Genomic DNA, 57,671 nt, shown 5'->3' on the forward strand with positions numbered 1-57,671 from the left:
CACGGAGGCCCGAAAATCCCGTATTAGACGCCTCCATTCGGTGCTACAACAGCTAACGCAGACATAGAAAATTCATTCGCCAAGGGCAGCGCAGCTGCCCCTGTTGAATCCGGAAGGCAGACCTTCGGCCTGCTTGGCGAATGAATTCGCCCCTACAGGGAGGGCAGGAAAGCGCGCGTCAGGCCACCAGCTCGACGAAACCGCGCAGCACGGTCAGGCCCACGAACACGGCCATGGCGATGGCGCTGCCACGGGGCACGTTGTCGGCGAAGCTGCGGTAGTTGATGGGGGTGAGGAAGAGCTTCGGCCAGCAGGCGAAGGCGGCGCAGAGGGTGATCAGGGACAGCAGCGCAAGGCCGCTGGAGAAGTCGAAGGATTCGTCGGAGAAGATGCAACTGATGGGGATGATGATGCCGAGGGCGATCCAGCCGCCGGTGACCAGTTTCTCACCCGTGGTACGTGGGGAGGCTTGGGGGCTGTCGCTGGCCATCGGTAGTTTCCTTGTCAGACTGCAGGCGGAGACTGAGGCGCATTTTCCACCTGCGTCCTGTAAGGCGCAAGACAGAGAGGCCCGCCATTGCGACGGGCCCCACAGTCGTCAGAAATGGACCTTGGCCAGCAGGCTGAAGGTGTTCTGGTCGGTGCCGCCGAGGATCTCGTCGCCGAGGAAGCCGTTGTCGTCGATGGCGTACTTGTTCTTCCAGTAGTCGTACTCGATGCCGACGTAGAAGTGCTTCACCGCGCTCCAGCCCATGGCCTTGCCCAGGTCGTACTTGATCTGCGGGTTGAAGTGCAGGTTGGCGTGCAGGTCGTTGGGACGGTCGGAGGTGGCGTCCTTGTTGTTCCACACCCAGTCCATGAACCCGTCGATGAGGATGTCCGAGTTGCCCACCGGGATGGTGTAGGACCACACCGGGGTGACTTGCCACTGGCCGGAGGGGTTGTTGGTGATGCCGTCGGGCTTGCGATAGTAGAAGTTCAGCTGGAAGTAGTCGAAACCCGGGAGCTGCAGGTCGAACCCCGGGCCGAGCAGGTAGTTCTGGTTGCGGTTCTCGCCACGCTCGTAGGTAGCGGCCAGCAGCACGTCGCTGATGGGGCCGAACGCCAGCTTCTGCTCGAAAAGCTTGCCGAAGGACAGGCGCGGGGAGATTTCACCGTAATAGGTGTTCTTGCCGAGGTTGGGGTCTTGCTCGCCGTTGTAGTTGATCTGGTCGACGAAGATGAACAGGTCACCGAAGGTCCAGCCGCTGGCATGCTCGAAGGTGAAGGTCTGCTGGATTTCCGGGTTGATCTCGAAATCCTTGCCATAGAGGTAGGTCAGGCTGTTGTCCTGCCAGAGCAGGGGGCCGTCGGCCAGGGCAGTGCCGGCCGCCAGCAGGCCGCCGGCGAGGATCAGGGAAGGAAGGCTGGGGTTCATCGGGTCGGTTCCAGTGGTCGTTGAATTTTCTGTCTGCGCAGAAATTCGTCTGCTTGGTCGGGGCCGTGTGCATGGCAGGAACGGCAGGGCGCGGGATTATCGGGTGAACGCGGGGTTTTTCAAGCGGTCATGCGAATTTGTCGGCGAGATGTCGACCGCCGGGGCAGGGCTTTTCGCAGCTTGCGGATGAGCAGAACCCAATGCTGCCGCATGGCCTCATGCAGGGCTTCGTTCCTCGGCGCCAGCCTGCGACAGGACTGCGTCCTGCATCGCGAATGAATTCGCTCCCACAAGGCGGCGCCGTGTCAGCCGTGGATAGCGCTTTCCCGCTGGCCGGCGGGGCCAGGTCGTCGAAAGTTCGGGCAGTGCATGGTGTCGCCCCTTCCAGTCGATGAACTTCGCCGTTCGTCAGGCTCCGATGGGTGGCGGCGCGTCGTTGGGATGGGGCTGGCGCAACTCCCATGCCACCTGGTGCCGCGCGCTCTGCTCCGCGGGTGTGGAGAAAAACGTGCGAAGTCCGGTCGCGCGACCCTGTACCAGGGGTTGGGGACTGGTGCCCCAGAAGTGGGGAAAAAGTGGGTGGGGAGTTGGGGAATCGCCGGCCCCGTCGATCCGGCGGTCGTCGAGCGGCCGGCCTGCGAATGAAGCGGCCTGCGCTATAACTACCCCGGAACCGGCGCAGGAGCCGCCGGCCGGCTGGCGGCCCTGTTCAGACGCTCTCCTGGGAGCGAACCGCCGGCACTCGAGGGGAGGTTGAGATGAAGACGGCGCTGCTGGCAAAACCCTTCAATCTGTTCCGCTGGTTTTCCCTGGTGAGCCTGGTGATCATCCTCGCAGTGGCCATTCTGCTCGGCCTGGCGGCGACCCGTTTCCTGATGAGCGAGAGCATCGACCGCGACGCCATGCTCAGTGCCCAGTTCATCAAGTCCATTGCCGACGTCGAGGTCATCCACGGCAATTTCTCCCCCGGCCTGACCCTGGGCGAGTTCCTTGACAAGCGGGTGGACGGTGCCCGCCTCGGCGTCTCCCACGAGCAACTGGCGAAGTCCCACGAGGAATTCTTCGACCACATCGTGCGGCTGCCCGATGTGCTGCTGGCCAATGTCTATTCCCCCGATGGCGTGGTGATCTGGTCCACCAACGCCAGGCTGGTGGGTGGCCGCTCGCTGGAGAAGGCCAAGCTGGCCGAAGCGGTGCGGACCCGCGACACCGTGACCATGTCCCATCACGGCCCCGACAGCTGCCCGGCGGAAGGCTATTTCATGCGGGTACCCCGGAGCCTGTATCTGGAAAGCTTCATCCCCCTGCTGGACAGCCGGGGCGAGGTGTTGTCGGTGATCGAGATCTACAAGGAACCGGTGGACCTGATCGCCCGCATGAAGCGCGGTTTCATCCTGCTCTGGACCGCCACGGCCCTGGGTGGCGCCGTCATCTACCTCAGCCTGTTCTGGTTCGTCCGCCACGCATCCGGCCTGGTGGACGACCAGCAGCGGCAACTGGTGGAGAACGAAACCCTGGCCCTGCTCGGCGAAATGTCCACCGCGGTCGCCCACAGCCTGCGCAATCCGCTGGCTTCCATCCGCTCCAGCGCCGAGTTGGCCCTGGAGGTCGATGCGGGCCCGCTGCACAAGAACCTGGGCGACATCATCATCCAGGTCGACCGCATGTCGAAGTGGGTGCGCGAGCTGCTGCTGTCGGCCCGCCCGCTCAGCGGCGACCAGGAACCGGTCGACCTCACGGCTGCCGTCGAAGAGACCCTGGCCGCCTACGAGCCGCAGATCCGCCATGCCGGCATCAGCGTGGCCTGGGACCAGGAGCAGGCCCCCAAGGTGGTCAGCCATCCGGTCCTCCTGCAGCAATTGCTCAGCAGCGTGTTCGCCAATGCCATCGAAGCCATGCCGCGCGGCGGCGTCCTGGCCATCCGCCTGGAGCCGGAGTCGCGCCGGCAGATGCTCACCCTCACCGTCAGCGACACCGGCAGCGGCATGTCGCCGGCCATGCTGGAGATGGCCTTCAAGCCTTTCCACACCACCAAGCGTGGCGGCCTGGGCGTCGGCCTGGTGCTGGTGCGCAAGATCGTCGAGCGCTTCGGTGGCGCAGTCAGCATCGATAGCCGGGAAAACGCCGGCACCAACGTGCACCTGACCTTCAGGGCCACGGCAGGGGGATAACCACAATGGGCAACAGCATTCTGATCGTCGAAGACGACGAGATCCTGGCCGACAACTTCTGCACCTACCTGCAGCGGCGCCAGTTCGACGTCATGGCCTGCAGCTCGGCCGAGGAGGCCCTGCCGATCATCGAGGCGCAGCACCCGGACCTGGTCCTCACCGACTATTGCCTGCCGGGCATGAGCGGCTGCGACCTGATCAGCCGCGCCCGCGCACTGGACGAGCAGCTCAAGGTGATCATGATCACCGGCCACGGCAACGTGCAGGGCGCGGTGGAGGCCATGAAGGCCGGCGCCAGCGACTACCTGACCAAGCCGGTGGCCCTGGCCGAGCTCAAGCTGGTGGTGGACAAGGTGCTGGAAGCCCGTCGCCAGGAGCAACGGCTGTCGTTCTACCAGCAGCGCGAGGCCCAGGACTCCGGGCTCGCCGCGCTGATCGGCGATTCCGAGCCCATGGGGACCATGAAGAACATGGTGCGCCAGGTGCTGGCGGCCGAGGAGCGCATGGCCGGGGAAGACCTGCCGGTGGTGCTGATCGAGGGCGAAACCGGGACCGGCAAGGAGCTGGTGGCCCGTGCCCTGCACTTCGACGGCGCGCGGGGCAAGGGCCCCTTCGTCGAGTTCAACTGCGCGTCGATTCCCTCGCACCTTCTCGAAGCCGAGCTGTTCGGCCACGAGAAGGGCGCCTTCACCGATGCCAAGGACCGCCGTGTGGGCCTGGTGGAGGCGGCCGACGGGGGCACCCTGTTCCTCGACGAGGTGGGCGAGATCGACCTGCTGCTCCAGGCCAAGCTGCTCAAGCTGCTGGAAGACCGCACCATCCGCCGCCTGGGCTCGGTGCGCGAGCGCAAGGTCAACCTGCGCATCATCAGCGCCACCAACTGCAACCTCGAACAGATGGTGCAGGAAGGCAAGTTCCGCCGTGACCTGTTCTTCCGCCTGCGCATCATCACCATCAAGGTGCCGCCGCTGCGCGCCCGCGGCGACGATATCCTCACCCTGGCCGAACACTTCGTCGCCCAGCACGGCAAGCGCTACGGCAAGCCGGGGCTGCGCTTCAGCCCCGAGGCGCGCTCCGTGCTCAAGGGCTACAGCTGGCCGGGCAACGTGCGCGAGCTGCGCAACATGCTGGAGCAGACCGTGCTGCTGGCGCCGGGCAACAGCATCGGCCCGGAACAGCTGGCCATCTGCCGCGGGCTGCTGGCCGGCGCCGGCGTCACCGAGGCGGCTGTGCCGGCCATGGCCGCGAGCGGCCTGGGCCTGGAGGACGAGAACATGAGTCTGTCCGACGCCGAGCGCGACCTGGTGGTGAAGGTGCTGGGCAAGACCGACTGGAACATCTCCAAGTCCGCCCGCATGCTCGGCCTCACCCGCGACATGCTGCGCTACCGCATAGACAAGCTGGGCCTGGAACGCCCGGATCGCCACCAGCACTGATCCGGCCCCGCTTTCGGGCCCCGGGCCCAACCAGGTTCGGGGATTGATCAGCTGGTGAAACTTCGACTGCGTTCTAGACTCAAGGGCCATCGGTCCGGGCGGACCGATGCAGCCTTGGCGCGGAACGTGCAAGGATGCAAGCAGCGGCCAGGTGGGTCGCCGTCCGGTCTCCTGACAGGGGAGCAGCCACAGTGTCGAAAAAAGTACTGATCGTCGACGACGAAGAAATCCTCGCCGGGAATTTCCAGACCTACCTGGAGATGCTCGGCTGTGAAGTGCGGACCGCCGCCAACGGCGCCATTGCCCTGCAGACGGTGCTGGGCTTCAAGCCGGACATGCTGGTGCTGGACTATCGCCTGCCGGACATGACCGGCTTCGATGTCTTCGACGCCATGCGCCCCCTGCACGTCTGCGAGACGGTGCTGATGACCGCCCACCCCAGCATCGAGGTGTGCAACCGCGCCATCGAGCGCCATATCGACATCATCCTGCTCAAACCCTTCCCCTTGCATGAGCTGGGCAACGTGGTGCTGCACGGCCTGCCCACGGCCACCCCGGGCGAACAGCCGGCGATGCCAGAGCCGTCGGACCTGGAGCGTCGCCGTGGCGGCGAGGTGAGCTTCCCGCTGAAACTCTTCGACGGTGCCTGGGTGCTTTCCGACCGCCGCCGTCCCGCGGCCGGTGCCGAAGAGCCACCGAAGCAGGCCAAGAAAGGCACTTGATGCCGCCATGACCGGCCTCGCCCGGCTCGCCCATGGCCACGCCTGAAACGGCAAGCCCCCGAAGGACGCGCACCTTCGGGGGCCTCGTTCTGGTGGAGACGAGGAGGATCGAACTCCCGACCTCGGCGTTGCGAACGCCGCGCTCTCCCAGCTGAGCTACGTCCCCGGTAGGCACAAGACTAGACCTTGCCCGTGCCGAATGCCGGGTTGATCGCGAGTAAACATCCACGTTCGTAGAACGTGGACTTGCGCTGGCCCGCTGGAAGGGGGCGAATCCTCCCCGTGCACAAGACCGCCCCCTTTCGCCTGGCCTGGACCCTAGGGTGCGCTGCGCGCACCGATTCCGGGATCGGCTTCGGCACCACGTCAAACCGCCGGTGCGCACGGCGCACCCTACCTGGCCCACTCAGCCCCCGGGATGGGGCGGGCGGCTCCTCGCGAATGAATTCGCTCCTACTGGATGCTCGACGCCAACTCGAAGATCGGGATGTACATCAGGATCACGATCACCCCGATGATCAGCCCGATGAAGGTCATCAGCAGGGGTTCGAACAGGCGCACGAACCATTCGATCCAGCGGCTGGTTTCCTCGTCATGGAAATCGGCGGTGCGCTCCATCATCTCCCCCAGGTTGCCGGACTGCTCGCCGGCCCGCAGCATGCGCAGCGAGACCGGTGTGGCCAGGCCATGTTCCTCCAGCGAACGGGACAGCGCCTGGCCTTCGCGGATGCGTGCGGCGGCCTGGTCCAGGCGTGGGCGCGAGGCGGCGCCGAGCAGGCCGCGGACCATGCCGATGGCGGTGAGGATGGGGATGCCGCCCTGCAGCAGGATGCCCAGGGAGCGGTAGAAGCGTGCCAGTTCGTAGACCTGGAGGCGCTCGCGGATCGCCGGCAGGCGCTCCACCTGGCGCGCCAGGGCGCGGCGCACGCCTTCCCGGCGCAGCAGCACTACCAGCGCCAGCAGTGCCAGGGCGGCGCCGCCGAATACTTCCCCCTGGTGCGAATGCAGGAACAACCCGCTGTGCAGCAGCACCCGGGACAACCAGGGCAGGTTCTCGCCCAGCCCCTCGAACACCAGGCTGAAGCGCGGCACCACGTAGCCCATCAGGAACAGCAGCACCCCGCAGCCCACCAGCAACAGCAGCACCGGATAGACCGAGGCGCTGATGATCTTCTGCCGCACCTCGTCCATCCGCGTGCGGTAGGCCACGTAGCGGCCCAGGGCATCGCCCACCGCGCCGGTCTTCTCGCTGGACTGCACCAGGGCCACATAGAGCGCGGGAAACACCGCAGGGAACTGCGCCAGCGCCTGGGACAGGGACTTGCCCTCATAGAGCAGGCGCACCAGGCCGCCCAGCAGCTTGCGTGCCTGCGGGTCGGCCTCCTTCTCGGCCAGGGACTCCAGGGCATCGATCAAGGCCAGCCCGGCGTTCAGCAGGGTCGTCAGCTCCTGGCTGAACAGCAGCAGCGCAAAGCCCTCGCGCCGGCGCCAGCCCCGCAGCGCCCAGCGCCGTTCCGGTTGCAGGGCGAGTACGCGCAGGCCCTGGGCTTCCGTCTGTCGGCGGGCATCCTCGCGGTCTGCCGCCTCCACCACCAGCGCGACCACCCCGGGCTGCGCCCGTACCGCCTTTACCAGGAAGCGCATGGGGATCACTGCCAGCTGGTGACTTCGGCGTTCTCGCCGTCGCCGCCTGGCTGGCCGTCCTTGCCGAGGGTGAGCAGGTCGAAGTCACCGTTCTCGCCGGGGGAGCGGTAGACGTAGGCGCGTCCCCAGGGATCCTGGGGCACCTCCTTCTGCAGGTACGGGCCGGCCCAGCGCGGCTCGTCGGAAGGCGCGCTCACCAGCGCGGTCAGGCCCTGCTCGGTGCTGGGATAGCGGCCCACCTCCAGCCGATAGATATCCAGGGCCTTCACCAGCCCCTCGATCTGCGCACGGGCCACCTTGGTTTCGGAACGGCCCAGCTGATTGAAATACTTGGGCGCCACAATGCCGGCCAAGAGGCCGAGCACCACCAGCACCACCAGGAGTTCGAGGAGGGTGAATCCTTGCAGGGTTCGACGACGCATCTTCATGGGAGCCTCCGCTGCGGGTCAGTGGAGGCGACCATGCAAGAGCTGTGCACGACGAGCGGGCGAGAGAAGCGACACATCGCCGGTCGGATCATCCGGCACGTGCTTTGCTGACGGTACAGCACCCAACAACCCGAAGGGCATCGGCCCGCACAGGGGAGAACAACGATGAAAGTGCCTGCCCTGGTGCTGTTCAGCATCCTTGCGACCACCGCTCATGACACCCGTGCCGATATCTACCAGGTGGTGTCCGCCAACGGTACCGTCACCCTCACCAACATCCATCGAACGGACCGCAAGCAGGTTCGCGTGGCCCGCGAGAAACCCAGGATGGCCAAGGCTCCCAGCCTGGCCGCACCTTCGCGCAAGCGCCCGCGGAAGGCTTCACGCTACGCCCTGATCGTGGCCCAGGCTGCCTTCGACTACGACCTGCCGGCGGAGCTCTTGCACGCGGTGATCCAGACCGAATCCAACTACGACCCTTCCGCGCTCTCGCCCAAGGGCGCGGCCGGGCTGATGCAGCTGATGCCAGACACCGCGAAGGACCTCGGCGTGCACGATGTCTTCGACCCGACCGCCAACGTGCGCGGCGGCGCGCGCTACCTCAAACGCATGATGACCCTGTTCGGCAACGACCTGTCCCTGGCGCTGGCCGCCTACAACGCGGGCCCCGGGGCCGTGCTCGCCTACAATCGCGCCATTCCCCCCTACCCGGAAACCCAGCGTTACGTACCCAGTGTGCTGGGGCATTACCAGCGCCTGCAGGCCGACGCGAAACGCCCCCGCTAGTGGGGAAATTCCCCAGATGCGGGGCGCCTTCAGCCCTCCATCCACCCTGTTCGGCTGACACGGCGCAATAGCTAGCCGGGTAGGGTGGACAGCGCTTTTCTGTCCACCATCGGAGTTCCGCCTGACTTCGCTGGTGGATAAAAGAGCGTTATCCCCCTACGGGGCCACGGCGCGCCCCGATGTCAAAGCTGAGAAGACCCGCATCACCACCCTCGCCCCACCCCCCAGAAAACCGGGGAAATGGGTGGGAATCGGGTGGGGGAAATACTGGCCAATACCCGATTTCCGATCCTATCCCATTGAATTGAAAGCACTTGGCGTGATGGCACAGGCATTGCTCGGACAGTCCTGCCCTCTATTGGCATCCGTGCACCTGATACCGAGGTCAGCCAAGATGAAACGGACTAACCCTTCGAACAGTGCAAACCCCATTTCCAATCGTGCCCCGAGGGCATCTCTTTATCTTGGGGGCGCCCTCCTGTTGCTGGGCGCGCTCTTTTCCACCGAGGACGCCCTGGCGGCGATCCGCTGCGAGCGGAACCTGGTGGCCAACGTGGTGGCGCTCGACCAGCCGCTGATGTTCAACCGCCTGGGGGCGCAGAACATCAACGGAATGATGTTCGCCCTGCGCCGCGATGTGCTGGACAAGAATGATGTGCCGCTCAGCCAGGGCGGCGCCGCAGTGCCCGGCGAAGTGGCGCTGCGCCCGGACAAGCGCCCGCGTCCGCTGGTGCTGCGGGTGGCCGCCGGCGACTGCCTGACCATCAACCTGCAGAATCTGCTGGCCTACCAGGCCAACCCGAACAATCCGGACGACCCGCTGTTCAAGAAGGACGAGCAGGTCGCCGACCGCCATGTGGGCTTCCAGGTCAACGGCCTGCAGGCGGTCAACGACATCGGCGACATCGCCACCAATGCCGGGCGCAACCAGAACAGCCTGATCCCGCCCGGAGGCAGCCGCAGCTATACCCTCTACGCCGAGCGCGAGGGGGCGTTCGCCGCCACCAGCTATGGCGCCACCTTCGGCGGCGAGGGCACCGGCGGCAATACCGCCAACGGCCTGTTCGCCCAGGTGGTGGTGCTGCCCAAGGGCGCGCGCACCTACCGCAACGTGATCACCGAAGAAGAAATGCGCCTGGCCACCACCGGCCGTACCCCCGCTGGCCAGCCGATCATCGACTACGAGGTGCGCTACCCGCAGCAGTCCCCCTGGATCGAGGAAGGCAAGGCGGGGCTGCCGGTCATCGCCATGATGGACAACGGCGAAATCGTCTCCAGCGACACCGATGCGGTGGTCATGGGGCCGAAGGACGACGGCAGCTTCCCGGCCAATACCTACCCGCTGGAAAGCTACGGCAAGCGCAACCCGGCACTGCCCAACCGCCTGGAGCCCTTCCGCGATTTCTCCTCCGTGTTCCATGACGAAAACGCCGTGGCCCAGGCCTTCCCCGGCTACTGGGCAGACCCGGTGTTCGGCCATGTGCTGGAGCCGACCCGCGACGCCTTCATGATCAACTACGGTGCCGGCGGCATCGGCGCCGAGGTGGTGGCCAACCGCCTCGGCGTCGGCCCCATGCACGACTGCCTGTCCTGCGCCTACGAGGAGTTCTTCCTCAGCGCCCACACCGTGGGCGACATCGCCATGCAGGTGGACGTGCCGGCCAACGTCGGCCTGGAGAACATCCGCCCGGGCGAGGTGCCGCCGCAAGGCACCACCGGGGTCAAGGCCAGCATGGCGCTGTTCCCGGCCGAGCCGTCCAACGTCGCCCACAGCTACATCGGCGACGCGGTACGCTTTCGCAACAGCCACAACGGCTACGAGCAGCACATCTTCCACCTGCACGGCCACCAGTGGCTGTTCAACCCCAACGACGACAACTCCGACTACATGGACGCCCAGGGCATAGGCCCGGGCTCCGGCTACACCTACGAGATCGCCAACGGCGGTTCCGGCAACCGTAACCGCACCGCCGGCGACGCCATCTACCACTGCCACTTCTACCCGCACTTCGCCCAGGGCATGTGGTCCATGTGGCGCATCCACGACGTGTTCGAGGAAGGCACCCGCCTGGCGGTGTCCGAGGAAGGCGAGGGCGGCTTCCACAAGAAACCCTTCGAACTGCGCAGCGGCCTGCCGGCAGCCGGTGCCCGCGCCCTGCCGGATGGCGAGATAGTCGCCGGCACGCCGATTCCCGCCATAGTCCCGCTGCCGGGCAAGGCCATGCCGCCCATGCCGGGCAAGGTGGCCGTGGTGCCCAAGTACGCCGACGAACTGCTGGCCGATCTGGGCGATGACGACGAAGCGGAGGAAGGTGGCGACGATTCCAGCCAGGCGTCCGAACGCGCCGCGGTCGGCTCCGTGGCCCTGGTGGACCGCAGCAACGCCAACCGCAACGCCGACGGCACCCTGAAGAACCCCGGCTTCCCCTTCTGGATCGGTGGCATCGAGAACACCGTCGGCCAACGCCCCAGCACCCCGCCGCTGGACATGCTCGACGCCGCCAAGGCCCAGGCCTTGCGCGACTCCGGCAACGCCCTGTGGGCCAACCTCGACCCGGCCCAGGCCGGTGGCTGGGACGGCGGCCTGCCGCGCCACACCCTGGACGGCGTGTCCGCCGGCGGCGAGGCTGAAGTGGTGACCAGCGCCCTGGACTTCTCCAAGGTGGTCCATCGCGCCAAGGCCGTGTTCCTGCCGGAAGAGGGCACCGATGTCGAACAATCGGCCATGGCCTTCCACGCCAAGCCCAGTCACCCGAGCTTCGCCGTGCTGCCCGGCGGCGCCGTGCAGGCCAGGGACTTCCGCACCAACGGCGCCTTGCCGGTGGCCGGCGCTCCCTACTACGAGCCTTGCATGGACGACACCGGCAAGCGCCTGACCCAGGCCTCCGCCGTTGGCCGCTATAACAGCGGCGAGACCGGCGGCGCCATGTCATTCACCGGCAGTTCGGTCTATACCGCCGATCGCCCACGGACCTACAAGGCAGCCGCCATACAGTTCGACGCGGTGTTCAACAAGGTCGGCTATCACTTCCCGCAAACCCGTATAACCGCCCTGTGGGAAGACGCCTGGCTGGTGATCAACAAGCAGCAGCCGCCGGAACCGCTGGTGATGCGGATAAATACCTTCGACTGCACCATGTTCCAGCACACCAACCTGATCCCGTCGGTGTACGAGCTGGACGATTACCAGGTGCGCACCCCCACCGACATCGTCGGCCAGCATATCCACCTGCCGAAGTGGGACCTGACCGCCGCCGACGGCGCGGCCAACGGCTGGAACTACGAGGACGGCACCCTCTCGCCGGCCAGCGTGGTGGAACGCATCCAGGCCATCCGCGAGTACAACCAGTGCAGCGAAGGCGACGCCCGCGACGGCACCGCCGACTGCCCGGTGGCCAGGCAACACCCGTACTTCGGCCAGTTCGGTCGCGCCGACTGGCTGGGTGCCCGCACCACCCTGCAACGCTGGTTCGCCGACCCGCTGATCAACACCTACGGCGTCGACCGTGGCCTGGGGAACATCTTCACCCACGACCACTTCGGCCCGTCCACCCACCAGCAGCTCGGCCTCTACGCCACCGTGCTCACCGAGCCGGCCGGCTCCAGCTGGTACCACGCCGAGACCGGCCAGCCGCTCTACAGTGGCGCACGGCAGGACGGCGGCCCGACCTCCTGGCAGGCGGTGATCGCCACCGGCGACCTGGACGGCGACGGCAAGAACGACAGCTTCCGCGAGTTCTTCATGGAGTACAGCGACTTCCAGCATGCCTACGAGGCGGGCGTGTATGTCGGCGCCGGCCCTGACGGCATCCCGGACGCCGGCGCCTACCCGACGTCCATGGACAGCTTCCGCTACGCCATCAACCCGCCGGTGCGCCAGTCCGGTCCGAACCTCTTCGAATCGGTGCGCGAGTCTGCCGGCGGCCAGGTCCTCGGTTGCCCGAACCGCCCCTGCCCGCAGGCCATCTCGGTGGATGACCCCGGCATGTTCGTCGTCAACTACCGCAACGAGCCGGTGGGCCTGCGCATCTTCGACCCGCAGAAGATGGCGCCGGACGGCAAGCCCGGCATGCAGGCCGACGGCCTGCCGGGGGATCTCGCCCATGCCCTGCAGAGCCGTACCGACCGCGCCATCCCGGCGCTCAACCTGGCCCCCAGCGCCATCACTTCGGCCACCGGACCCACCGGCGCCAGCACCGCCTTCCCGCCGCACATCAATGCCGCCGGCGACCTGCCCGGCGACCCCTTCACCCCGCTGCTGCGGGCCTACTCCGGCGACAACGTGCGCCTGCGCATGCACGCCGGCGGCCACGAGGAGGAGCACAACGTCACCATCCATGGGGTGAAGTGGCTGCATGGCGGCACCGGCTTCGGCAACAGCGGCAACTCGGGCTGGAAGGCCTCGCAGATGGTGGGCATTTCGGAACAGATGGGCTTCGTCGCCCCGGTGACCATGATGTCCGGCAATACCGCCATCGAGGCTGCCGACTACCTGTACAGCCTGGACGCGTCCATCGAGGGCTACTGGAACGGCATCTGGGGCGTGATGCGCAACTACACCCAGCCGCGCGCCGACCTCTATGCGCTGCCCAACAACCCACGTCCGGTGTCCTCGCGCAACACCTCCGCCTTCGATGGCGTGTGCCCGCGCTTCAGCCCCAACCCCAACGGCGTGGGGACCCGTACCACGGTGCAGCGCAACTACGAGATAGTCGCGGCCCTGGCCAACGACATCCTCACCAACCCCCTGGGCCTGGCCATCAGCGACCCGGCCGGGGCGGGCATGCATGCCGGCGGCCCGCTGAACCCGCAGGGCGGCACCCTGGTGTTCAACTCGCGGCCGCTGAGCATCCCGCAGGCCACTGTGGTGGACGAGGAGGACGGCGAGGTCTTCACCATCGGCGGCCAGTCCGGCCCGCTACATGACCCCACCGCCATCCTCTATGTGCGCAAGGCCGACCTCGACCCGCTCACCGGCAAGCTGAAGCCCGGCGTCCCGGTCGAACCCCTGGTGCTGCGCGCCGCCGCCGGCGACTGCGTCAACATCACCCTGGAGAACCGCCTGCCGGAGGTCATGCCCGACCTGCCGACCTACGCGGTGCTGCAGGGCCTGGTCAAGCGCGACCGCAACAGCGGCCTGGGTTCCACCACCTTCAACAACAACATGATGCGGCCCTCCAGCCATGTCGGCCTGCACGCCCAGTTGCTGGCCTACGACATGACCAGGGCGGACGGCTTCAACGTCGGCATCAACCCGGTGCAGACCGTCGAGCCACGCGGCGCGGCGGGCGGCGCCTGGCCGTCGAAGAGCTACAAGTTCTACGTCGGCCACCTGGAGCGCGAAGGCAAGCCGGTGACCCAGCTGGGCCGCAGCGTCGACAACATCATCGCTACCCCGATCGAGTTCGGCGGTTTCAACCTGCTGCCGGCCGACCCGATCAAGCAGGGCCAGAAGGGCCTGGCCGGCGCCATGAGCATCGCACCCCAGGGCGCCACCTGGGCCGAGGACGCGGCCAGCCGCGCCGCCGCCACCGTGACCCCGCTGTCCGGCACGCCGTACCGCGACTTCTCGCTGGTGCTGCACAAGTCGCTGAACATGCGCTGGGCCGACGGCCGGCCGGTGGAGAACATGGCCTCCGAGGGCTTCGGCATCCCCGCCGATCCCAAGGACAACTCCGGCATGGCGGTGAACTACAGGAGCGAGCCCCTGTGGTACCGCTTCGGCAAGGCGCCGGATGCGCCCTTCGGCCACGCCCAGGGCCACGGCTGGGCCGACGTGCCCAACGCGCACATGGCCTACAGCAACGAGCTGGTGGGCGGCGATCCGCAGACCCCGATCATGAAGGTCAAGCCCGGCCAGCCGTTCCGTACCCACGTGACCATGCCCTCGGGCGGCAGTCGCGGCATCACCTTCCAGCTCGACGGGCACCTGTGGGCGTTCAACCCCTTCCTGTCCGAGAAGCTGGATGTCTGGGGCTACCCGCTGAAGAATTCCGGTGTCGGTTCGACCCGCTTCGGCCTCAACCCGGCGGCGATGTACATCGGTGCCCAGGAAAGCGTGCTGCCGGCGGCCCACTTCAGCCTGTCGATCCCCAGCGCCGGTGGCGCCAACGCGGTGCCGGGGGACTACCTGTACCGGGACTACGCCGCCTTCGGCAACGTCGGCGGGGTCTGGGGGCTGCTGCGGGTGACCGACGAGCCGTGAGGGAGGAACGATTGTGAGTTGACCGACTGTGTGGGCGAATGCGCCCCCACAGTCGTTTTCAATTCAATGCACGGAGATCCTGTAGGGCGAATTCATTCGCCAAGGGCAGCGCAGCTGCCCCGGATTCGCTTCGGGGCAGCTCTGTAGGATGAGTCGGGCGGCATTCCGCGAGCTTGCGAAACCCACCGATCCGACAGCATGGGTTTCGCTCCGCTCTACCCATCCTACGTGGCGATTGACGTGGAATCTCCCGCAGGAACCCGGTGCACCCTACAACCCATCGGCAGAAATCGCAGGCCAGTCCGGCCTGCGATTTTTTTTGCCCGCCGGACTGACCCCAAAAGAGGGGAAAGCGGTGGGGAAAATTCCGGTTTCTTTCCCCTCCTGGATCGCAATCTGTTGAGCCAAAAGCCATTTCTTGAATGGCACAGCCATTGCTGCCGCATCAGGGCGAGGTCCGGAAGAGGGGAGGGATGCCAGGTGAATACCCTACAGAAAGCGTCGAGCCTGCTGCTGTTCACCGGCCTGCTGGCCACCCAGGCCGCCGCGGCCGACAGCGCCGCCGAGGCGAAGAACCGCCTGGTGCGCGATGGCGTGGCCATCGAGTTCGAGGCGCGGCCGCTGGGCAGCGACGGGGTGCTGACCGAAGGGATGTTCGCCGACATCCGTCTGCGCATCACCGATGCCACCACCGGCCAGCCGCTCGCCGGGCAGGTGCCGGGAGCCTGGCTCGACCAGGCGCTGCCCGACGGCCAGGCCGACCAGTGCAAGGTGCGCATCGGCACCTACCTCAAGGGCGTGCTCAGTGCCCGCCCGCTGGTGGACCTGAACAGCTACTACCTGGTGGTGATGAACAAGGACTCCGCCCTCACCGTGATCGACCCGGTGACCTCGGTGGGCGGCATCACCAGCACTCTGACCCGCATCGCCCTGAAGCGTCCGCCCATGGACTGGGCCGCCAGCGCCGACGACCGCCTGCTCTACGTCTCCATGCCCAGCGCCGGCGAAGTGGCAGTGGTGGACACCGACGAATTCAAGGTGCTGGGCAACCTGCCCGCCGGTCCCGAGCCGGTGCGCGTGGCCCTGCAGCCGGACGGCCGCTACCTCTGGGTCGGCAACAACGCCCGGCGTGGGGAAGAGGGCGGCGTCACCGTGATCGACACCCAGTCGCGCAAGACCGTGGCCACCCTCGCCACCGGCGGCGGCCACCACGAGATCGCCTTCAGCGCCGACTCGCGCCATGCCTTCGTCAGCAGCCGCGACGCCGGCCGGGTGACGGTGGTGGATGTCGCCAGCCTGAAGAAGCTGCAGGACATCGAGACCGGGCCGAGCCCGCTGTCCCTGGCCGTCTCGACGCTCTCCGGAGCCCTCTACGTGAGCGACGGCAAGGCCGGCACCATCACCGTGATCGACGCCCGCAGCCTCGAGGTGCGCAAGGTGATCGAGGCCGGCCAGGGCCTCGGGCCGCTGCGCTTCACCCAGGATGGCCGCTTCGGCCTGGCGCTCAACAGCCTGGAGGACCAGGTGCTGGTGCTGGATGCCGGCAGCGACGAGATCGTCCAGCGCACCGAGGTCACCGCCGAGCCCTACCAACTGGTGTTCACCCGCAATTACGCCTATGTGCGCGGCCTGGCGTCGCCCAGGGTGAGCATGATCAACCTGGAGTCCCTGGGCAAAGGCAAACAGGTCATCGTCCAGGCCTTCGAGGCGGGGCCGGCGGCGCCCAAGCTGGCCGGCGACCTGCCGCTGGCCGATGGCCTCAGCCAGGCCCGCGACGAGGGCGCGGTGTTCGTGGTCAACCCGGTGGACAACACCACCTACTTCTACATGGAAGGCATGAACGCCCCCATGACCGGCTACCTCAACCGCGGCCACACCTCCCGCGCCGCGCGGGTCATCGACCGCAGCATGCGCGAGCTGGAGCCGGGCCTGTTCAGCAGCCGGATCAAGCTGCCGGCACCGGGCAGGTTCGACCTGGCGGTGCTGCTCAACCAGCCGAAAATCGCCCATTGCTTCAGCGCCGAGGTGCAGCCGAACAAGGCCCTGGCCGCCCAGCGCAGCAAGCCGCGGGTGGAGTTCCTCCTCGCCCAGCCCCAGGTCACCGCCGGTACCCCGGCCAAGGCACGCTTCCGCGTGGTCCTGGGCAGCGCCGACCAGCCCCAGGCCGGTATCGCCGACCTGCGGGTGCGCTACTTCCAGGCCCCGGCCTCGCGCCCCCATGAGGTAGCGGCGGTGGAAGTGGGCGAAGGCATCTACGAAGCGCCGCTGGCCCTGGACAGGGCCGGTGCCTACTACCTGCACGTGGGCTCGGCCTCCCTGGGCATGCCCTTCGGCTCGCAACCCTACGCCAGCCTGCGCGCCGTTGCGGCCCAGGCGCCGACCAACCCGTAAGGAGCACGCCATGGAATTTCTGAAGTCAGGCATCGCCATCGCCCTGCTGGCGCTCGCCGCCCTCCAGGCCCAGGCCCACAGCCCGGAAGAGCACGCGCGGCACATGGCCGGGCAAGCCGGCAACCCCCATGCCCAGCACCTGGCCCAGGGCGCCCAGGTGGCCTTCGCCGATGTGCCGCTACTGGACCAGGACGGCCGCGCGCTGCGCCTGAAGGATGACCTGGTGGGCGAGCGCATCGTCGTCATGGGCTTCGTCTACACCAGCTGCACTACCGTCTGCCCGGTGGTCTCGGCGATCATGCAGAAGCTGCAGAAGCAGCTGGGCGACCGCGCCGGTCGCGAGGTGCAGCTGATCTCCCTGAGCATCGACCCGTTGCGCGACACCCCCGAACGCCTGCGCGAGTTCGCCGGGCGTTATCAGGCCGGCCCGGGCTGGAGCTGGCTGACCGGCAGCAGCGAGGCGGTGGCCGACACCCTCAAGGGCCTCGGCACCTGGACCGCCAACTACCAGGACCATCCGCCGCTGATCATGGTGGGCGACGGCCGCAGCCAGCAGTGGACGCGCTTCTACGGCTTCACCGACCCGGCGGTGCTGCTGGCGCGGGTCGACGAACTCAGCGCCGCCCGCGAACACGACGGCCATGACCGCACCGCCCTGGCCCAGGAGACCCGCTGATGAAGTGCCTGATTCCGCTCGCCCTGGCCCTGGGCCTGGTCTCCAGCGCCTTGGCCCACGAAGGCCACGACGAACGCCCGGCCGTGCCGGCCGATGCACCCGCCGCCCGGCCCCTGGCCGCCGGCGGCACCCGGGACGCCCAGACCTACTTCACCGACACCCTGCTGCGCACCCAGGACGGGCAGGAGGTGCGCTTCTACAGCGACGTGCTCAAGGGGCGGCTGGTGCTGCTCAATGTGATCTTCACCCACTGCAACGACGCCTGCCCGCTGATCACCCGCAAGCTCAAGGAGGTGCGCGCGGCCATGGGCGAGGAGCTGGCCAGGCAGGTGTATTTCATCTCCCTCACCAGCGATGCCGAGAACGACAGCCCACAAGTGCTCAAGGCCTTCGCCGCCAAGCATGGGGTGGACTCGCCCAACTGGATCTTCCTCACCGGCGACAAGGCCGACATGGACCTGGTGCTGGCCCGCCTCGGCCAGCTGGGGGAAAGCCCGGAAGCCCATTCCACCCTGCTGATCGCCGGCGACGTGCCGAACAAGCGCTGGAGCAGGATCCGCCCCGACGCGCCGGTAGACGCCATCGCCCAGCGCCTGCAACTGATGACCCTGCCCGTGGCCGGTCGCTGAGGAACGGGCCATGTGGCGGGCGCTGCTGCTGGTCACCCTGTTCGCCCAGGCGGCCCTGGCGCTGGATCTCAGCCCCGGGGAGGCGGCCGGCCGGCGCATCTACCTGGAAGGGCTGGGCTCGGCCAATGGCGAGATCAGCGCGCGGGTCGGCGCCGCCGACACCCTGGTGCCGGCGGCGGTGATGCCCTGCGCCAACTGCCATGGCGCCGATGGCCGGGGCCGCCCCGAAGGCGGCGTGCGGCCGCCGGACATCACCTGGCGGCGCCTATCCCGCCCCTACGGCCAGGTGCAGGCCAACGGTCGCAGCCATGGCCCCTATGACGAGGGCACCCTGGCCCGTGCGGTGAGCGAAGGCCGCGACCCCGCCGGCAACCGCCTGGACCCGGCCATGCCGCGCTTCGTCATGTCCCTGCGCGACATGGCCAACCTCACCGCCTACCTCAAGCGCCTGGAGGACGACCGCGACCCGGGCGTGCAGGAAGCCGAACTGCGCCTCGGTACCCTGCTGCCGTCCGAGGGGCCGCTTGCCGAGCTGGGCGATACGGTGGAAGCGGTGCTGCGTGGCGCCCTGGCCCAGGTCAACCGGGCCGGCGGCATCCACGGCCGGCAATTGACCCTGGTGGTGCGCGACCCGGGCACGGACCGGCAAAGCACGGAGCGCGCGCTGGAGCAGTTGCTGGGCCAGGACCAGGTCTTCGCCCTGCTGGCGCCCCTGGTCCCGGTGCGGGATGCCGACCTCGCCGGGCTGCTGGGCAAGGCTGGCGTACCCCTGGTCGGTCCTTTGGCGCTGTCCACCGAAACCCGCTTCGACCCCCTGGTGTTCAACGTGCTGCCGGGGCTGCGAGAACAGCTCTTCGCCCTGGCCGGTTATGCCAGTAGCGACCTGGGCCTGGAGCGGTCGGAAGCCGTGGTGGCCTATCCCGGTACTGACCGGCAGCAGGTACTGGCCGAAGCCCTAGCCCTGCGCCTGATGGGCCAGGGCTGGTCGCGCGTGCGCCTGCTGGACTACGACGCCACAAGCAATGATGGCGCCCTCGGCCATGCAGCGAAGGGCGCCCAGGGAGTGTTCTTCCTTGGCCAGTCGGAGGCCTTCGTCCGGCTGGCCGACCAGCTCCAGGCGGCGGACCTGACGCCCTATCTGTTCGCCGCCTCGGCCCAGGTGGCCGGCAGCGCCCTGGGCATCCCGCCGCGCTTCTCCGGGCGACTGTTCCTCGCCTATCCCTTCATGCCTGCCGACTGGACGCCGGCAGGCGAGGCGGCGCTGCAGGAAATCCGCCGCAGCCAGGGCCTGGGCGACCAGCATGCGCTGCTCCAGGTCGGCGCCTACTGCGCCGCCGTGCTGCTCGGCGAGGGACTCAAGCGCGCCGGTCGCGACGCCAGCCGCGAGAAGCTGGTCAGTGCCCTGGAGGCGCTGCACGGCTTCCCTACCGGCCTGACCCCGGCACTGAGTTTCGGCCCGGGGCAGCGCATGGGGTTGGCGGGGGCGCATATCGTCACGGTGGACCTGGACGGGCAGAGCTTCCGTCCGCTGGGGCGGTTCGTAAAAGTCGACACGAGGCTATAGGCATGAAAGGCAATCCCTGGCTCGGCCTGATCATCGGCGTGCTCACGCCCCTGGTGCTGGCCGGCGAGACCGGCATCGCCGCGCGAGTCAACGGCACCGACATCAGCAATTTCCGCCTGGAGCGGCACTTCGCCGACTACCTGAAGATCCAGGGCCGCCAGGTGGGCGCCATCCGCAGTCCGGCGGTCTACAAGCGCCTCAAGCGCGAGGCCTTGCAACAGCTGATCGACAAGGAGCTGCTCTGGCAGGAGGCCGGTCGCCTCGAGGTGAGCGTGACGGACGAGGAGATCGCCGCCAGCCTGGCCGAGATGCAGGCCGCCTTCGGCGACACCCAGGGCTTCGCCCGTGCCCTGGAGGAAGCCGGTTTCGACGAGGCCGACTACCGCGACTACCTGCGCCACGAACTGGTGGCCAGCCGGGTGCTGGACAAACTGGCCGAGGTGACTCCGCCCAGCGACGAGGAAGTCCGCGCCACCTACGATGGCCTCAAGCTGCAGCTCGACCCGGCCATGGACGAAGCACGCGGCCTGGCCCTGGTGCGCCAGTACCTCACCGGCCAACGCGTGGCCCAGGGCCGCGAGGCGGCGCTGGAGAAACTGCGCGAGAAGGGCAGGGTGGAGGTGCTCGTCGGGCTCTAAGACAAGAGCCGACAAAAGCGCTGAAGGCTGAAGGCTGGACGAAAAGCCGCAGCTCGTAGGATGGGTAGAGCGGAGCGAAACCCATGCGGTCGGGCGGGGACAATTCGTTCAGCTTCCAGCCTCCAATCCCGTAGGGTGGACCACGCTTCACCGGTCCACCATTGGGGGCTCGGCCGGGCGCCGTTGGTGGATGTAAAGAGCGACATCCACCCTACGCACGGGGACAATTCGTCCAGCTTCCAGCTTCCAGCTTCCAGCTTCCAGCCCCCTTCCCCATATCTGGGGTCTGGCACAAGGCCGAAATCGGCCATTCCCCCGGTTTTGGGGAAACCCCCGCTGGCGGGGGAAATACCTCCATTTGAAATCAGCGACTTAGCGCCCCCTCCAGGGACAAAAACGGCTGGCACGATGCGTGCGTATGTCCAGTCGAGGGCGAGTTCCGGCATGGCCGGATCGCCAGGACCCTCGGAGGCACAACATGGACAGCCATCCCCACGCGCAGCCGGAACCGGAGCGCTTCGATACCGAACTGATGCGCGCCGCGCGCAAGCGTTCGGTCGACCTGGGGCAGCGCCTGGTTGACGCCCTCGACGAACTGGCCGACCTGCCGCCGGAAACCTTCGCCCGGTGTCTGGGCAACACCCTGCATTACCCGGTGCTGGCCTTCGAGGCCCTGGGCCGCGGTACCCCCGCCTTCGAGCGCATTCCCCTGGCCCAGTCCCTGAAGCGCGAGTTCGTGCTGCTGGAGCTGGATGGCGAAACCCTGGGGGTCTTCGCCGACCCCTTCGACGAGGCGCGCCTGGCCTGGATCGAAGAGCAGCGCCAGGGCGCGCCGCTCCATCTGGTCCACCCCCGCGAACTGGCGGCCTTCCTCGAACGCCATGAAGAAAGCTTCCACGCCGTCGAGTCGCTGCAGGCCGAGACCGGCGTCGCCCAGGAAGGCGAGGCCCTGGAAACCCTCTCCCTGGCGCGCATCAGCGAAGACTCCAGCGTGGTGGTGAAGCTGGTCAACTCCACCCTCTATGACGCCCTCAAGCTGCACGCCAGCGATATCCACCTGGGCATGACCGGCAACGGCCTGTCCATCAAGTACCGCATCGACGGCGTGCTGGGCGGCGCCAGTCGGGTAGCCGGGGTGGAACTGGCCGAGCAGGTGATCTCGCGGGTCAAGGTGATGGCCGAGCTGGACATCGGCGAGAAGCGCGTGCCCCAGGACGGCCGCTTCAAGATCGGCATCAACGGCCGGCAAATCGACTTCCGCGTGTCCATCATGCCGAGCATCTTCGGCGAGGACGCGGTACTGCGGGTGCTGGACAAGCAGGACCTGGCCGACCAGGTCCATGGCGTGCGCCTGGAGGCCCTGGGCTTCGAGGACGGCACCCTGCGCAGCCTGCGCCGGCTGGCCGCCGAGCCCTATGGCATGGTGCTGGTCACCGGCCCCACCGGCAGCGGCAAGACCACCACGCTCTACGCCATGATCACCGAGATCAACCACGGCGTGGACAAGATCATCACCATCGAAGACCCGGTGGAGTACCAGCTCCCCGGTGTGCTGCAGATCCCGGTGAACGAGAAGAAGGGCCTGACCTTCGCCCGTGGCCTGCGCTCGATCCTGCGGCATGACCCGGACAAGATCATGGTTGGCGAGATCCGCGACCCCGATACCGCGCAGATCGCCGTGCAGTCGGCCCTCACCGGCCACCTGGTGTTCACCACCATCCACGCCAACAACGTGTTCGACGTGATCGGCCGCTTCGCCCAGATGGAGGTGGACCCCTACAGCTTCGTTTCCGCCCTCAACGCCGTGCTCGCCCAGCGCCTGATCCGCCTGGCCTGCCCCAGCTGCGCCGAGGCCGTGGTGCCCGCCGAGGAAGAACTGCTGGCCTCCGGCATCGACCCGGCCACGGCAGGCGGGTACCGCTTCGTCAGTTGCCCGGGCTGCGGCCGCTGCCGGGGCACGGGATATCGCGGGCGCACCGCCATCGCCGAGCTGCTGCGCCTGGACGACGACCTGCGCCAGCTGATCATCGAGCGCCAGCCCATCAGCCGCATCAAGGAACTGGCGGTCAGGCGCGGCCTGCGCCTGCTGCGCACCTCGGCCCTGGACCTGGTCCGCGAAGGCCGCACCACGCTGGAGGAGATCAACCGTGTCACCTTTGTGGCCTGAGGCCTATACCGCCGTGCTCGGCCCGCAGAGCGTGGGCCTGTACCGCAGCCGCGACCGCCAGTGGCTCGGCAGTGCCGACGTAGGCGGCGTCGGCGGCCCGGCCTGGCCGGCCGCCCTGGCGGCGCTGCAGCCCCTGCTGGAGCGCCGCAGGCCGGGGCGCGCGTCCCTGCGGGTGCTGCTCGGCAGCCACTACACGCGTTTCTGCCTGGTGCCCTGGAGCGACGCGATCAACAGCCCCGAGGAACTGGCCGGCTACGCACGCCTCTGCTTCGAGGACATCTACGGCGAGCTCGACGCGGGCTGGCAGCTGTGCCTGTCGCCGGAGGCCGCCGGCCGCCCGCGCCTGGCCGCCGCCATGCCGGCGGAACTGCTTGCGCAGCTGCGCGTCCTGGCCAGGGCCGGCGGCATGCGGGTCAGCTCGGTGCAGCCCTACCTGATGGCCGCCTTCAATCGTTTTCGCCCGGCACTGGCCGCCGATGACTTCCTCTTCCTGGTGGCCGAGCCCGGCCGCGGCAGCCTGTTGCTGGCCCGTGGCGGCCGCTGGACGGCCGTGCGTTCGGTGGCCCTGGACGGGAGCGCTGCCGCGCTGGACGACCTGATCGCCCGCGAAAGCCAGCTTCAAGGCCTGGAGCATGAGGCGCCAGCCGCGCTCTACCTGCATGCACCGGGTCGCGCCGGGCGGGTCGCCGCCGGCGTTGCGCACCTGGATGCCGAGCTGCCCGACGGGCAGGGCGACGACCCCCTCCTTGCCATGGCGATGACGGTGAATTGAATGCGCCCGATCGAACTGGACTTCCAGCACAACCCCGTCTCCAGCATTCCCGGCTGGATACTCCTCGGCGGCGGGATGCTGATGGGCGTGCTGATGCTCGTCGCCCGCCTGGACCTGTGTAGCGAGATCGAGGCGCGTAGCGCCGAACTGCAGCGCATCGAGCGCCAGCTGCAACAGCGCGGCCTGCGCCAGGCGCCGCTGTCCGCCAGCGAGGAAAAGGCCCGCGCCGCCAGCCTGGCGGAGATGCGCCGCATCACCGCGCAGATGAACCTGCCCTGGGATGGCCTGTTCGCCATGCTCGAAGCCCAGCCGCGCAAGGACGTGGCCCTGCTGTCCCTGGCCCCGGATGCGCGCAAGGGCCAGCTGCGCATTGCCGCCGAAGCCCGTGACCTGCCGGCCATGCTCGCCTTCCACCGCGACCTGGAAGCGAGCGACGCACTGCGCGACGTCTCCCTGCTCAACCACGAGATGGTCACCGAACAGGCCGAGCGCCCCATCCGCTTCAACCTGCTGGCGACCTGGGAGGTGAAGGATGCGCGTCCCTAGGCTGATCCTCATCGAGCAGGCGCGCCGCCTCGGCTGGCCGGGCCTGGCCGGGGGCGCGCTGCTGGGCCTGGCCCTGGGCTACGCCCTGTTCGGCTTCCTGCCGGGGCGCCAGGCCCTGGCGGAGATGGACCGCCGCCTGGCCGCGGACCGTGCCCAGCTGGCCAGCGCCGCCGAGCCCGCCAGGCCGGTCAAGGGCGTGCCGGCGGGGCAGCTGGAGGATTTTCGCCGCAACCTGCCGGCCCAGCTGGATGCCACCGGCGCCATCGACCGCATCTATGCCCTGGCCCAACAGGAGGGCATCGCCCTGGCCCGCGGCGAGTACGCCCTCGGGCTCGATCCCCGCACCCGCCTGGCGCGCTACCAGGTATTGCTGCCGGTTCGCGGCAGCTACCCGCAGCTGCGCCGATTCCTCCACGGCCTGCAGGCGCAACTGCCCGCCCTGGCCCTGGAAGAGGTGGACCTGCAACGCAAGCAGATCGCCGACTCGGAACTCGAGGGACGCATCCGCATGACCCTGTACCTGGCGAGGTGACCATGGCACGCCGTCTGTTCTGGTTGGCATTTCTCGGCTCGGCCGCCGTCCTCGCGGTGGCGCCCGAATTCTTCGGCGAACACGCCGAACCCCAGGCCATGCCGCGCAACGTCCGGCCGGCCATGGCGAAGCCGCAGGCCGCGCCGGCCGAGATGGTGCCGCCGGCAGCGGTGGCCCCGGTGGCGGTGCCGGCCGCCGACCTGTTCGCCGCGCAGAGCTGGTACGTGGCGCCGCCGCCACCTCCGCCGATGGCTGCCCCGACCGCCGCGCCCAGGGCCCGGCCCACGGCGCCACCGCTGCCCTTCACCTTCATCGGCAAGCTGGACGACCGCCAGCAGCTGCAGGTCTTCCTGCTGCGCGGCGAAGAGGTGCTGGTGGTGCGCGAAGGCGACCTGATCGGCAAGACCTACAAGGTCCAGCGCATCGACCCCGAGCGCATGACCCTGGTCTACCTGCCCCTCGACATCGCCCAGAGCCTGGCCGTGGGGCGTGCGCCATGAACCGCCTGGCCTGCTGTCTCGCCCTGGTGCTGCTGGCCGGCTGCGCCACCAACCTGGCCCAGCGCGAGGGGCTGGACCTGATCGACGCCGGCCAGTTCGAGGAGGGCCTGGCCAAGCTGGAGCGGGCTGCCCGCGAGTCGCCCCGCGACGTCGGTGCGCAGATGGCCCTGACCACCCAGCGCGAGCGGGCGGTGAAGGCCCTGCTGGGCAACGCCGACCTGGCCCGCAGCCAGCGCGACTTCGCCACCGCGCGGCTGAACTACGAGCGCGTGCTGCGCATCGAGAAGCACAACCAGCGGGCGCTGGACGGCCTGCATGTGATCGAGCAGCAGCGCAATATCCAGGACATGCTGCGCCAGGGCCAGACCGACCTGCGCCGCGGCGATGTGGTGGGGGCGTCGCGCCAGGCGCGCGGCATCCTCGCCCTGGACCCGGCGCATGAAGGCGCCCGTGAACTGCAGCGCAGCATCGAGCTGGTCCAGGCCCGTTCCGCCGCGCCCTACCCGCAGTTGCGTTCGCGCCTGGACCGCCCGGTGACCCTGGAATTCCGCGACGCCAACCTCAAGGTGATCTTCGAAGTTCTGGCGCAGACCTCGGGGCTGAACTTCATCTTCGACAAGGATGTGCGGCCGGACCTGAAGGCCACCATCTTCGTCCGCGACGTGCCCATCGAGGACGCGGTGGAACTGCTGCTGCAGCAGAACCAGCTGCACCAGCGGGTGGTGAACGACAACACCATCGTCATCTACCCCGACTCGCCGCAGAAGCTGAAGGATTACCAGGACCTGGTGCTGCGCACTTTCTACCTCACCAACACCGACGCGGCGACGGCGATGAACCTGGTCAAGACCCTGCTCAAGACCCGCGATGTGTTCATCGACGAGCGCCTCAACACCCTGACCATGCGCGATACCCCCGACGCCGTGCGCCTGGCCGAGAAGCTGTTCCAGGCCCAGGACCAGTCCAACCCCGAGGTGGTGCTGGAGGTGGAAGTGATGGAGGTGTCGCGCAAGCGCATCCTCGACCTCGGCCTGCAGTGGCCCAACACCTTCGGTGTGGTCAACGACGACGGCTCGCCGGTGACCATCCTCGACCAGCTCAAGGGCATCGGCGCCGACCGCATCAGCATCTCCCCGTCGCCGCAGCTGAAGATCAACGCCCAGGACAATGACGTGAACACCCTGGCCAGCCCGGTGATCCGCGTCAGCAACCGCGAGCAGGCGCGCGTGCATATCGGCCAGCGGGTGCCCATCGTCAGCGCCACCTCGGTGCCCTCCACCCAGGGCCCGGTGATCACCGAGAGCATCACTTACCTCGACGTCGGCCTGAAGCTGGAGGTGCAGCCCACGGTGCACCTGAACAACGAGGTGGCCATCAAGATCGCCCTGGAGGTGAGCAACGCCACGCCGCTGACCCCGACCCAGCAGGGCACCATCCCGGTCCAGGTGGACACCCGCAACGCCCAGACCACCCTGCGCCTGCGCGACGGCGAGACCCAGGTGCTGGCCGGCCTGGTGCGCAACGACCAGGCCAACAGCGGCAACAAGATCCCCGGTCTCGGTGATATCCCCGGTATCGGCCGGCTGTTCGGCAGCAACAACGACCAGCTCGCCAAGTCGGAACTGGTGCTGTCGATCACCCCGCGCATCGTGCGCAACCTGCCGTACCAGAGCCCCTACGACATGGAGTTCCCCTCCGGCACCGAGAGCAGCATGCGCGTGCCCGGGGTGCGTGGCCCGGTGGAGGCCCTGGGAGTGGAGCTGCCCGGCGCGCCGACGGTGGTGGTCAACCCCGCGCCCGTGGGCGGGAGCCTGAAGCCATGAAACGCCAGGCCGCCTTCTCGCTGATCGAACTGGTGATCGCCATGGCGATCCTCGGCCTGCTCGCCAGCATGGCCGCGCCCCTGGCCGAAACGGTGATCCGCCGGGGCAAGGAACAGGAACTCAAGACCGCGCTGCATCAGATCCGCGACGCCATCGATGCCTACAAGCTGGCCGCCGACGCCGGGCATATCGAGAAGTCGGTCGCCAGTTCCGGCTACCCGCCGTCGTTGCAGGTACTGGTGGACGGCGTGCGCGACCTGCGCAGCGTCAAGGGCGAGCGCCTGTTCTTCCTGCGGCGGATTCCCCGCGACCCCTTCGCCGACGCCCGCCTGGAGCCGGCGGAGAGTTGGGGCCTGCGTTCCTATGCGAGCCCGGCGGACGACCCGCGCCCCGGCGTGGACGTGTTCGACGTCTATTCCCTGGCCCGCGGCGACGGCCTCAACGGCACGCCTTACCGGGAGTGGTGAAGATGGCGAGGCAGAAAGGCTTCACCCTGATCGAACTGCTGGTGGTCATGGCCATCATCGCCACCCTGATGACCATCGCCGTCCCACGCTATTTCTCCAGCCTGGAGAATTCGAAGGAGACCACCCTGCGCCAGAGCCTGGCGGTGATGCGCGAGGCCCTCGACCAGTTCTACGGCGACACCGGGCGCTATCCTGATTCCATGGAGGAGCTGGTTTCCCAGCGCTACCTGCGCGCCCTGCCACTGGACCCCATCACCGAGCGCAATGACCTCTGGGTGGTGCTGCCACCGCCGGAAGGCGCGCCGGGCAGTGTCTATGACGTCAAGAGCGGCGCCTCCGGGCAGGCGCGGGACGGGAGCCTCTATGCGGACTGGTGAGCGGGGCTTCACTTACCTCGGCGTGCTGTTCCTCGTGATGCTCATGGGGATGGCCCTGGCCGGCGCGGGGCAGCTCTGGTCCAGCGCCAGCCAGCGTGCCCGCGAACGCGACCTGCTCTGGGTCGGCAGCCAGTACGCCCAGGCGCTGCGCAGCTACTACCGCGCCTCCCCGGGCGTGGCCCAGTACCCGGCGAGCCTGGAAGACCTGCTGGAAGACAACCGCTTTCCGCAGGCCGTACGCCACCTGCGCAGGCTCTACCCCGACCCCGTCACCGGCAGCACCGACTGGGGCCTGATCCGTTCCTTCGACGGCCGCATCGCCGGCCTCTACAGCCAGTCCCGCCAGCGCCCGCTGAAGCAGGCGCATTTCCCCGCCGAGTGGGTGGAGTTCGAGGGCATGGGCAGCTACGCCGACTGGCGCTTCGTCGCCGAGAAAGCCTTCATGGAAGGCACCCCCGCGAGGGCCACGCCATGACGCGCATGCCGCTGCTCGCCATCCTCGTCTTCTGCTGCGCGCTGGGCACGGCGCGCGCCGATGAAGACGAGATCATGGGCTTCATCGTCGACTACACCATCTCCCACATCGGCCACGAGTTCTATCGCGGCTTCAGCGAGCGCCTGCGCGACACCAGCAAGCTGGATTTCAACCTGGTGGTGCGCGAACGCCCCGACGCCCGCTGGGGCAGCCTGGTCTGGGTGGAGTACGAACAGCGCGTGCTCTACCGCCGCTTCCTGCCGCCGAACACCGCGGAACTGCAACCCGTTGCCTACGAGGCCGCGGACCTGGTGCTGGAGGCCATCGCCCAGCAGAAGCTGCAGCGCCTCCTGCAAGACACCCATGACATGGAGAAGGACGAACTATGAACAAGAACAGACTTTCCCCGTGGCTGCTCGGGTTCGGCCTGATCGGCTCCGTCCAGGCCACCGAACTGGTCTACACCCCGGTCAACCCGGCGTTCGGCGGCAACCCGCTGAACGGCACCTGGCTGCTCAACAACGCCCAGGCGCAGAACGACCACGATGACCCGGACCTCTCCGGCCGGACCAGCACCAGCGCCCTGCAGCGCTTCACCAGCCAGCTGGAGTCGCGGCTGCTGTCGCAGATCCTGACCAACATCCAGGACGGCAACACCGGCAGCCTCACCACCGACTCCTTCATCGTCAACATGATCGACGACGGCGGCGAACTGACCATCATGATCACCGACCGGGCCACGGGTGAGGTGTCGGAAATCGTCGTCGACGGTATCACCGCCAACTGAGGTCCACTGACAGGAAGCCACGACCATGAACAGAGTGCTGATGCTGGTCCTGCTGCTCGCCATCCTGCAAGGCTGCGGAGTGCGCCAGCCGATGCCGGCCGACACCGAGGGCCAGGTCCCGACCCTGACCCCGCGCGCTTCGACCTATCAGGATCTGCTCGACCTGCCCAGGCCGAAGGGCCGCCTGGTGGCCGCCGTCTACGGCTTCCGCGACCAGACCGGGCAGTACAAGCCGACCCCGGCCAGCTCCTTCTCCACCAGCGTCACCCAGGGCGCCGCCAGCATGCTGGTGGACGCCCTGCAGGCCAGCGGCTGGTTCATGGTGCTGGAGCGCGAGGGCCTGCAGAACGTGCTGACCGAACGCAAGATCATCCGCGCCTCGCAGAACAAGCCCGACACTCCCGCGAACATCCAGCGCCAGCTGCCGCCGTTGCAGGCCGCCAACCTGCTGCTGGAGGGCGGCATCATCGCCTACGACACCAACGTCCGCAGCGGCGGCGAAGGCGCCCGCTACCTCGGCATAGGCGCCTCCCACGAGTACCGGGTGGACCAGGTCTCGGTGAACCTGCGGGCGGTGGACGTGCGCAGCGGCATGGTGCTGGCCAATGTGATGACCTCCAAGACCATCTACTCGGTGGGGCAGAGCGCCAGCGTGTTCAAGTTCATCGAATTCAAGGAGCTGCTGGAGGCCGAGGCCGGCTACACCACCAACGAGCCGGCACAGCTCTGCGTGCTGTCGGCCATCGAGGCCGCCGTGGCCCACCTGATCGCCCAGGGCGTGGAGCGCCACCTCTGGCAGGCTGCCGGCGACCAGCCGGTGGAGCAGACCTCCCTGAAGAAGTACCTGGGGTCTGCGCAGGCTTCGATCCAGTGACCCTCCATCGTATTGCCGGAACCCGGGCCCGTGGCGGGGTGGTCAACCGGAGGTAGCCACCCTGCAGGAGTCCGCCATGTCCACGCCCATTACCCGTCACACGGCCATGCGCCTGGCCTGCGAGGCCTTCGTTCCCTACGGATGCAAGGCCCAGGCCCACGACTCGGATGACAGCTTCAGCCTCAGCGTCCACGACGTCCAGGGGCAGCAGATGCTGTCCATCGAGCACATCCCGAGCGATCAGTACGGCGACCTCGCGAGCCTGGCCGGCGTGATCGAGCAGGCGCGGGCGGGCCTGCAGCGCCAGGGGCGCGAACTCAATCCCTGGACCATGCCCTTCGTTCCCGGCCGCGAAGCCTTGCCGGAGGCGCCGGCCAGCGCCTGAGCGCGAAGCGATACCTACACCTCCGGGGCGCAACGTCGGCACTTGCCCCACCCTAGGGTGCGCTGCGCGCACCGATCGCGGGATCAGCCCCTGCGCCTCGCCCAACCCCTGGTGCGCACGGTGCACCCTACCTCGTCAGTTCAAGTGAGTTCGCCCTTACAGGGATAGCTCGGCCGTCACCGGCTCCTGCTCCACCCCGTCCACCCACCATCTCAGCCGAGCTTCCACGTGGCTGGCGGCGGGCAGGCTGAGGCGGTTGCGCACCGGGCAATCGGTGTCGGCGGTGCCGCTCTGGCGGGACTGGCTACGGCCGGCGGGGCCCTGGGCGATGACCAGGAGTTCGAAGCGCAGCGCCGGGCTCGCGGGGGCGAAGCACAGGCGCAGGTCGGCCTGGCCGGGGCCCTGGGGTTGCAACTGGAGGCTGGCGCTGGCCAGCAGGGTGGCGAGGAGCATGGCGGGGAGGGGCCGCCGCCCCTGTGGGCGGCGGCGTCGGGGCTCACTGCTGGGTGACGGTGGCGCGGTTGCCGTTGCCGTTCTGGTCGATGGTGGCGCTCATGCCGGTATTGCTCTGGGTGACGGTGGCCAGGTTGTTCCAGCCCGCCTGGCTGACCAGGGAGTAGTTGCCGGTGTCGGTCTGGGTGATACGGGCAATGTTCTCTCCACCGGCGGACTGGTAGGTCTGGCTCAGGTTGCCGCTGCCGGACTGGTCGATATCGACGACGTTGCCCATGCCCTCGCTGTAACCCTCGACGGTGTTGCCGACGTTGGTCTGGGTGACCATCAGGGTGTTGCCATCGCCGATCTGCTCGAAGTACAGCTCGTTGTAGTTTCCGGTCTGGGTGAAGTTGGCGGTGTTGCCATTGCCGCTCTGGCCCAGCTCAGCGGTCTGGTCCGTGCCGAACTGGCCGCCTTCCTGCTCGCCCTGCCAGTTGCTGGCGTAGACGTTGTTGTCGTCGCCGTTCTGGCGGACCGCCAGGCTGAGATTGCTGCCTTCCTGGTAGGTGAGGGCGAGGTTGCTGTTGCCGGTCTGGTCGATGTTGGCGACCGCGTTGGTGGTCTCGTACTGGTCGGCCCAGGCGGCGTTGGTGTCGCCGGCCTGGTTGAGGATGGCCAGGTTGTCGGTACCGTAGCTCTGGTCGACCACCAGTTCGTTGAGCAGGCCGTCCTGGTCGATGCTGACCTGGCTGTTTTCCTGCTCCGTCTGCCAGACCTCCAGGTAGCTGCTGTCGCCGCCCTGGATCACATCCACCTGGTTGCCACTGCCCTGGCTCTGGTCGATGTTGGTGGTGTTGTACAGGCCGGACTGCCGGACGCCGATGCGGCTGCCGGTCTGGTCGACCTGCCAGGTGCTGCTCTCGTTGCCGGTGCCGCCCTGGTGGATCTCGGTGAGGTTGTCGGCGCCGACGATCTGCTCGGCGTAGGCGGCGTTCTGCTCGTCCAGCTGCTCGATGGCGATGGTGCTGTAGGCCTGGGTGTCCTGATAGCTGAAGGCGAAGTTCTCGCTGCCGTTCTGGGTCATGCTCGCCCGGCTTTCCAGATTGCCCAGCTGCTCGCTGTGGGCGCCGTTGCTGGCGCCGGTCTGGTCGTGGGTGATCTGGCTGCCGGTTTCGAAGCGCTGCAGGCCCATGGCGGCATTGTAGGTGCCGGCCTGGGTCTGGCCGATGCCACCGGTGCCGTCCGCCTGGTCGGCGTAGGCGTCGTTGCCTTCGCCGTCCTGGGTCTGGGACGCGGTGCTGCCGGGCGCGACGCTCTGCAGCACCTCGGCGACGTTCTCGGTACCGACCTGGGTCTGGGTCGACTGGCTGTCGTCGGCGAAGGCCTGGAGGCTGATCAGGGCCAGGATTGCGGCGGCGAGTGGTTTGTACTGGAACATGTGATTTCTCCTGGGGATGGTTCCCTGCGGGTCATTCGTCTCTCGGGTGCGCTGTCAGTGCTGGATCACCTGCACGTTCAGGCCGTTTCCGTACTGGGTGATGCTGCTGTTCAGTCCTTCGCCGGACTGCACGATGGATGCGTTGTTGTAGGCGCCGTTCTGGTCGATCTCGGCCCGGTTGTAGGCGCCGCTCTGGGAGATGTAGGCCTGGTTGCCCACGCCCTGCTGGGTGATGGATGCCAGGTTCTGCATGCCCTCCTGGAGGATGTAGGCTTCCTGGTCGCTGCCGACTTGCAGGATCTGCCCCAGCAATGACTGGCCGTTCTGGCTCAGCTGGGCGACGTTGGCCTCGCCCAGCTGGCGTATCAGGGCCTGCTGGTCGGCAGGCGCACTGGCGGGCAGTGCACTCTGCGGCTCGCCGAGGTCGGGGTTGCCGCCGGCCAGGTCGAAGTTGTCCATCAGGTCCGCCGCCGGCAGCGCAGCGCTGCCCAGGCCGAAAGCCAGCAGGGTGGCGATGCGCAGCAGGACGGCGGGTTTCATCGCCGGCTCCTAGCGGGTGCCCAGGGTCACGGTGCGGACCGTGCCGTGGGACGTGGTGATGGTCGCCGTCGGGGTGGCGGCCGGGGTGATGTTGGTGGTGGTCACCGACAGCCGCCAGCGTCCGGTCACCGGCACGGTCGTGGTTCCCAGCAGCACCGGCCCGGTGGTGGTGGCCACGGTCACGCTGATGCTGTTGCCGGTCGTGATCGAGCTCTGGCCGTCCAGTTCCCAGGTGTAGCGGTTGTTGGAGCGGCTGCGGACCAGGGCGGTGGTCACCGTCAGGTTCTCGGCCGTGGCCGGGGGCGGCGAGACCTGCACCGTCACCGTGACCGGGGCGGAGAGGGCGCCGAAGGCGTCCCGGGCCTGGTAGCTGAAGCTGGTGGTGAAGCCGCTGGTGACCGTGGCTGGCGGCGTGTAGGTGATGCTGCTGCCGTCGGTGCTGGCACTGCCCTGGCCGGCCGCCGGCTGGCTTACGAGGACCACGGAGAGCGGTGTGTTGCCTTCCGGATCGCTGTCGTTGGCCAGCACGTTCAGGGTCAGTGGTACGCCCAGGGTGCTGCCGGTATCGGCCACGGCCACCGGCGGCTGGTTCGGGCTGACGCTGACGGTGACGGTGGCAGGCGCCGACGCCTCGCCGCGCACGTCCTGGGCACGGTAGGTGAAGGTCGCGGTCAGCGGGGTGTTGACCACCGGCGGCGGGGTGTAGACCAGGCTGGTGCTGCCGTTCAGGACGACACTGCCCAGGCCGTCCGCCGGCTGGGTGAGGCCGGTGATGCTCAGCGGCAGATCGCCGTCCACGTCACTGTCGTTGGCCAGCACGCTGATGCTCACCGGCACCCCGAAGCTGGTGCTGGCGCTGTCGGGCTGGGCCACGGGCGGCGTGTTGGGCGTCTGTTCCGGGGCGCTGCCGACCACGGTCACGGCTTCGGTATCGGCGCCGCCCGCGGCGGATTTCACCGTGATGCTGGCCGGTGGTTGCGCCAGGTCGGTGACCCGCAGGATCTGCAGCGGGCCGGCCTTGGTCATGCGGCCGAAGCCCTGGGCGGCGAGGTCGGGGACCTGCACCTCATCGCTGGAGCTGGCTTCGATGGTCAGCGAGCGATCGGCCCAGGAGTAGCGCGCGGTGCTGATCTTCACCAGGTCGGTCAGTTCGCTGGAGAGGGAGGTCGGCTTGGTGACGTCGGCCGGGTCGGTGGCGGTGACCACCACGAAGGGCGGCAGCGTGGCCGGGGCCGGATTGTGGGCGAAGAAATGCCCGTTGCCGTCGTTGACCATGTCCAGCTGGCAGGCCGGCCTGGTCGCGCCTTCCACCAGTTCCAGGGTCTCCCGGTAGCACAGCTCGGCGCCCACCGGCCCGCTGGCGAACACCTCGATGCGGGTGCCCTGGGCGGTGCGGCGATAGCTGGAGCGTTCGATCTGCACCTGGGTCGCGGCGCGGGAGTCGAGGATCTTGCCCGATACCGCGAACAGGTTGGTTTCGATGGAGCCGGCCGGGCCCTCGATCTTCACGAAGTTGTTGCCGGTGGGGCTGCCGATCACCGGCTCCGTGAGGTTCGGGTCGCCGATGAAGAGTTCGGTGTCACCGGTTTCCGGGTTGATCTCCGGGTACGGGCCGTTGGCGCTCTGCAGGAAGGGGCCGACATCGCCCCCCAGGGCGCCGCTGAACACGCCGGGGGCGCCGATGCCGATATCGCGGGTGAGGTTGATGGCCCGGCGGCCCGGGGTAGTGACCCGCACCGTTTCCACGCCGTAGGGGTGGGTGACGGTGTAGGTGCCGGCCTGGGGCACGCTGGCGCGGATGCGGATGCGCGCGAAGCTCTGCTGGTCGCCGGTGCGCGGCACCTCCAGGGCGAAGGCGGCTTCGATGGCGGCGGTGTACACCTCCAGCTCGTAGCCATTGTTGCCGACTGCGGGGATGCTGGCTTCAGCCATGAACCAGAACAGCTCGCTGGGCCAATTGTTGGGGAACACCATGGGCTGGGTGTCGTCGTAGAGGCCCGGCTCCGGCAGCAGGGTGCACATGTAGGAGCCCGGTGCGCGCGAACTCTGCGTGCGGGACTGGCACAGTTCCAGGCTGAGGTCGTTCTCATCCTGGTACCACTGGGGGAAATGGCCGGTGGCGGCCGTGTAGGGCCCCGGGTCGACGGCCTTGAGATCGGCCTGGACCGCGCCGGTGCCGCCGACTGCGAGACCCAGGGTTGTGAGGAACAGGCAGGACCACTTGTTCATGTTGCCTCCTGGCGCTAGAGCGCTCGGCTCCGGGTTCGCTTAGGGAAGGATGACCACTTCTTCGGTATCCACACCGCCGCTGGCCGAGGCCACGGTGACCCGTGCGGGCGGGTTCGAGAGACCGGTGGTGAGGGTCTTGGTCGCGCCATCGCCGCCCAGCGCGCCGATTTCGGCGCCGCTGCTGCTGGTGGCGGTGAGCGCAGGCGGTGAGGTTTCGTCGCTGCTGCTGGCCACCAGGGTCAGCTGCCCGGAGGTGAGGCTGTACTCGGCGCGCTGGATCTGCACCAGGTCCACCAGCCGGGTGTTCAGGGTGGTGGGGGTGCTCTCCGGAATGGCCGCGCTGTTGTCGGCGGTCACCGCGAGGTCCGCCAGCGGCGTGGGGCTGCCGGTGGACTGGCCGTACCAGTTGCCGGTGGCGTTGGCTTCGGTCATGGGGACGGTGGTGTTGCCGCTGTCCTGGTACTCGGCGGTGCCGGGGGGCGGCGGCGCCATGACGAAGACGTCCTGCTGGCCGCTGGCGCCCGCTTCGCCGCCGCTGCGCGAATAGGTGGAGCGCTGGACGATGACCGGGGTCGGGCGGATCACGTCGGACAGCTTGCCGGAGATGGCGAACAGGTTGGTGCGCAGGTCGATGCCGCCAGGGCCCTGGATGCGCACGTAGTTGCTGTTGAACGGGCTGCCGGTGACCGGCTCGTCCAGGTTCGGGTCGCCGATGAAGCGCTCCTGGGCGCCGCTCTCCGGATTCACCTCGACATAGGGGCCGTTGACGCTGCGCAGGAAGGGGCCGATATCGCCACCCAGGGCGCCGGTGTAGGTCTTCGGCGCGCCGATGCCGATGTCGCGGGTCATGTTGATGGCGCGGCCGCCATCGTCGCCGAAGTCATCCGCGGTCACCTCGAAGACCTCGACGCCATAGGGGTGGGTGACGGTGTAGGTGCCGATGGTGGGGACATCCACCCGGATGCGGATGCGCGCGAAACTGATCTGGTCGCCTTCGGCCGGCTCCTCCACCGCGAAGGCCGCCTCGATGGCCGCGCCGTAGGTCAGGGCGATGCCGCTGGTGGCGTCGGTGATGGCGGCGTCGGCGGTGAACCAGAAGGCCTCGGGGGGGAAGTTGGTCGGGAAGACGATGTCCTGGGTGTCATCGAACACGCCGGGCTCGGGCAGCAGCGAGCACATGTAGCTGGGGGCGCCGGGTGCGCCGGCGACCCGTGAGCTGACGGTCTTCGACAGGCAGAGGTCGAGGGTCCGGCCGTGGGTGTCCTGGTACCAGGCGGCGAAGGAGCCGCGCGCCGGCTCGTAGGGGCCGGGGTCTACGTCGAACAGCGCCGCCTGGGACTGGCCGGCTGCAACGACGATGAAAAACGGAATACTGGCCTTGCGGATTGTGCGTTGCATGAGCTTTCCCTCTTGCAATGTGGGCGCCTCCCTGCGCATTCGCTTTGCCACAGGCCGGCTGCCGGGCCCTCCGCAACGAGCGTGCCAGCATGTCGAAATCGGGCCGCGAGGCCGCGCCACACAAGGCCTCCGGCCATGGCGGAAAGACTCGCGAGGCACGCCGGAAAGGTGGGGGAGTCTCCCCACAACTGGGTGAATCTGGGGGCTGGTGGGGACACTGGGGAAGACCTGGGAATTTCCGGGTAAACCGCACAGGGCGCGGCTTTCAGGCGATCGGGGCGAAACGGGCCTGGTTTATGCAGCGGCACCTTCGACCAAGGCCGCCCGGTTGGCACGACGGGACAACCCCTCACGCAACGGATAGGAAGGCTTCCATGAGCGCTCTGTCAGTGATCTGGGATAGGTACTCGACCGGCAGGACCGGCGATACGCCACCCCCGCAGTTCAACCTGCTGCGCTGGTTCTCGCTGGTCAGCCTGGTGGTGATCGCCAGCGTGGCCATTGGCCTGGGCATCATCTCCACCCGCTTCGTGGTGACCGAGAGCATCGAACGCGACGCCCTGCTGAGCGCCCAGTTCATCCAGTCGATCGCCTCGGCCGAGATCCGTCATGTGGCCCTGCCGGCGAGCATGACCATGGGCGAGCTGCTGGATGCCCGCCAGGACGGGTACCACCCGCAGAGCATGCTCGAGGCACGGCAGCGGGCGCGCAATGAGTTCCTCGATCACCTCACCATGCTGCCCGACGCCTTGCTGGCCAACATCTACGGCGCCGACCGGGTGATCGTCTGGTCGACCAACCCGAACCTGGTGGGCAAGGACATGAGCGGCAACGAGGACCTGGAGCAGGCCTTCTCCTCGCCGACCCAGGTGGCCTCCAGTTATGACGAGGTCACCGGCGGGCGCAGCGAGCAGAAATTCCTCCGCGCCCCGCGCACCCTGTTCATCGAGAACTACATCCCGCTGCAGGACGACGCCGGCAGCGTGGCCTCGGTGGTGGAGATCTACAAGGAGCCCCGCGACCTGGTGCAGCGTATCCAGCGCGGCTTCGTGCTGATCTGGCTGGCCACCGCCATCGGCGGCGGGCTGATCTACCTCGGCCTCTACTGGATAGTGCGCCGGGCCTCGGGCCTGCTGGCCTCGCAACAGAGCCAGCTGATCGCCAACGAAACCTTCGTCGCCCTGGGGGAAATGTCCTCCGCCGTGGCCCACAGCCTGCGCAACCCGCTGGCGGCGATCCGCTCCAGCGCCGAACTGGCCCAGGAACTGGTGGACCCGCCGGTGCGCAAGAACATCAGCGACATCATCGGCCAGGTGGATCGCATGTCGAAGTGGGTGCGCGAGCTGCTGATCTCGGCGCGGCCGCTCTCCGGTGACTGCGAGGTGGTGGAGCCGGTGGCGGTGATCAGCGAGGCACTGCACGGCTTCGACCAGCAGATCCGCCACTCCGGCGTGCGCGTGGAGTTCCATGCCGAGGCGGCGCCGGCGGTGGTCAGCCACCGGGTGCTGCTGGCCCAGGTGCTCAACAGCCTGTTCGCCAACGCCATCGAGGCCATGCCCAACGGCGGCCTGCTGCGCATCGAGGTCAGGCCCGACAGCAGCGGCAAGCGCCTGCTGCTGGCCATTACCGACACCGGCCAGGGCATGTCGCGCAAGCAGGAAACCATGGCCTTCAAGCCCTACTACACCACCAAGCAGGGCGGCCTGGGCGTTGGCCTGGTGATGGTCAAGCGCATCATGGAACGCTTCGGCGGCCAGGTCAGCCTGACCAGCCGCGAGCGGGAAGGCACCCGCATCTGCCTGAACTTCAAGGTCGCGGGGGGGCGGGGGTGATGGAACACAGCGTGCTGATAGTCGAAGACGACGAACTGCTGGCCGGCAACATCCAGACCTACCTCGAACGCAGGAACTTCGAGGCCCTGGTCTGCCACTCGGCGGAGGAAGCGCTGGAACTGCTGCGCGGCCAGTTGCCCGATGTGCTGCTCACCGACAACTCCCTGCCGGGCATGAGCGGCCATGAGCTGATCCGCCAGGTGAGCGTCAGCGCGCCGCGGGTCAAGCCGATCATGATGACCGGCTACGGCAATATCGAGGACGCGGTGCAGGCCATGAAGGCCGGTGCTTTCCACTATCTGACCAAGCCGGTGGCCCTGGCCGAGCTCAAGCTGCTGCTGGACAAGGCCCTGGAGGCCCAGCGCCTGGAGCACAAGCTGGATTTCTACCAGAGCCGCGCCGCCCAGGACGCCGGGCTGGCGGCGCTGATCGGCGAGTCGCCGGCGATGCTCGAGGTCAAGTCGATGGTGAGCCAGTTGCTGGACGCCGAGAGCCGCATGGTCGATGCGCAACTGCCGGCCGTGCTGATCGAGGGCGAGACCGGCACCGGCAAGGAACTGATCGCCCGCGCCCTGCATTTCGACGGCGCGCGGGGCAGGGGGCCCTTCGTCGAGTTCAACTGCGCGTCGATTCCGGCGCATCTGCTGGAGGCCGAGCTCTTCGGCCACGAGAAGGGCGCCTTCACCGACGCCAAGGACCGCCGCCTCGGCCTGGTGGAGGCGGCCGATGGCGGCACCCTGTTCCTCGACGAGGTGGGCGAGATGGACCTGGTGCTCCAGGCCAAGCTGCTCAAGCTGCTGGAGGACCGCACCATCCGCCGCATAGGTTCGGTGAAGGAGCGCAAGGTCGACCTGCGCATCATCAGCGCCACCAACTGCAACCTGGAGCAGATGGTGCAGCAGGGCCGGTTCCGCCGCGACCTGTTCTTCCGCCTGCGCATCATCTCCATCCGCGTGCCGCGCCTGTATGCCCGGGGCGACGACATCCTGCTGCTGGCCCGGCATTTCCTCAGGCAGCACGGCAAGCGTTACGGCAAGCCGGGGCTGCAGTTCTCCGCCGAGGCCGAGCACCTGCTGCTCGGCTACAGCTGGCCGGGCAATGTGCGCGAGCTGCGCAACATGCTGGAGCAGACCGTGCTGCTGGCCCAGGGAAACCTGGTGACCGCCGCGCAATTGCACGTCTGCCCGACCCTGGTGGCGGAGCCGGGCGGCCGTTACCGCGACCCGGCGAACGGCCATGGCGGCGAGCCCGAGGCGGAGCGCGACATGGTCATCCGCATGCTCGACAAGACCGACTGGAACGTCACCAAGTCCGCCCGCCTGCTGGGCCTGACGCGGGACATGCTGCGCTACCGAATCGAGAAACTGGGCCTGGTCAGGCCGGATCGCCATCACTGATCCGCCACCGGGCTCCGGCGCCCGGCGGCGCCGCTGTTCCCTAGCAACTCCCTCTCGCCAGTATGGGAGGCGGAGATCCTTGTGGCCGGGCCGCGATCCTGCTCGCATCACGGCATCGTCCACCGGGGCCGGTGCCCTCACACTGGTCCCGATTTCTTATTCCAGGCGCGGCGGCTGGGCGCCCCACCTCTTCTGCACAGGTTCAGGCGCTGACCAAGCATCAGGATCGCTGTGCCCTGTCCGGCGTGAGTCACTCCTCTCCTCTTCAGGGGTGAAGAGGCACGTTTTCGGAAGCACCGCTTCCGGTGCCGATGAACGCCTGAGCGCGAAGCGATCGGGCTGGGGCGCAGGGCGGGGGCCGGGGGTGAGGGCGGTGTCAGGCATGCTCGGCACCGCCGGGTCGCCATTCGCGCCCGGCCCTCGGTCGCACCTGCTGAACGATCCCCGGCCTGTGTTACTCAAATGCTTACGGACCCTGTCGGTCGGAAGAGGTGCAGCATGAGCAGTGAACGAAGCAGCGGCATTTCCGGGAATGACAGCAAACGCCAGCCTGAAGTGCCGCGCTGGCTGATCGACCCCGATTGCGTCGACCTCGAACTGGAGCGCGACCCGGAAGATCCCCTGTTCGACCCCACCCTGGACGATGCCGAAACCTTCCGGCACTCCCACAGGGGATGAACGAGAATTGTTTTTGCCGGTAGCGCTGCCTGACTGACTGGTGGCAGAATGCAATCAAGCGACACGGACGTCACCCATCTCCACCGCGCCCATGGGCGCGCCAGACAGAACCCCCGAGGGCCCAGGCCACCGGGGGTTCTGTCGTTTCAGCGGTCGACAGGGCTGGGGCGCGGCCGCCATCTGGGCTAACCTCTCGGCGCCGTGCCGGCGTCCCGGACCCGCCGGCAAATTCGTAAGTCTTTCCCAGGAGCTCGCAGATGCAGCAAAGCCAGGAGCTGTCGCCCGGCATGATCGTCATCCATGGCAACCATCTGGAGGAGCTGCGCGCCCTGACGGTGGAGTGGATGCGCCGCTACCCGCTGCGCCCGCTGGAAGACGAAGTGCTGCTGGTGCAGAGCAACGGCATCGCCCAGTGGCTGAAGCTGGCCCTGGCCGGGCAGGATGGTTGCGGCATCGCCGCGGCGTTGCAGGTGGAATTGCCGGCGCGGTTCCTCTGGCAGGCCTATCGCACGGTGCTGGGGCGTGAGGCGATCCCGCAGCAGTCGCCGCTGGACAAGGCGCCGCTGACCTGGCGCCTGATGCGCCTGCTGCCCGCGCTGCTGGCTGACGAGGCTTTCGCCCCGCTGCGCCGCTTTCTCGCCGACGACCAGGACATGCGCAAGCGCTACCAACTGGCCGAGCGCCTCGCCGATCTCTTCGACCAGTACCAGGTCTACCGCGCCGACTGGCTGGCGGACTGGGCCGAGGGACGCGACCGCCTGCGCACCTCCCGTGGCGGTGAACAGCCGCTGGACGATGCCTCGCGCTGGCAGCCGGCACTCTGGCGCGCCCTGCTGGCCGACGTCGGCCATGAGCACCTGGCCGAGAGCCGCGCCGGTGTCCATCCGCGCTTCATCGCACGGCTGCGCGAGCTGGATGCGCCACCGCCCGGCCTGCCCCGGCGCATCACGGTGTTCGGCATCTCGTCGCTGCCGGCCCAGGTGCTGGAGGCCCTGGCGGCGCTGGCGCGTTTCAGCCAGGTGATGCTCTGCGTGCACAACCCCTGCCAGCATCACTGGGGCGACATAGTCGAAGACAAGGACCTGCTGCGCCACCAGTACCGGCGCCAGCAGCGCAAGCCCGGCCAGGCCGGCCTGCCCGGCGATGACGAACTGCACCAGCATGCGCAGCCGCTGCTGGCCGCCTGGGGCAAGCAGGGGCGCGACTACATCAACCTGCTCGACCAGTACGACGACCCCGAGCGCTATCGCGAAGAATTCGAACGCATCGACCTGTTCAACCCCGCGCCGGCGGACAGCCTGCTCGGCCAGTTGCACAACGACATCCTCGATCTGCGCCCGGTGGCGGAAAGCCGCGCCACCTGGCCGGCCGTCGACCCCCGGCGCGACCATTCGCTGCGCTTCCATATCGCCCACAGCGCCCAGCGCGAGGTGGAAATCCTCCACGACCAGCTGCTCGCCTGCTTCAACGCGGACCCCGGCCTGCGGCCGCGCGACGTGATCGTCATGGTCCCCGACATCAACACCTATGCGCCGCACATCCAGGCCGTGTTCGGCCAGTTCGGCCCGGAGGATGCGCGGCGCATCCCCTTCACCCTGGCGGACCAGGGGCTGCGCGGCAAGGAGCCGCTGGTGATCGCCGTCGAGCACCTGCTGCGCCTGCCGGACAGCCGCTTCAGCGTCAGCGAGGTGCTCGACCTGCTGGATGTCGCGGCCCTGCGCGAGCGCTTCGCCATCGCCGAGGACGACCTGCCGACCCTGCGCCGCTGGCTGGAGGGCGCGGGGGTCCGCTGGGGCCTGGACGCGCGGCAGCGGGAGGCGCTGGGCCTGGGCCAGGGGCTGGAGCAGAACACCTGGCGCTTCGGCCTGCGGCGCATGCTGCTGGGCTACGCCGTGGGCGGTGCCGGGGCCTACGCCGATATCGAGCCCTATGACGAGATCGGCGGCCTGGACGCGGTGCTGATCGGCCCGCTGACACGCCTGCTGGATGCGCTGGAACGCCAGCTCGAGGCCCTGCGCCAGGACGCCACGCCCAAGGGCTGGGGCGAACGCCTGCGCGCGCTGCTGGAAGACTTCTTCCGTCCGCGCGGCGAACGCGACGAAGTGCTGCGCAACCAGCTGCTGGACGCCCTGGACGGCTGGCTGGAGCTCTGCGAGGCCGGCGGCCTGGACGAGCCCGTACCCCTGGCGGTGGTGCGCGAAGCCTGGCTGGGCAACCTCGACCAGGGGCGCCTGAGCCAGCGCTTCCTCGCCGGCGCGGTGAATTTCTGCACCCTGATGCCGATGCGCGCCATTCCCTTCCGCCTGGTCTGCCTGCTGGGCATGAACGATGGCGATTACCCGCGGGTCCAGGCGCCGCTGGATTTCGACCTGATGGCCGCGGACTACCGTCCCGGCGACCGTTCCCGCCGCGAAGACGACCGCTACCTGCTGCTCGAAGCCCTGCTGGCGGCGCGCGACCGGCTTTACGTCAGTTGGGTGGGGCGCAGCATCCGCGACAACAGCGAGCGACCGCCGTCGGTGCTGGTCGGCCAGTTGCGCGACCATCTCGCCAATGCCTGGACGCTGGCCGGCGAGGGCGAGCTGCTGCACGCCCTGACCACCGAACACCCCCTGCAGCCCTTCAGCCGCCGTTACTTCGGGGATGACCCGGCGCTGTTCAGCTATGCCCGCGAATGGGCCTCGTTGCATGGCCAGCCGGTCGACAGGGCCGAGCCCGGCGAACTGCCGGCCTGGCAGGACGGTGGGCAACTTGGCCTGGAGGCGCTCCAGGGCTTTTTGCGCGACCCGGTGAAGTACTTTTTCACCCGCCGCCTCAAGGTCCATCTCGACGAACAAGAGCAGGCGCAGCTGGACAGCGAGCCCTTTGCCCTCGACGGCCTGCAGCGCTACCAGCTGCAGGATGAACTGCTGAAGGCGGCGAGCCTTACCCAGGCTCCCGAGGACGCCCTGCTGGCAGCCGCCGAGCGCATGCAGCGCAGCGGCCGCCTGCCGCTCGCCGGCTTCGGCGAGCAGTGCCGGGCATCGCTGGTTGAGCCGCTGCCGGCGCAACTGCGACTTTACCAATGCCTTTGCGCCCGTTGGCCGCAGCCGGTGGAATCCCCCCGGCTGCTGGACTTCGCGGAGGGCGAGGTGCAGCTCTCCGGCTGGCTCGGCGGGCTGCGCGAGGGCGCCGATGGCAGCCTGGCGCGCATCGAACTGCTGCCCAGCGACCTGGCCGGGGAGAAGAGCTGGAAATGGCATCGCCTGCTGCGTCCCTTCGTCGGCCATGTGGTGGCCGCCGCCAGCGGCGTGAACCTGCGCAGCCTGCTGGTGGGCGCGGATTGCGCGCTGGAGTTCGCCCCGCTGGATGCCGAACATGCCGCGACCATCCTGCGCACCTGGCTGCAGGCCTGGACCGAGGGTATGCGTGCGCCGTTGCCGGTGGCCCTGAAGACCGCCATCGCCTGGCTGCAGGAAGCCAATGAGGACAAGGCCCGCACCGTCTACGAAGGGGGCTACAACCTCACCGGCGAAGTGACCGGCAGCGCCAGCCTGGCGCGCCAGTTCCCCGATTTCGCCGCGCTCAGCGCCGATGGCGCCTTCGCGCAGTGGAGCGAAGTGCTCTACCGGCCGTTGCTGGACAGCCAACCCACCGCCATCGAGGAGCCCCAGGCATGAGCCGTCCCCTTGCCCTGAGTTTTCCCCTGCACGGCAGCCGCCTGATCGAGGCCAGCGCCGGGACCGGCAAGACCTACACCATCTCCGCGCTCTATCTGCGGCTGATCCTCGGTCATGGCGGCGAAGCGGCCTTTGCCAATCCGCTCTTGCCGCCGCAGATCCTGGTGGTGACCTTCACCGACGCCGCCACCCGCGAACTGCGCGACCGTATCCGTGCGCGTCTGGTGGAGGCGGCCGCCATTTTCCGCGGCGAAGGGGAGGGCGACGGCCTGTTGCAACTGCTGCGCGACGACTTCCCGGCCGCGCAGTGGCCGGCTTGTGCCCGGCGCCTGGAACTGGCGGCCCAGTGGATGGACGAGGCCGCCGTCTCCACCATCCATGGCTGGTGCCAGCGCATGTTGCGCGAGCACGCCTTCGACAGCGGCAGCCTGTTCAGCCAGACCCTGGAAACCGACCACAGCGAACTGCTCGCCGAAGTGGTGCGTGACTACTGGCGTCAGCACTGTTACCCGCTGGAAGGCGCCGCGCTGGACTGGGCCGTGCGCAACTGGGGAACCCCCGCCACCCTCGGTGCACGCCTGCGTCCGCTGCTGGGCGAAAGCGAGGCGGCTTCGGCACAGACCCTCGGCACCCTGCTGGACCTGGCCCTGCAACAGCGCGAGACGGAACTGGCCGCGCTCAAGGCGCCCTGGGAACAGTGGGCCGACGAATTGCAGAACCTGCTGGACGCCGCCGTGGCAGCCAAGCAGGTGGATGCGCGCAAGATCCAGGCGCGCTATTACCAACCCTGGTGCGACAAGCTGCGGGCCTGGGCCACGGGCGCCGATGCCCAGCTGGAACTGGGCACCGGCTTCAGCCGCCTGACCCCCGATGGCCTGGCGGAAGCCTGGAAGGGCGACGCGCCCAGCCACCCGGCGCTGGACGCCATGGTGGACCTGAAGGCGCGCCTCGACGGCCTGGCCGACCCGGGCGAAGCGGCGCTGCGCCATGCCGCCGCCTGGGTGCGCCAGCGCTTCGACCAGGAAAAGCGCCAGCGCGCGGAAATGGGTTTCGACGACATGCTCACGCGTCTCGACGCGGCCCTCTTGAGCGAAGGCGGCCAGCGCCTGGCCGAGGTGATCCGCCGCCAGTTCCCGGTGGCGCTGATCGACGAGTTCCAGGACACCGACCCGCTGCAGTACCGCATCTTCGACTGCCTCTACCAGGTGGAGGCCAACCGCGACGATTGCGGCCTGTTCATGATCGGCGACCCCAAGCAGGCCATCTATTCCTTTCGGGGGGCGGATATCCACACCTACCTGCGCGCGCGCCGCGCCACCGCCGGCCGGCACTACAACCTGGAAACGAACTTCCGCTCCAGCCAGGACATGGTGGATGCGGTGAACGCGGTCTTCCTGCGGGCCGAGCGCCGTGAGGGCGGGGCGGGCGCCTTTCTCTTCCGCGACGACCTGCCCTTCATCCCGGTGGCTGCCCAGGGCCGCAAGGAAGCCTGGACGGTGGACGGGCAGGCGCAGTCCGCCCTCAAGGTCTGGCAGCTGGCAACCGACGAGCCGCTGGCCAAGGGGGCCTACCTCGACGCCTTCGCCGCTGGCGCCGCCAGCGAGATCGTGCGCCTGCTCGACCTCGGCCAGCAGGGTCGCGCCGGCTTCGCCAGGGGCGACGAACAGGTGCCGCTGCGGCCGAGCGATATCGCCGTGCTGGTGCGCGACTTCAACGAGGCCCAGGCGATCCGGGGCGAACTCGCCGCTCGCGGGGTGCGCAGTGTCTACCTGTCGGACAAGGACTCGGTGTTCGCCGCCCGCGAAGCCCGCGATCTGCTGCTCTGGCTGCGCGCCTGCGCCGAGCCGGACCAGGATCGTCCGCTGCGCGCCGCCCTGGCCAGCGCCACCCTCGGCCTGGACCTCGCCGAACTGGAGCAGCTCAACCTCGATGAGCGCATCTGGGAACGGCGCGTCATGCAGTTCCGCGACTACCGCCAGCGCTGGCAGCGCCAGGGCGTGCTGCCGATGCTGCGCCAGCTGCTGCAGGACTTCCACCTGCCGCAGCGCCTGATGGGCCGCGCCGATGGCGAGCGGGTGCTGACCAACCTACTGCACCTGGCCGAACTGCTGCAGCAGGCCGCCGCCGAGCTGGATGGCGAGCTGGCGCTGATCCGCCACCTGGGCGAACTGCTCGGCGGCGAAGGGCAGGCGGCCGAGGAGCAGGTGCTGCGCCTGGAAAGCGACGAAGCCCTGGTGCGGGTGGTGACCATCCACAAGTCGAAGGGCCTGGAGTACCCGCTGGTGTTCCTGCCCTTCATCTGCGCCTTCCGCCCGCTGGACGACAAGAAGCCGCTGCAGGTGCATGACGGCGAGCGTCGCCGGCTGGTGCTCAGCGCCGACGACGATACCCTGGCACGCGCCGAGCGCGAACGCCTGGGCGAGGACCTGCGCCTGCTCTACGTGGCCCTGACCCGCGCCCGCCACGCCTGCTGGCTGGGCATCGCCGACCTGAAGATCGGCAACGCGAAGAAGTCCCGCCTGCACGATTCCGCCATCGGCTACCTGTTGGGCGGCGGCGAGGCGCTGGCCCAGAGCGCGGCGCTCGGCCAGTGGCTGGCGCCGCTGGACGACCTTTCGCGCAGTGAAGTACAGGCCGCCCCCGAGGCCACCGGGCAGCTCTACCGCCCGGCTGCGGTCGAACGCGCCGAGCCGGTCTGGCGCATGCCGCAACGCAGCGCCGCCGAACACTGGTGGATCGCCTCCTACAGTGCCCTGCGCATGGAGGAGGGCGACCTGCCGCCGGCGACCCGGCATGACGACGCCGCGCCGGACAGCCCGGCCATGCAGAACTCCACCGACGACGAGGGCCCCGAGCTGGCGCAGGCCCAGCTGCCGTCGGGCGCTCGCGGCCTGCACCGTTTCCCCCGTGGCCCCAACCCCGGCACCTTCCTCCACGGCCTGCTGGAAATGGCCGCCGACGAAGGCTTCGCCCGCCTGGCCGAGGCACCCGGCGAGCTGCGCGAGCTCCTGGCGCGGCGCTGCAACCGGCGCGGCCTGGAAAGCTGGATCGAGCCGCTGCACGAATGGCTGCAGGCGCTGCTGGCCCAGCCGCTGGGCCTTGGCGCAGAGCCGTCGGCCAGCCTCGCCAGCCTCGACCAGTACCAGCCGGAGCTGGAGTTCTGGTTCGAGGCCAGCCGCGTCGACGTGATGCGCCTGGACGCCCTGGTGCAGCGCTTCGAATTGCCGGGCGTGGCGCGCCCGCCGCTGCGGCCGGACACCCTCAATGGCATGTTCAAGGGCTTCATCGACCTGGTGTTCGAGCATGACGGCCGTTACTACGTGGCCGACTACAAATCCAACTGGCTGGGCGCGGACGAGTCCGCCTACACCTTGGATGCGATGGCGGCGACCGTGGCCAGCCACCGCTACGACCTGCAGTACGTGCTCTACCTCCTGGCCCTGCATCGCCAGTTGCGCCTGCGTCTGCCGGACTACGACTACGACCGCCACGTGGGGGGCGCGCTCTACCTGTTCCTGCGTGCACCGTCGCGGGGGATGTATCTGGCCCGCCCGCCGCGGGAGCTGATCGAAACCCTGGATGCCCTGTTCAAGGGCGAGCACGAGGAGGCCGTGGCATGAGCCAACACCTGTCCCTGGCGCTGCGCGAGCGTGGCGAACTCCTGGTCCTGCTCGCCACCTGGACCGAGCGCGGCTGGCTGCGGGAGCTGGACCGCGCCCTGGCGCTGTTCTTCGCCGAGCTGGACCCGAGCGCGCCGCCGCTGCTGATCCTCGGCGCCGCCCTGGCCAGTCACCAGCTCGGCCAGGGCCACGTCTGCCTGGACCTGGCCGCGACCCTGGCCGACCCGGACTTCGCCCTCTCCCTGCCGCCCGAGGGCGAGGAGGCCGAGAACGCCGCGCTGCTGCCCTCGCAACTCCTGGCCGGCCTGGAGCTGGCGGAGTGGCTGGCCGCCTTCGCCGGCAGCCCGCTGCTGGCGGCGGGCGAGGAAGCCGCGCCGCTGGTGCTGGCCGGCCAGTGCCTCTACCTGCGCCGTTACTGGGACTACGAGCGCCGCGTGGCCGGGCGCATCGCCGAGCGCCTGCGGGCGGCTTCGGCGGCTCCCGGCGACCTGGCGCAGCGCCTCGGCACGCTCTTCCCCGAGCCGCTGGTGCTGGATGGCGTGCGCCGCACCGACTGGCAGAAGCTGGCCTGCGCCCTGGCGGCCCAGGGGCGCTTCACCCTGATCACCGGTGGCCCCGGTACCGGCAAGACCACCACCGTGGTGCGCCTGCTGGCGCTACTCCAGGAAGCGGCGCTGGACGCCGGCCAGGCGTTGCGCCTGAGCCTGGCCGCACCCACCGGCAAGGCCGCCGCGCGCCTCACCGAATCCATCGGAGCCCAGGTGGCCTCGCTGCCGGTGGCCGAGGCGGTGCGCCAGCACATCCCCACCGAGGTGACCACCCTGCATCGGCTGCTCGGCAGCCTGCCGGACAGCCGTCACTTCCGTCACCATGCCGGCAACCCGCTGCCGCTGGACGTGCTGGTGGTGGACGAAGCCTCGATGATCGACCTGGAAATGATGGCCAACCTGCTCGACGCGCTGCCCGCCCACGCGCGCCTGATCCTCCTCGGCGACAAGGACCAGCTGGCCTCGGTGGAGGCCGGCGCGGTGCTCGGCGATCTCTGCCGCGACGCCGAGGCCGGCTGCTACAGCCAGTCGACCCGGGCCTGGCTGGAGCAGCAGAGCGGCGAGCGCCTGGACGACCCGGCGCTGCGCCCTGGCGATGACCACCAGGCGTTGGCCCAGCGCATCGTCATGCTGCGCCATTCGCGACGATTCGACAGCGGCTCCGGCATCGGCCGCCTGGCCCGCGCGGTGAACCTCGGCGACGCCGGCACGGCGCGGGCCACCCTCGCCGCCGGCAGCGCCGACCTGCACGCGCTGCGCCTTGCCGACGAACAGGACCGCGCCCTGGAGCGGCTGCTGCTGGACGGCCTGCCCGCTGCGGGAGAGCGCCCGGTCGGCTATGTCCACTACCTGGAACGGATGCACCAGCAGCGTCCGGCACCCGGTGCCGACGAGGACAGCTGGCAACGCTGGGCCGCCGGCGTGCTTGCCGCCTTCGAGCGCTTCCAGCTGCTCTGTGCGGTGCGCAAGGGGCCCTGGGGCGTCGAGGCGCTCAACCAGCGCATCGCCGCAGCACTGCTGCGGCGCGGCCTGCTGGCCCAGGACCACGGCTGGTACGAAGGCCGCCCGGTGCTGGTGACCCGCAACGACTACAGCCTGGGCCTGATGAACGGCGATATCGGCATCGCCCTGCGCCTGCCGGAACCCGTGGATGTGCCCGGCGCCGAACCGCGCCAGGTGCTGCGCGTGGTGTTCCCGCGCAATGACGGCAGCGGCGCCCTGCGCTACATACTGCCGAGCCGCCTGGGGGCGGTGGAAACCGTGTTCGCCATGACCGTGCACAAGTCCCAGGGCTCGGAGTTCGCCCACTGCGCGCTGATCCTGCCCGACACCCTCAACCCGGTGCTGACCAAGGAGCTCGTCTACACCGGCATCACCCGTGCCCGCCACTGGTTCAGCCTGGTGGAAAGCCGCGCGGGAATCTTCGAGCAGGCCGTGCAACGCCGTGTCGAGCGCCGCAGCGGATTGCGCGAGTCGCTGGGGTGACAAGACGATGGAGGTGATCCCGGTGTCGCGTCCATGCCGCCGGTGGCTGGAATGCCGGGTTGCCCGGTTGGATGGGGCGGTGATGCTCGCCTACTTCTTCGGCGATTTGCGGCCGGACGGCATGTGCAGGTAGGACATCACGCTCTCGGTCAGTTCGGTGGCCAGCTTCACCGCTTCCTTGTTGCGCGCCATGACGCCTGCCACCAGGGCTTCGATCAGGGCGAGCACGGCGATATTGGAGCTGGTCAGGACCGGGTGATCGGCGGGCGCGAAGAGTACGTGTTCGGCAATGTTGCACAGCGGCGATGCGGGTGAGTCGGTGATCGCCAGCACCTTGGCGCCGCGCTCCATGGCGAAGCGCGCCAGTTGCAGGGTGTCGAGGGAATAACGCGGCAGGGCAATGGCCAGCAGCACATCCTGAGGGGTGATGGCCGCCAGGCGATAGGCGGCGTTTTCATTGCCGCCTTCCATGCTGATGGCGGTTGCGTCGGCGCAGAACGGCGTCAGCGTGGCGGCGGCCAGGCCGGCCATGTAGGCGCTGTTGCCAAAGCCGAGGACAAAGATCCTGCGTGCCTTGATCAGGCTGTCGACGAAGGCTTCGAAGGCGGTCGCCGGGTTGTTGGAGCCGGCGGCGCCAAGGTTGCTGCTGGCACTGCGGAGCTGTTCGTGCAGGCCGAATTCGCCGCCGGCGCGCTGCTCCAGTTCGTGGCGCAGCTTGTCGACCGGGGACACCATCTGCTGCAGGGTGGTGACCAGCTCGGTCTTCAATCCGGTGTAGCCCCCCAGGTCCATCACCCTGGCCAGGCGATTGACTGCCGAGGGCGAGGTGCCGGTCTCCTGGGCCAGTTCCTCGATGGTCAGGGTCGCGGCCTTCAGCGGATGGCGCAGGATGAAGTCGGCGACCTTGCGCAGGGACGGCGGCAAGTCCGGTGCCAGTTCCGTCAGTTTGCGCATCACCGGTGCGGCATAGACCGTTGCATTCTTGGGTGCTGTAGGCATGGGTTATCAGCGCTTCTTCGATTGTCTGGGAGGCACAAGCGCCCGGCTTGGCCGGCCTGCATGAGTCGGCTGAAGTGTATCCGAAGCCGGCAGAGCAGATGCGCGGCAAAACCGCTGTGTCCGAAGCCATGCCCAGGAGCGGAACCAGCGTGCCGGGGACTCCGGCACGCGCCACCACACAAGTCCGGCTCGGCGCTATTTCAGGCTGCCGGCGAGAAACTGCTGCAAACGTTCGGACTGTGGGTTGGCCAGCACTTCCTTCGGGCAGCCGCTTTCTTCGGCGCGGCCCTGATGGAGGAACACCAGCTGGTTGGACACCTCGCGGGCGAAGCCCATTTCATGGGTGACCACCACCATGGTGCGGCCTTCCACGGCCAGGTCCTTCATCACCTTGAGCACCTCGCCCACCAGCTCGGGGTCCAGCGCCGAGGTCGGCTCGTCGAACAGCATCACCTCCGGCTCCATGGCCAGGGCACGGGCGATGGCCACACGCTGCTGCTCGCCACCGGACATGTGCGCCGGGTAGGCGTCCTTGCGATGGGCCACGCCCACCTTGGCCAGGTAGTGCTCGGCCTTTTCGATGGCTTCTCTTTTCGGCACGCCGAGGACATGCACCGGCGCTTCGATCACGTTCTCCAGGGCGCTCATGTGCGACCAGAGGTTGAAGTGCTGGAACACCATGGCCAGGCGCGAGCGCATGCGCTGCAGCTGCCTGGGGTCGGCCGCCTTGAGGCCGCCGTCCTTGTTGGCCACCAGCCTGAGCTCCTCGCCATTGAGCAGGATCTTGCCGCCGTGGGGCTGCTCCAGCAGGTTGATGCAGCGCAGGAAGGTACTCTTGCCCGAGCCGCTGGAGCCGATGATGCTGATGACGTCGCCGGCCTTGGCCGCCAGGGACACGCCCTTGAGCACTTCGTGGTTGCCGTAGCATTTGTGAAGGTTGTCGATTTCGAGTCTGTACATGGCGGTTGCCTCGTGAAGTCAGTCGCTGAGCAGGCGACCCTGGCGAATGGGAGTACGGCCGGCGACCTTGGCCAGCCACAGGCCGGGCTGGGCAAAACGCAGTCGTTCGCGGGCGTAGAGGATGCCGTCGGTGCTGGCCTGCACCACGCTGCGGCGATCACTGAGCGGATCTATCACTTCGAACAGGGGGTCACCCACCTTGACCCGCGCGCCGAGCGGTTGCAGAAAACTCACCACGCCCGGATGCGGCGCACAGGCGTACTGCGCGCCGGCAAAGGGTGTGGCTTCGCAGTCGCAGTCCGGCGTGGCAGTCCGATCGCCTTCGACCAGTCCCTGTTCGGCGAGGAAGGCGAGCATGGCCTGGGCGCTGGCCTCGGCCTGTTCCCGTTCGGTATCGGCCATGCCACGCAATTCGATGGTGGTGGCCACGCAGGCTGCAGGAATGTTCACTGTCGGGAAGCGTTCGGCCAGGCGCAGCCAGGGGGCTGCGCAGGCTTCATCGAAGGCGTTGCCGCCGTAGCTTTCGGCGAGCAGCGCGGCACCGGCGCGCAGGTGCGCGGCCAGGCTGCGCAGGATCGGCCAGTGCTGGGGCAGGGCATAGAGCAGCATGATCGACTCGAAATCGCAGTGCAGGTCGAGCACCAGGTCGGCATCGCAAGCCTGGTGCAACAGCAACCGGCGCAGGCCGTCGAGTGGCGAAGTGGCGTCTGGCAATGCATCGATGGCCTCGCGCATCAGGCGTCGGATCAGCTTGACGTTTTCGTCCGCGTCGCTGCCGAGCCGGCCCTCGAGGTGAGGCGCGACCATCTCGGCCAGTTCCGGGAATTCACGGTTGAAGTTCTGCCCGCTGGCGAAATCGAAACGGCCCTGGTGGGTCGCCTGGATCATCTGCGCGAGGCCGATCGGATTGGCCACCGGGACCAGTTCGATCACCCCGGTCAGGCGGCCCTGCTCCTCCAGTTCGCCCAACAGGCGCTTGAGTTCCACGGCCACGCGCATGCCAGGCAATTCGTCGGCATGCAGAGAGGCCTGGATGTAGGCCTTGCGCGGCCCGCTGCCAAAACGAAAGAGCGACAGGCTCCGCTCGGTGCCCGGCGCACTCCAGGGCAGGCTGTGTTGGATGTGTTCCATGGGCGAATCCTTAGTGCTTTCTCGGTGCCAGGTACGCCAGCCAGCGGCGCTCGGCCAGCTTGAACAGACGCACCAGGATGAAGGTCAGGGCCAGGTAGAAAACGCCGGCAGTGATGAAGGCCTCGAACGGCAGATAGAAGCGCGCGTTGACGGTGCGCGCCGCGCCGGTGATATCGATCAGGGTGACGATCGAAGCCAGGCTGGTGGTGTGCAGCATCATGATCACCTCGTTGCTGTACTGCGGCAGTGATCGGCGCAGTGCCGACGGCAGGAGGATCCGCCGGTACAGGGCCAGGCGCGACATGCCCGAGGCCGTGGCCGCCTCGATCTCGCCATGGGCCGTTGCCTTCAGGCTGCCGGCGAGGATTTCCGCGGTGTAGGCGCTGGTGTTGATGGCGAAGGCCAGGCAGGCGCAGAAGGTGGCGTTGGACAGATAGGGCCAGAGCACGCTCGCGCGCACCGCCTCGAACTGCGCCAGGCCGTAGTAGATGAGGAACAGCTGCACCAGCATCGGGGTGCCGCGGATCACATAGGTGTAGAGCCAGGCCGGAGCATTCAGCCAAGGCGAGCGGGACACCCGCAACAGCCCCAGTGGAATGGCCAGTGCCAGGCCGATTGCCAGGGAGACCAGGAGGGTCGACAGGGTGACCAGAACACCACCGAAGTAGAGCGGCAGGTTGGCCCAGATCAGGTTGTAGTCGAAGTTCATGCGATCGTTCCCGTACTTACAGAACGGCGGCTCTTGTGCCGACCGAGACGTGCTTTTCCAGGTAGCGCAGGGTCAGCAGGGACAGGCTGGTGAGCGCCAGGTAAAGCCCCGCCACGGTCAGGAAGAAGGTAAAGGGCTCATGGGTCGCATCGGCTGCGTTCTTGGCCTTGAACATCATGTCCTGCAGGCCGATCACCGAAATCAGTGCGGTGGATTTGGTCAGCACCAGCCAGTTGTTGGTGAAGCCGGGAATGGCGAAGCGGATCATCTGCGGCACCAGGATGCGGAAGAACGCCTTGGTCGCGGCCATGCCATAGGCCGCGGCAGCTTCGCCCTGGCCCTTGGGGATCGCCATGAAGGCACCGCGAAAGGTTTCGGAGAAGTAGGCGCCGAAGATGAAACCCAGGGTGCAGACACCGGCGATGAAGGGATTGATGTCGATGTACTCGGGGTGGCCGAGCAAGGGGGCCACCCGGTTCACCAGGTCCTGGCCGCCGTAGAAGATCAGCAGGATCAACACCAGATCAGGGAGGCCGCGAACCAGAGTGGCGTAGCTTTCGCCGAGCAGCGCCAGCCACTTCAGCGGTGACAGTCGACAGGCAGCCCCGACAAGACCCAGGGCAATCGCCAGGACCATGGAGCTCAGGGCCAGGCTCAGGGTAAGCCAGGCACCATCGAGAATGGTCGGGCCATAGCCGTGAAGCATGATCGAATTCCTCATGCGATGCGCCGGAAGGCGCGCGGTAAGACGAGAACTGGCGCCTCTGTCAGAGAAGCGCCGGCACTACAGGTGGGCAATCACTCGCCGTAGATGTCGAACGCGAAGTACTTGGCTTGCACCTGCTGGTACTTGCCATTGGCACGGATGGCATCGATGGCGGCATTGAAGCGTGCGACGTTCGCGCTATCGCCTTTGCGGAAGGCAATCCCGGCACCCCTGCCGAAGTAGCTCGGGTCGCTGAAAGCCGGACCGACCAGGGTGAATCCCTTGCCCGCAGGCGTTTTGATGAAGCCTTCGTCAATATTGATGATGTCGGCCAGGGTGGCGTCCAGGCGCCCGGCGGCGAGGTCGAGGAAGGCCTCGTTCTGCGAGGCGTAACGCACCACTTCGATACCCGCCTGTTCGAATCGATCGGTCGCATAGCGGTCGTAGGTGGAGGCGCGTTGCACGCCGACCTTCTTGCCCTTGAGGTCCACCAGCGGGTCGTTGATCGGGCTACCTGCCTTCATCGCCAGCCTGCCGGGGGTGTGGTAGTACTTTTTGCTGAAGTCCACCGATTTCAGACGGTCTTCGGTGATCGACATCGAGGACAGCACTGCATCTACCTTGCGTACTTTCAGCGAGGGGATCAGCCCGTCGAACTCCTGCTCGACCCATTCACACTTGATCTTCATTTCGGCGCACAGGGCGTTGCCGATGTCGTAGTCGAAACCACTGATGTTGCCTTCCGGGGTCTTGAAGCCGAAGGGTGGGTAGGCGGCTTCGATACCGATGCGCAGAGTGTCCTGGCCGGCCGGGGCCAGGGTGCTGAAGGCGGCGAGCGCCAGGGCGCCTAGAAGTACGATCTTGTTCATCTTGTTGACTCCTTGAAGGGGCGTTTTGAGGATCGATGCCTGAAAAATGTCCTGGGTAGCGTTTTTCGAGGGCAGCGTTGACTCAAGCGCGGCGTCAGTTGACGCAACGTCTTTCCGAACCTTGTGAGTACGAGGCGCCCGATCTGGAAAGGTTGGCCAGGTCGGCTGCTTGAGGTGCGCATATGAATGACATGTTTTGTGTCATAGATCAACCGAGTGACATGAAAAATGTCATTGCGCTGTTCCTGGGCCACGCTGGAGCACCGCAGCGGATTGCGCGAGGCGCTGGGGTGAGGAATCTTCCGGTACAGCCCGCCGCCACCGGGGCTTGATCCGGATCATGGCGCCGTCGCCGGCGCCCGGCATGATCGTCGGGACAGTCGACGAGGCGGCCTCGGGCCAGGGGAGGGAAGGTGGGTTATCTATTGCTGAAGTTCGTGCACCTGACGGCGGCGGCGTTCTTCATCGGCGGCGTGTTCTTCGAAGTGATGATCCTCAGCCGCGCCGCACGAACCCTGGAGGCGGCGCCGCGGGAACACCTCTCCCGGGCCCTCGGCCAGCGTGCGCGCAAGGTCATGCACTGGGTGGTCCTGGCGCTCTATGGCGCCGGCCTGGGACTGGCCTGGCACTACCGCGCGGCGCTGCACGCGCCTTTCGCCAGCAGCTTCGGCACCCTGCTGACCCTGAAGATCTGCCTGGCGCTCGGCATCCTCGGGCACTTCCTCGCCGTGGTCTATCTGATGCGCACAGGGCGCATGACCCCGGCCCGCTCGCGGCTGATCCACCTCAGCGTGCTGGTGCAGATGCTGGGCATCCTGTTCCTGGCCAAGGCGATGTTCCTGGTGAGCTGGTAGGGGCGCTGGCGGCGGGGGCGTCGACGGGGCGGCCGCGCCCGGCGGGAAAAGGGAAACAGCCGCCTGTCCTGCCATGTCCGCTCCAGGTCCGGGGCTGCTGGCAATATGCCCAAAGCGCACTTATATAAAACCAGCTGTCATCGAAACGAATCCTTCATTTTGCAGGGGAGCGAGAAAGGCCATGCCAGCTCGCACGAATCCCATACGCGTGATGCTGATCGATTGTCGTCCCCTCGTCCTCATGGGCCTGCATGACTTGATCAATGCCAGGAAACCGCGGATGGAGGTGAGCGGCCAGGCCACCACCTATGCCATTGCGCTGGAGCTTGCCGATCAGTTGCATCCCGATGTCGTTTTTTTCAGCTTCTTCCCGGATGCGCTGGACCCGCTGGAGGTCATCGCTGGACTTTCCCGCAGCGCCGAGATGAAAGTACTGGTGCTCAAGGGCCTGTATGAAGCCGTCCCCGTTGCCCAGGCGATAGAGGCTGGCGCAAGGGGCGTCGTGCTGGCGGAAGCCCCGACGGAGTCGATCACCCAGGCCATCATCAAGGTTCACCATCGCGACAATGGACTGGATATCGCCTGGGCCGGCGGGCTTTCCGGCTACAGCGCAAACGGGCACGCACACGTGAACGGCGATCCGGAGCACGCGAAACAGGCGCAGCTGACGCTGCGGGAGAGGGAACTGATCCGCGCCATCGTCGGGGACCCGTCCGCCAAGTACATGTGCATCGCCGCGCGCCTGGGCATCAGCGAACACACGGTGCACAACCACCTCAGCAGCATCTATCACAAGCTCAACCTCATCAATCGGACCGACCTGCTGATGTATGCGCTGAAGCACGGACTGACCCATAACGGAGAGCCGCCCGAGTCAGCCTGGGGGGAAACGGATTGAGTGGAGGCGATTACGTCCATCCCATGTTGGCACTGCAAGAAACAATGCGAGGGTGGTTTCCACGCCACCCCCGCATGCTGTGCCGCAGGAGGCCTCAGACGCCGCCGAGGACGATATCGGTATTCAGCAGGTCGACCCCGACCACTGTGATGGTCGTTGTCTGTCCGCCAGTCTCGTTGATCGTCACAATGCTGTCGTTGCCGTCATTGTTGATCGAAGGCTCGGCGGCGTTCAGGTCCCCGATGAGTACCAGACTGTCCCGGGTCGAGCCGACATCGAAGCCGGTGACCTGGTACAGGTTCTCGTCGATCGACAGATCGATGTTGAAGGCATCACGTTCATCGAGCGTGCCAATCAGCCTGAAGTCGAAGAGCTGGTCGGCCGGGTCGTTGGCGAACAGGTTGGCGTCAAAGGTACTGGTCGCCGAGTCCCCATCACCGTCCGTCAGCGTGGCGCTGAACGCCAGCTGGATATCGCTGGCAAGGCTCTGGGTCTCCTGAATGAACTGGATCACCGGGATCTTGATCGTGCCCAGCCCCATCGTGAGCTGAACGGCGTCGATCAGCTTGGTGCCCTCCCTCTCGATGAGGAAGGACTTCTGGTTTCCAGCCTCCGAGGTCAGATCAGCGGCGAGAACCTTCGTCGGCGAACCCGAAGTCGTGCCGTCCACGTAGTAGATCGTGTAGTACAGCTCTTCCGTCGCCGGGTTGTACCCCTGCACCGAGTTGTCGATGAATACCTTCATGGACGTCAGCGCCGACTCGGGGTTGATGACGAAACTCTCGTCACCGGCATTGATGCCCGGCGTCGTGTTTCCTTCCAGGTTGTTGTTGCCGATACCGATGCCGGACGTGCTGACGTTCATGGCCGCCGT

47 protein-coding genes and 1 tRNA gene (1 of these 48 running past the window's edge) are annotated in these 57,671 nt (G+C 67.8%); 31 read left to right on the forward strand and 17 right to left on the reverse strand.

Annotation, left to right across the window (positions count from 1 at the left end):
* Positions 1-178 precede the first annotated feature (178 nt).
* Both ACFPU0_RS16040 and ACFPU0_RS16045 read right to left on the reverse strand, forming a co-directional pair.
* Positions 179-490, reverse strand: a complete 312-nt coding sequence (locus ACFPU0_RS16040) for a hypothetical protein (protein ID WP_377694162.1) — start codon at positions 488-490, stop codon at positions 179-181.
* 108 nt (positions 491-598) lie between these two features.
* The gene (locus tag ACFPU0_RS16045) at positions 599-1,417 is read right to left on the reverse strand and encodes an outer membrane protein OmpK (protein WP_377694164.1); all 819 of its coding nucleotides are present in this window, start codon (positions 1,415-1,417) and stop codon (positions 599-601) included.
* A 758-nt stretch (positions 1,418-2,175) separates the two neighbouring features.
* On the opposite strand from ACFPU0_RS16045, the gene ACFPU0_RS16050 reads away from it, so the two are divergent.
* From ACFPU0_RS16050 to ACFPU0_RS16060, 3 genes are all read left to right on the forward strand, one after another.
* On the forward strand, positions 2,176-3,588 hold the full coding sequence (locus ACFPU0_RS16050; protein ID WP_377694165.1) for a sensor histidine kinase: 1,413 nt from the start codon (positions 2,176-2,178) through the stop codon (positions 3,586-3,588).
* Between the two features lie 5 nt (positions 3,589-3,593).
* On the forward strand, positions 3,594-5,024 hold the full coding sequence (locus ACFPU0_RS16055; protein WP_377694167.1) for a sigma-54-dependent transcriptional regulator: 1,431 nt from the start codon (positions 3,594-3,596) through the stop codon (positions 5,022-5,024).
* A gap of 191 nt (positions 5,025-5,215) precedes the next feature.
* Positions 5,216-5,746, forward strand: coding sequence for a response regulator (locus ACFPU0_RS16060; RefSeq protein ID WP_377694168.1), 531 nt, complete (start codon positions 5,216-5,218; stop codon positions 5,744-5,746).
* A 90-nt stretch (positions 5,747-5,836) separates the two neighbouring features.
* Here ACFPU0_RS16060 and ACFPU0_RS16065 read toward each other — a convergent pair.
* The 3 genes from ACFPU0_RS16065 to gspG form a co-directional block, all read right to left on the reverse strand.
* Positions 5,837-5,912, reverse strand: a tRNA-Ala gene (locus tag ACFPU0_RS16065).
* 287 nt (positions 5,913-6,199) lie between these two features.
* A complete protein-coding gene (locus ACFPU0_RS16070; protein WP_377694169.1) occupies positions 6,200-7,390 on the reverse strand; it encodes a type II secretion system F family protein in 1,191 nt (396 codons plus the stop codon).
* 5 nt (positions 7,391-7,395) lie between these two features.
* The gene (gene gspG, locus ACFPU0_RS16075) at positions 7,396-7,812 is read right to left on the reverse strand and encodes a type II secretion system major pseudopilin GspG (RefSeq protein WP_377694322.1); all 417 of its coding nucleotides are present in this window, start codon (positions 7,810-7,812) and stop codon (positions 7,396-7,398) included.
* A 171-nt stretch (positions 7,813-7,983) separates the two neighbouring features.
* Here gspG and ACFPU0_RS16080 point away from each other — a divergent pair, with 171 nt between their 5' ends.
* From ACFPU0_RS16080 to ACFPU0_RS16175, 20 genes are all read left to right on the forward strand, one after another.
* On the forward strand, positions 7,984-8,604 hold the full coding sequence (locus ACFPU0_RS16080; RefSeq protein WP_377694170.1) for a lytic transglycosylase domain-containing protein: 621 nt from the start codon (positions 7,984-7,986) through the stop codon (positions 8,602-8,604).
* 394 nt (positions 8,605-8,998) lie between these two features.
* Complete coding sequence (gene mnxG, locus ACFPU0_RS16085) at positions 8,999-14,809, forward strand: manganese-oxidizing multicopper oxidase MnxG (protein ID WP_377694171.1); 5,811 nt, start codon at positions 8,999-9,001, stop codon at positions 14,807-14,809.
* A 480-nt stretch (positions 14,810-15,289) separates the two neighbouring features.
* Positions 15,290-17,200 (forward strand): YncE family protein, encoded by a 1,911-nt coding sequence (locus ACFPU0_RS16090; RefSeq protein WP_377694173.1) that lies wholly within the window; start codon positions 15,290-15,292, stop codon positions 17,198-17,200.
* A gap of 10 nt (positions 17,201-17,210) precedes the next feature.
* Positions 17,211-17,876, forward strand: coding sequence for an SCO family protein (locus ACFPU0_RS16095; RefSeq protein WP_377694174.1), 666 nt, complete (start codon positions 17,211-17,213; stop codon positions 17,874-17,876).
* Positions 17,876-18,505, forward strand: coding sequence for an SCO family protein (locus ACFPU0_RS16100; protein ID WP_377694175.1), 630 nt, complete (start codon positions 17,876-17,878; stop codon positions 18,503-18,505). The genes ACFPU0_RS16095 and ACFPU0_RS16100 overlap by 1 nt, the downstream gene beginning before the upstream one ends.
* A gap of 10 nt (positions 18,506-18,515) precedes the next feature.
* Positions 18,516-20,069, forward strand: coding sequence for an ABC transporter substrate-binding protein (locus ACFPU0_RS16105; protein WP_377694177.1), 1,554 nt, complete (start codon positions 18,516-18,518; stop codon positions 20,067-20,069).
* A gap of 2 nt (positions 20,070-20,071) precedes the next feature.
* Positions 20,072-20,707, forward strand: a complete 636-nt coding sequence (locus tag ACFPU0_RS16110) for a SurA N-terminal domain-containing protein (protein WP_377694178.1) — start codon at positions 20,072-20,074, stop codon at positions 20,705-20,707.
* 478 nt (positions 20,708-21,185) lie between these two features.
* On the forward strand, positions 21,186-22,874 hold the full coding sequence (locus ACFPU0_RS16115) for a GspE/PulE family protein (protein ID WP_377694180.1): 1,689 nt from the start codon (positions 21,186-21,188) through the stop codon (positions 22,872-22,874).
* The gene (locus tag ACFPU0_RS16120; RefSeq protein WP_377694181.1) at positions 22,855-23,646 is read left to right on the forward strand and encodes a hypothetical protein; all 792 of its coding nucleotides are present in this window, start codon (positions 22,855-22,857) and stop codon (positions 23,644-23,646) included. Before ACFPU0_RS16115 ends, ACFPU0_RS16120 begins: the two co-directional genes overlap by 20 nt.
* Complete coding sequence (locus tag ACFPU0_RS16125; RefSeq protein ID WP_377694182.1) at positions 23,647-24,192, forward strand: pilus assembly protein; 546 nt, start codon at positions 23,647-23,649, stop codon at positions 24,190-24,192. It abuts the gene before it with no gap.
* A complete protein-coding gene (locus ACFPU0_RS16130; protein ID WP_377694183.1) occupies positions 24,179-24,724 on the forward strand; it encodes a GspMb/PilO family protein in 546 nt (181 codons plus the stop codon). Before ACFPU0_RS16125 ends, ACFPU0_RS16130 begins: the two co-directional genes overlap by 14 nt.
* 2 nt (positions 24,725-24,726) lie before the next feature.
* On the forward strand, positions 24,727-25,224 hold the full coding sequence (locus tag ACFPU0_RS16135) for a secretion system X translation initiation factor (protein ID WP_377694185.1): 498 nt from the start codon (positions 24,727-24,729) through the stop codon (positions 25,222-25,224).
* Complete coding sequence (locus ACFPU0_RS16140) at positions 25,221-27,047, forward strand: secretin N-terminal domain-containing protein (RefSeq protein ID WP_377694186.1); 1,827 nt, start codon at positions 25,221-25,223, stop codon at positions 27,045-27,047. Before ACFPU0_RS16135 ends, ACFPU0_RS16140 begins: the two co-directional genes overlap by 4 nt.
* A complete protein-coding gene (locus ACFPU0_RS16145; protein WP_377694187.1) occupies positions 27,044-27,514 on the forward strand; it encodes a type II secretion system protein in 471 nt (156 codons plus the stop codon). The genes ACFPU0_RS16140 and ACFPU0_RS16145 overlap by 4 nt, the downstream gene beginning before the upstream one ends.
* Before the next feature lie 2 nt (positions 27,515-27,516).
* On the forward strand, positions 27,517-27,891 hold the full coding sequence (locus ACFPU0_RS16150; RefSeq protein WP_377694189.1) for a type II secretion system protein: 375 nt from the start codon (positions 27,517-27,519) through the stop codon (positions 27,889-27,891).
* Positions 27,878-28,366 carry a type II secretion system protein gene (locus ACFPU0_RS16155; RefSeq protein ID WP_377694190.1) on the forward strand — a complete coding sequence of 163 codons (489 nt, stop codon included), beginning with the start codon at positions 27,878-27,880 and terminating at the stop codon, positions 28,364-28,366. Before ACFPU0_RS16150 ends, ACFPU0_RS16155 begins: the two co-directional genes overlap by 14 nt.
* Before the next feature lie 5 nt (positions 28,367-28,371).
* The gene (csgE, locus tag ACFPU0_RS16160) at positions 28,372-28,755 is read left to right on the forward strand and encodes a curli production assembly/transport protein CsgE (RefSeq protein ID WP_377694323.1); all 384 of its coding nucleotides are present in this window, start codon (positions 28,372-28,374) and stop codon (positions 28,753-28,755) included.
* Positions 28,752-29,153, forward strand: coding sequence for a curli assembly protein CsgF (locus tag ACFPU0_RS16165; protein WP_377694191.1), 402 nt, complete (start codon positions 28,752-28,754; stop codon positions 29,151-29,153). Before csgE ends, ACFPU0_RS16165 begins: the two co-directional genes overlap by 4 nt.
* 25 nt (positions 29,154-29,178) lie before the next feature.
* On the forward strand, positions 29,179-30,027 hold the full coding sequence (locus ACFPU0_RS16170; protein ID WP_377694193.1) for a CsgG/HfaB family protein: 849 nt from the start codon (positions 29,179-29,181) through the stop codon (positions 30,025-30,027).
* Positions 30,028-30,103: 76 nt separating this feature from the next.
* Positions 30,104-30,412, forward strand: a complete 309-nt coding sequence (locus ACFPU0_RS16175; protein WP_377694194.1) for a hypothetical protein — start codon at positions 30,104-30,106, stop codon at positions 30,410-30,412.
* 156 nt (positions 30,413-30,568) lie between these two features.
* On the opposite strand, the gene ACFPU0_RS16180 is transcribed toward ACFPU0_RS16175, so the two are convergent.
* Genes ACFPU0_RS16180 through ACFPU0_RS16200 form a run of 5 tightly spaced genes read right to left on the reverse strand, consistent with a single transcriptional unit; the run spans position 30,569 to position 36,452 of the window.
* On the reverse strand, positions 30,569-30,865 hold the full coding sequence (locus ACFPU0_RS16180) for a hypothetical protein (protein ID WP_377694195.1): 297 nt from the start codon (positions 30,863-30,865) through the stop codon (positions 30,569-30,571).
* Between the two features lie 43 nt (positions 30,866-30,908).
* Positions 30,909-32,285, reverse strand: coding sequence for a curlin (locus ACFPU0_RS16185; RefSeq protein ID WP_377694196.1), 1,377 nt, complete (start codon positions 32,283-32,285; stop codon positions 30,909-30,911).
* Positions 32,286-32,339: 54 nt separating this feature from the next.
* Positions 32,340-32,825, reverse strand: coding sequence for a curlin (locus tag ACFPU0_RS16190; protein WP_377694198.1), 486 nt, complete (start codon positions 32,823-32,825; stop codon positions 32,340-32,342).
* A 9-nt stretch (positions 32,826-32,834) separates the two neighbouring features.
* Positions 32,835-35,054 carry an Ig-like domain-containing protein gene (locus tag ACFPU0_RS16195; RefSeq protein ID WP_377694200.1) on the reverse strand — a complete coding sequence of 740 codons (2,220 nt, stop codon included), beginning with the start codon at positions 35,052-35,054 and terminating at the stop codon, positions 32,835-32,837.
* Between the two features lie 39 nt (positions 35,055-35,093).
* The gene (locus ACFPU0_RS16200) at positions 35,094-36,452 is read right to left on the reverse strand and encodes a hypothetical protein (RefSeq protein WP_377694201.1); all 1,359 of its coding nucleotides are present in this window, start codon (positions 36,450-36,452) and stop codon (positions 35,094-35,096) included.
* Between the two features lie 374 nt (positions 36,453-36,826).
* Between ACFPU0_RS16200 and ACFPU0_RS16205 the strand changes: the two genes are divergently transcribed.
* From ACFPU0_RS16205 to recD, 6 genes are all read left to right on the forward strand, one after another.
* A complete protein-coding gene (locus ACFPU0_RS16205; RefSeq protein ID WP_377694202.1) occupies positions 36,827-38,284 on the forward strand; it encodes a sensor histidine kinase in 1,458 nt (485 codons plus the stop codon).
* Complete coding sequence (locus tag ACFPU0_RS16210; RefSeq protein ID WP_377694204.1) at positions 38,284-39,681, forward strand: sigma-54-dependent transcriptional regulator; 1,398 nt, start codon at positions 38,284-38,286, stop codon at positions 39,679-39,681. The genes ACFPU0_RS16205 and ACFPU0_RS16210 overlap by 1 nt, the downstream gene beginning before the upstream one ends.
* A 498-nt stretch (positions 39,682-40,179) precedes the next feature.
* The gene (locus ACFPU0_RS16215; protein WP_377694205.1) at positions 40,180-40,359 is read left to right on the forward strand and encodes a hypothetical protein; all 180 of its coding nucleotides are present in this window, start codon (positions 40,180-40,182) and stop codon (positions 40,357-40,359) included.
* 257 nt (positions 40,360-40,616) lie between these two features.
* The gene (gene recC, locus ACFPU0_RS16220; protein WP_377694206.1) at positions 40,617-44,018 is read left to right on the forward strand and encodes an exodeoxyribonuclease V subunit gamma; all 3,402 of its coding nucleotides are present in this window, start codon (positions 40,617-40,619) and stop codon (positions 44,016-44,018) included.
* Positions 44,015-47,638 (forward strand): exodeoxyribonuclease V subunit beta, encoded by a 3,624-nt coding sequence (recB, locus tag ACFPU0_RS16225; RefSeq protein WP_377694207.1) that lies wholly within the window; start codon positions 44,015-44,017, stop codon positions 47,636-47,638. The genes recC and recB overlap by 4 nt, the downstream gene beginning before the upstream one ends.
* Complete coding sequence (recD, locus tag ACFPU0_RS16230) at positions 47,635-49,671, forward strand: exodeoxyribonuclease V subunit alpha (protein ID WP_377694208.1); 2,037 nt, start codon at positions 47,635-47,637, stop codon at positions 49,669-49,671. Before recB ends, recD begins: the two co-directional genes overlap by 4 nt.
* A 90-nt stretch (positions 49,672-49,761) precedes the next feature.
* On the opposite strand, the gene ACFPU0_RS16235 is transcribed toward recD, so the two are convergent.
* The 6 genes from ACFPU0_RS16235 to ACFPU0_RS16260 all read right to left on the reverse strand — a co-directional run bounded on the left by ACFPU0_RS16235 (position 49,762) and on the right by ACFPU0_RS16260 (position 55,045).
* A complete protein-coding gene (locus ACFPU0_RS16235) occupies positions 49,762-50,670 on the reverse strand; it encodes a MurR/RpiR family transcriptional regulator (protein WP_377694209.1) in 909 nt (302 codons plus the stop codon).
* A gap of 195 nt (positions 50,671-50,865) precedes the next feature.
* Positions 50,866-51,630 carry an ABC transporter ATP-binding protein gene (locus ACFPU0_RS16240; protein WP_377694210.1) on the reverse strand — a complete coding sequence of 255 codons (765 nt, stop codon included), beginning with the start codon at positions 51,628-51,630 and terminating at the stop codon, positions 50,866-50,868.
* Between the two features lie 18 nt (positions 51,631-51,648).
* Positions 51,649-52,761 carry a succinylglutamate desuccinylase/aspartoacylase family protein gene (locus ACFPU0_RS16245; protein ID WP_377694212.1) on the reverse strand — a complete coding sequence of 371 codons (1,113 nt, stop codon included), beginning with the start codon at positions 52,759-52,761 and terminating at the stop codon, positions 51,649-51,651.
* Between the two features lie 10 nt (positions 52,762-52,771).
* Positions 52,772-53,470 carry an ABC transporter permease gene (locus ACFPU0_RS16250; RefSeq protein ID WP_377694214.1) on the reverse strand — a complete coding sequence of 233 codons (699 nt, stop codon included), beginning with the start codon at positions 53,468-53,470 and terminating at the stop codon, positions 52,772-52,774.
* 16 nt (positions 53,471-53,486) lie between these two features.
* Positions 53,487-54,176: an ABC transporter permease gene (locus ACFPU0_RS16255; RefSeq protein ID WP_377694215.1), complete on the reverse strand. Its 690-nt coding sequence runs from the start codon at positions 54,174-54,176 to the stop codon at positions 53,487-53,489.
* A 92-nt stretch (positions 54,177-54,268) separates the two neighbouring features.
* Complete coding sequence (locus tag ACFPU0_RS16260; protein ID WP_377694216.1) at positions 54,269-55,045, reverse strand: ABC transporter substrate-binding protein; 777 nt, start codon at positions 55,043-55,045, stop codon at positions 54,269-54,271.
* A gap of 413 nt (positions 55,046-55,458) precedes the next feature.
* Here ACFPU0_RS16260 and ACFPU0_RS16265 point away from each other — a divergent pair, with 413 nt between their 5' ends.
* Positions 55,459-55,899 carry a CopD family copper resistance protein gene (locus tag ACFPU0_RS16265; protein WP_377694217.1) on the forward strand — a complete coding sequence of 147 codons (441 nt, stop codon included), beginning with the start codon at positions 55,459-55,461 and terminating at the stop codon, positions 55,897-55,899.
* 181 nt (positions 55,900-56,080) lie between these two features.
* Positions 56,081-56,797: a response regulator transcription factor gene (locus tag ACFPU0_RS16270; RefSeq protein WP_377694218.1), complete on the forward strand. Its 717-nt coding sequence runs from the start codon at positions 56,081-56,083 to the stop codon at positions 56,795-56,797.
* Between the two features lie 94 nt (positions 56,798-56,891).
* Here the strand turns inward: ACFPU0_RS16270 and ACFPU0_RS16275 are convergent, their stop codons facing one another.
* On the reverse strand, positions 56,892-57,671 hold the final stretch of the coding sequence (locus ACFPU0_RS16275; protein WP_377694219.1) for a DUF5801 repeats-in-toxin domain-containing protein. 3,552 nt of this gene lie beyond the right edge of the window; 780 of the gene's 4,332 nt are visible here — the last part of the coding sequence; its start codon lies off the right edge, out of view; the stop codon is at positions 56,892-56,894.

Source organism: Pseudomonas sp. GCM10022186 (genome assembly GCF_042656385.1).
Taxonomy (GTDB): domain Bacteria; phylum Pseudomonadota; class Gammaproteobacteria; order Pseudomonadales; family Pseudomonadaceae; genus Metapseudomonas.

Coding starts and splice junctions, on each gene's coding strand:
- ACFPU0_RS16195 (WP_377694200.1), bottom strand. CDS start 35,054: ATGAACAAGTGGTCCTGCCTGTTCCTCACAACCCTGGGTCTCGCAGTC.
- ACFPU0_RS16185 (WP_377694196.1), bottom strand. CDS start 32,285: ATGTTCCAGTACAAACCACTCGCCGCCGCAATCCTGGCCCTGATCAGC.
- ACFPU0_RS16205 (WP_377694202.1), top strand. CDS start 36,827: ATGAGCGCTCTGTCAGTGATCTGGGATAGGTACTCGACCGGCAGGACC.
- ACFPU0_RS16095 (WP_377694174.1), top strand. CDS start 17,211: ATGGAATTTCTGAAGTCAGGCATCGCCATCGCCCTGCTGGCGCTCGCC.
- ACFPU0_RS16100 (WP_377694175.1), top strand. CDS start 17,876: ATGAAGTGCCTGATTCCGCTCGCCCTGGCCCTGGGCCTGGTCTCCAGC.
- ACFPU0_RS16130 (WP_377694183.1), top strand. CDS start 24,179: ATGCGCGTCCCTAGGCTGATCCTCATCGAGCAGGCGCGCCGCCTCGGC.
- ACFPU0_RS16055 (WP_377694167.1), top strand. CDS start 3,594: ATGGGCAACAGCATTCTGATCGTCGAAGACGACGAGATCCTGGCCGAC.
- ACFPU0_RS16050 (WP_377694165.1), top strand. CDS start 2,176: ATGAAGACGGCGCTGCTGGCAAAACCCTTCAATCTGTTCCGCTGGTTT.
- recC (WP_377694206.1), top strand. CDS start 40,617: ATGCAGCAAAGCCAGGAGCTGTCGCCCGGCATGATCGTCATCCATGGC.
- ACFPU0_RS16140 (WP_377694186.1), top strand. CDS start 25,221: ATGAACCGCCTGGCCTGCTGTCTCGCCCTGGTGCTGCTGGCCGGCTGC.
- ACFPU0_RS16070 (WP_377694169.1), bottom strand. CDS start 7,390: ATGCGCTTCCTGGTAAAGGCGGTACGGGCGCAGCCCGGGGTGGTCGCG.
- ACFPU0_RS16215 (WP_377694205.1), top strand. CDS start 40,180: ATGAGCAGTGAACGAAGCAGCGGCATTTCCGGGAATGACAGCAAACGC.
- recD (WP_377694208.1), top strand. CDS start 47,635: ATGAGCCAACACCTGTCCCTGGCGCTGCGCGAGCGTGGCGAACTCCTG.
- ACFPU0_RS16235 (WP_377694209.1), bottom strand. CDS start 50,670: ATGCCTACAGCACCCAAGAATGCAACGGTCTATGCCGCACCGGTGATG.
- ACFPU0_RS16115 (WP_377694180.1), top strand. CDS start 21,186: ATGGACAGCCATCCCCACGCGCAGCCGGAACCGGAGCGCTTCGATACC.
- ACFPU0_RS16080 (WP_377694170.1), top strand. CDS start 7,984: ATGAAAGTGCCTGCCCTGGTGCTGTTCAGCATCCTTGCGACCACCGCT.
- ACFPU0_RS16155 (WP_377694190.1), top strand. CDS start 27,878: ATGCGGACTGGTGAGCGGGGCTTCACTTACCTCGGCGTGCTGTTCCTC.
- ACFPU0_RS16165 (WP_377694191.1), top strand. CDS start 28,752: ATGAACAAGAACAGACTTTCCCCGTGGCTGCTCGGGTTCGGCCTGATC.
- csgE (WP_377694323.1), top strand. CDS start 28,372: ATGCCGCTGCTCGCCATCCTCGTCTTCTGCTGCGCGCTGGGCACGGCG.
- ACFPU0_RS16040 (WP_377694162.1), bottom strand. CDS start 490: ATGGCCAGCGACAGCCCCCAAGCCTCCCCACGTACCACGGGTGAGAAA.
- ACFPU0_RS16245 (WP_377694212.1), bottom strand. CDS start 52,761: ATGGAACACATCCAACACAGCCTGCCCTGGAGTGCGCCGGGCACCGAG.
- ACFPU0_RS16150 (WP_377694189.1), top strand. CDS start 27,517: ATGGCGAGGCAGAAAGGCTTCACCCTGATCGAACTGCTGGTGGTCATG.
- ACFPU0_RS16125 (WP_377694182.1), top strand. CDS start 23,647: ATGCGCCCGATCGAACTGGACTTCCAGCACAACCCCGTCTCCAGCATT.
- ACFPU0_RS16170 (WP_377694193.1), top strand. CDS start 29,179: ATGAACAGAGTGCTGATGCTGGTCCTGCTGCTCGCCATCCTGCAAGGC.
- recB (WP_377694207.1), top strand. CDS start 44,015: ATGAGCCGTCCCCTTGCCCTGAGTTTTCCCCTGCACGGCAGCCGCCTG.
- ACFPU0_RS16240 (WP_377694210.1), bottom strand. CDS start 51,630: ATGTACAGACTCGAAATCGACAACCTTCACAAATGCTACGGCAACCAC.
- ACFPU0_RS16045 (WP_377694164.1), bottom strand. CDS start 1,417: ATGAACCCCAGCCTTCCTTCCCTGATCCTCGCCGGCGGCCTGCTGGCG.
- ACFPU0_RS16145 (WP_377694187.1), top strand. CDS start 27,044: ATGAAACGCCAGGCCGCCTTCTCGCTGATCGAACTGGTGATCGCCATG.
- ACFPU0_RS16250 (WP_377694214.1), bottom strand. CDS start 53,470: ATGAACTTCGACTACAACCTGATCTGGGCCAACCTGCCGCTCTACTTC.
- ACFPU0_RS16270 (WP_377694218.1), top strand. CDS start 56,081: ATGCCAGCTCGCACGAATCCCATACGCGTGATGCTGATCGATTGTCGT.
- ACFPU0_RS16105 (WP_377694177.1), top strand. CDS start 18,516: ATGTGGCGGGCGCTGCTGCTGGTCACCCTGTTCGCCCAGGCGGCCCTG.
- mnxG (WP_377694171.1), top strand. CDS start 8,999: ATGAAACGGACTAACCCTTCGAACAGTGCAAACCCCATTTCCAATCGT.
- ACFPU0_RS16260 (WP_377694216.1), bottom strand. CDS start 55,045: ATGAACAAGATCGTACTTCTAGGCGCCCTGGCGCTCGCCGCCTTCAGC.
- ACFPU0_RS16135 (WP_377694185.1), top strand. CDS start 24,727: ATGGCACGCCGTCTGTTCTGGTTGGCATTTCTCGGCTCGGCCGCCGTC.
- ACFPU0_RS16200 (WP_377694201.1), bottom strand. CDS start 36,452: ATGCAACGCACAATCCGCAAGGCCAGTATTCCGTTTTTCATCGTCGTT.
- ACFPU0_RS16175 (WP_377694194.1), top strand. CDS start 30,104: ATGTCCACGCCCATTACCCGTCACACGGCCATGCGCCTGGCCTGCGAG.
- gspG (WP_377694322.1), bottom strand. CDS start 7,812: ATGCGTCGTCGAACCCTGCAAGGATTCACCCTCCTCGAACTCCTGGTG.
- ACFPU0_RS16110 (WP_377694178.1), top strand. CDS start 20,072: ATGAAAGGCAATCCCTGGCTCGGCCTGATCATCGGCGTGCTCACGCCC.
- ACFPU0_RS16190 (WP_377694198.1), bottom strand. CDS start 32,825: ATGAAACCCGCCGTCCTGCTGCGCATCGCCACCCTGCTGGCTTTCGGC.
- ACFPU0_RS16180 (WP_377694195.1), bottom strand. CDS start 30,865: ATGCTCCTCGCCACCCTGCTGGCCAGCGCCAGCCTCCAGTTGCAACCC.
- ACFPU0_RS16255 (WP_377694215.1), bottom strand. CDS start 54,176: ATGCTTCACGGCTATGGCCCGACCATTCTCGATGGTGCCTGGCTTACC.
- ACFPU0_RS16210 (WP_377694204.1), top strand. CDS start 38,284: ATGGAACACAGCGTGCTGATAGTCGAAGACGACGAACTGCTGGCCGGC.